Annotated in this window: 47 protein-coding genes, 1 pseudogene and 1 riboswitch (1 of these 49 cut by a window edge); of the genes and pseudogenes, 11 read left to right on the top strand and 37 right to left on the bottom strand. The window is 38.2% G+C overall.

The genetic code is table 11. From position 1 onward, the window contains the following. Positions 1-302: 302 nt before the first annotated feature. The gene (locus ACXADT_RS06565; protein WP_270180110.1) at positions 303-1,148 is read right to left on the bottom strand and encodes a DegV family protein; all 846 of its coding nucleotides are present in this window, start codon (positions 1,146-1,148) and stop codon (positions 303-305) included. Between the two features lie 291 nt (positions 1,149-1,439). Between ACXADT_RS06565 and ACXADT_RS06560 the strand changes: the two genes are divergently transcribed. Continuing rightward, positions 1,440-2,366: a C40 family peptidase gene (locus ACXADT_RS06560; RefSeq protein ID WP_474833836.1), complete on the top strand. Its 927-nt coding sequence runs from the start codon at positions 1,440-1,442 to the stop codon at positions 2,364-2,366. Positions 2,367-2,468: 102 nt separating this feature from the next. On the opposite strand, the gene ACXADT_RS06555 is transcribed toward ACXADT_RS06560, so the two are convergent. Both ACXADT_RS06555 and ACXADT_RS06550 read right to left on the bottom strand, forming a co-directional pair. Further along, a complete protein-coding gene (locus ACXADT_RS06555; RefSeq protein WP_270180112.1) occupies positions 2,469-3,173 on the bottom strand; it encodes a response regulator in 705 nt (234 codons plus the stop codon). 3 nt (positions 3,174-3,176) lie between these two features. Beyond that, the gene (locus ACXADT_RS06550) at positions 3,177-4,328 is read right to left on the bottom strand and encodes a sensor histidine kinase (RefSeq protein ID WP_474833834.1); all 1,152 of its coding nucleotides are present in this window, start codon (positions 4,326-4,328) and stop codon (positions 3,177-3,179) included. A 263-nt stretch (positions 4,329-4,591) separates the two neighbouring features. Here ACXADT_RS06550 and ACXADT_RS06545 point away from each other — a divergent pair, with 263 nt between their 5' ends. Both ACXADT_RS06545 and ACXADT_RS06540 read left to right on the top strand, forming a co-directional pair. Beyond that, the gene (locus tag ACXADT_RS06545) at positions 4,592-5,224 is read left to right on the top strand and encodes a YigZ family protein (RefSeq protein WP_474833832.1); all 633 of its coding nucleotides are present in this window, start codon (positions 4,592-4,594) and stop codon (positions 5,222-5,224) included. A gap of 206 nt (positions 5,225-5,430) precedes the next feature. Continuing rightward, positions 5,431-6,510, top strand: coding sequence for a glycosyltransferase family 4 protein (locus ACXADT_RS06540; protein WP_474833830.1), 1,080 nt, complete (start codon positions 5,431-5,433; stop codon positions 6,508-6,510). Between the two features lie 30 nt (positions 6,511-6,540). Here the strand turns inward: ACXADT_RS06540 and ACXADT_RS06535 are convergent, their stop codons facing one another. The 12 genes from ACXADT_RS06535 to ACXADT_RS06480 all read right to left on the bottom strand — a co-directional run bounded on the left by ACXADT_RS06535 (position 6,541) and on the right by ACXADT_RS06480 (position 21,393). Beyond that, positions 6,541-7,515, bottom strand: coding sequence for an LCP family protein (locus ACXADT_RS06535; RefSeq protein WP_474833828.1), 975 nt, complete (start codon positions 7,513-7,515; stop codon positions 6,541-6,543). Between the two features lie 24 nt (positions 7,516-7,539). Continuing rightward, on the bottom strand, positions 7,540-8,673 hold the full coding sequence (locus tag ACXADT_RS06530; protein WP_474833826.1) for a glycosyltransferase family 4 protein: 1,134 nt from the start codon (positions 8,671-8,673) through the stop codon (positions 7,540-7,542). A gap of 20 nt (positions 8,674-8,693) precedes the next feature. Beyond that, positions 8,694-9,896 (bottom strand): glycosyltransferase family 4 protein, encoded by a 1,203-nt coding sequence (locus ACXADT_RS06525; protein ID WP_474833824.1) that lies wholly within the window; start codon positions 9,894-9,896, stop codon positions 8,694-8,696. A 195-nt stretch (positions 9,897-10,091) separates the two neighbouring features. Further along, positions 10,092-11,150, bottom strand: coding sequence for a glycosyltransferase family 4 protein (locus tag ACXADT_RS06520; RefSeq protein ID WP_474833822.1), 1,059 nt, complete (start codon positions 11,148-11,150; stop codon positions 10,092-10,094). Then, on the bottom strand, positions 11,150-12,850 hold the full coding sequence (locus tag ACXADT_RS06515) for a hypothetical protein (protein ID WP_474833820.1): 1,701 nt from the start codon (positions 12,848-12,850) through the stop codon (positions 11,150-11,152). Before ACXADT_RS06515 ends, ACXADT_RS06520 begins: the two co-directional genes overlap by 1 nt. 205 nt (positions 12,851-13,055) lie before the next feature. Continuing rightward, positions 13,056-13,754, bottom strand: coding sequence for a glycosyltransferase (locus ACXADT_RS06510; RefSeq protein ID WP_474833818.1), 699 nt, complete (start codon positions 13,752-13,754; stop codon positions 13,056-13,058). Positions 13,755-13,775: 21 nt separating this feature from the next. Next, positions 13,776-15,911 (bottom strand): glycosyltransferase, encoded by a 2,136-nt coding sequence (locus tag ACXADT_RS06505; RefSeq protein WP_474833817.1) that lies wholly within the window; start codon positions 15,909-15,911, stop codon positions 13,776-13,778. A gap of 23 nt (positions 15,912-15,934) precedes the next feature. Beyond that, complete coding sequence (locus tag ACXADT_RS06500) at positions 15,935-17,305, bottom strand: nucleotide sugar dehydrogenase (protein ID WP_474833815.1); 1,371 nt, start codon at positions 17,303-17,305, stop codon at positions 15,935-15,937. Positions 17,306-17,319: 14 nt separating this feature from the next. Beyond that, complete coding sequence (locus ACXADT_RS06495; RefSeq protein ID WP_474833813.1) at positions 17,320-18,603, bottom strand: nucleotide sugar dehydrogenase; 1,284 nt, start codon at positions 18,601-18,603, stop codon at positions 17,320-17,322. Between the two features lie 85 nt (positions 18,604-18,688). After that, positions 18,689-19,891, bottom strand: coding sequence for a glycosyltransferase (locus tag ACXADT_RS06490; protein ID WP_474833811.1), 1,203 nt, complete (start codon positions 19,889-19,891; stop codon positions 18,689-18,691). Next, positions 19,888-20,613, bottom strand: a complete 726-nt coding sequence (locus ACXADT_RS06485) for an ABC transporter ATP-binding protein (RefSeq protein WP_474833809.1) — start codon at positions 20,611-20,613, stop codon at positions 19,888-19,890. Before ACXADT_RS06485 ends, ACXADT_RS06490 begins: the two co-directional genes overlap by 4 nt. Beyond that, entirely contained in the window at positions 20,614-21,393 is a 780-nt protein-coding gene (locus ACXADT_RS06480; RefSeq protein WP_474833807.1) for an ABC transporter permease, read from the bottom strand. It lies immediately after the preceding gene. Positions 21,394-22,041: 648 nt separating this feature from the next. On the opposite strand from ACXADT_RS06480, the pseudogene ACXADT_RS06475 reads away from it, so the two are divergent. Further along, positions 22,042-22,413: pseudogene (locus ACXADT_RS06475) on the top strand (M23 family metallopeptidase); the annotation flags it as partial. 1,268 nt (positions 22,414-23,681) lie between these two features. On the opposite strand, the gene wecB reads toward ACXADT_RS06475, so the two are convergent. The 5 genes from wecB to ACXADT_RS06450 form a co-directional block, all read right to left on the bottom strand. After that, complete coding sequence (wecB, locus tag ACXADT_RS06470) at positions 23,682-24,824, bottom strand: non-hydrolyzing UDP-N-acetylglucosamine 2-epimerase (RefSeq protein WP_474833805.1); 1,143 nt, start codon at positions 24,822-24,824, stop codon at positions 23,682-23,684. A 79-nt stretch (positions 24,825-24,903) separates the two neighbouring features. Beyond that, positions 24,904-25,680 carry a hypothetical protein gene (locus ACXADT_RS06465; RefSeq protein ID WP_474833803.1) on the bottom strand — a complete coding sequence of 259 codons (777 nt, stop codon included), beginning with the start codon at positions 25,678-25,680 and terminating at the stop codon, positions 24,904-24,906. A 120-nt stretch (positions 25,681-25,800) separates the two neighbouring features. Next, positions 25,801-29,946: a cell wall-binding repeat-containing protein gene (locus ACXADT_RS06460; RefSeq protein ID WP_474833801.1), complete on the bottom strand. Its 4,146-nt coding sequence runs from the start codon at positions 29,944-29,946 to the stop codon at positions 25,801-25,803. Between the two features lie 211 nt (positions 29,947-30,157). Further along, positions 30,158-32,245: a cell wall-binding repeat-containing protein gene (locus tag ACXADT_RS06455; RefSeq protein ID WP_474833799.1), complete on the bottom strand. Its 2,088-nt coding sequence runs from the start codon at positions 32,243-32,245 to the stop codon at positions 30,158-30,160. Between the two features lie 158 nt (positions 32,246-32,403). Further along, positions 32,404-32,547, bottom strand: a complete 144-nt coding sequence (locus ACXADT_RS06450) for a hypothetical protein (RefSeq protein ID WP_474833797.1) — start codon at positions 32,545-32,547, stop codon at positions 32,404-32,406. Between the two features lie 216 nt (positions 32,548-32,763). Between ACXADT_RS06450 and ACXADT_RS06445 the strand changes: the two genes are divergently transcribed. The 3 genes from ACXADT_RS06445 to ACXADT_RS06435 all read left to right on the top strand — a co-directional run bounded on the left by ACXADT_RS06445 (position 32,764) and on the right by ACXADT_RS06435 (position 35,063). Next, positions 32,764-34,026 (top strand): helix-turn-helix domain-containing protein, encoded by a 1,263-nt coding sequence (locus ACXADT_RS06445; protein WP_474833795.1) that lies wholly within the window; start codon positions 32,764-32,766, stop codon positions 34,024-34,026. Positions 34,027-34,041: 15 nt separating this feature from the next. Continuing rightward, complete coding sequence (locus ACXADT_RS06440; protein WP_474833793.1) at positions 34,042-34,179, top strand: hypothetical protein; 138 nt, start codon at positions 34,042-34,044, stop codon at positions 34,177-34,179. Between the two features lie 101 nt (positions 34,180-34,280). Beyond that, positions 34,281-35,063 (top strand): HAD-IIB family hydrolase, encoded by a 783-nt coding sequence (locus ACXADT_RS06435; RefSeq protein WP_474833791.1) that lies wholly within the window; start codon positions 34,281-34,283, stop codon positions 35,061-35,063. Between the two features lie 22 nt (positions 35,064-35,085). On the opposite strand, the gene ACXADT_RS06430 is transcribed toward ACXADT_RS06435, so the two are convergent. The 6 genes from ACXADT_RS06430 to ACXADT_RS06405 form a co-directional block, all read right to left on the bottom strand. Beyond that, positions 35,086-36,078, bottom strand: a complete 993-nt coding sequence (locus ACXADT_RS06430) for a Gfo/Idh/MocA family protein (RefSeq protein ID WP_474833789.1) — start codon at positions 36,076-36,078, stop codon at positions 35,086-35,088. A gap of 214 nt (positions 36,079-36,292) precedes the next feature. Next, positions 36,293-36,580, bottom strand: a complete 288-nt coding sequence (locus ACXADT_RS06425) for a hypothetical protein (RefSeq protein ID WP_270180138.1) — start codon at positions 36,578-36,580, stop codon at positions 36,293-36,295. Between the two features lie 161 nt (positions 36,581-36,741). Beyond that, positions 36,742-39,021: a cell wall-binding repeat-containing protein gene (locus ACXADT_RS06420; protein ID WP_474833787.1), complete on the bottom strand. Its 2,280-nt coding sequence runs from the start codon at positions 39,019-39,021 to the stop codon at positions 36,742-36,744. A gap of 168 nt (positions 39,022-39,189) precedes the next feature. Beyond that, a complete protein-coding gene (locus ACXADT_RS06415; protein WP_474833785.1) occupies positions 39,190-39,675 on the bottom strand; it encodes a VanZ family protein in 486 nt (161 codons plus the stop codon). A 59-nt stretch (positions 39,676-39,734) separates the two neighbouring features. Beyond that, the gene (locus ACXADT_RS06410) at positions 39,735-40,187 is read right to left on the bottom strand and encodes an SRPBCC family protein (protein WP_474833783.1); all 453 of its coding nucleotides are present in this window, start codon (positions 40,185-40,187) and stop codon (positions 39,735-39,737) included. 83 nt (positions 40,188-40,270) lie between these two features. Then, entirely contained in the window at positions 40,271-40,405 is a 135-nt protein-coding gene (locus tag ACXADT_RS06405; protein ID WP_270180142.1) for a hypothetical protein, read from the bottom strand. A 169-nt stretch (positions 40,406-40,574) separates the two neighbouring features. Between ACXADT_RS06405 and ACXADT_RS06400 the strand changes: the two genes are divergently transcribed. Both ACXADT_RS06400 and ACXADT_RS06395 read left to right on the top strand, forming a co-directional pair. Next, entirely contained in the window at positions 40,575-40,739 is a 165-nt protein-coding gene (locus ACXADT_RS06400; RefSeq protein ID WP_270180143.1) for a hypothetical protein, read from the top strand. A gap of 270 nt (positions 40,740-41,009) precedes the next feature. Continuing rightward, positions 41,010-41,100: riboswitch (cyclic di-GMP riboswitch) on the top strand. A gap of 43 nt (positions 41,101-41,143) precedes the next feature. Next, positions 41,144-41,281, top strand: coding sequence for a hypothetical protein (locus ACXADT_RS06395; protein ID WP_270180144.1), 138 nt, complete (start codon positions 41,144-41,146; stop codon positions 41,279-41,281). Positions 41,282-41,368: 87 nt separating this feature from the next. On the opposite strand, the gene ACXADT_RS06390 is transcribed toward ACXADT_RS06395, so the two are convergent. The 3 genes from ACXADT_RS06390 to ACXADT_RS06380 all read right to left on the bottom strand — a co-directional run bounded on the left by ACXADT_RS06390 (position 41,369) and on the right by ACXADT_RS06380 (position 43,469). Continuing rightward, the gene (locus ACXADT_RS06390) at positions 41,369-41,782 is read right to left on the bottom strand and encodes a hypothetical protein (protein WP_474810439.1); all 414 of its coding nucleotides are present in this window, start codon (positions 41,780-41,782) and stop codon (positions 41,369-41,371) included. Positions 41,783-41,851: 69 nt separating this feature from the next. Further along, positions 41,852-41,995: a hypothetical protein gene (locus tag ACXADT_RS06385; RefSeq protein ID WP_474833780.1), complete on the bottom strand. Its 144-nt coding sequence runs from the start codon at positions 41,993-41,995 to the stop codon at positions 41,852-41,854. Between the two features lie 136 nt (positions 41,996-42,131). Beyond that, positions 42,132-43,469: a UDP-glucose dehydrogenase family protein gene (locus tag ACXADT_RS06380; RefSeq protein WP_474833778.1), complete on the bottom strand. Its 1,338-nt coding sequence runs from the start codon at positions 43,467-43,469 to the stop codon at positions 42,132-42,134. A gap of 172 nt (positions 43,470-43,641) precedes the next feature. On the opposite strand from ACXADT_RS06380, the gene ACXADT_RS06375 reads away from it, so the two are divergent. After that, positions 43,642-44,136 (top strand): VanZ family protein, encoded by a 495-nt coding sequence (locus tag ACXADT_RS06375; protein ID WP_474833776.1) that lies wholly within the window; start codon positions 43,642-43,644, stop codon positions 44,134-44,136. 33 nt (positions 44,137-44,169) lie between these two features. Here ACXADT_RS06375 and ACXADT_RS06370 read toward each other — a convergent pair whose 3' ends face one another. From ACXADT_RS06370 to ACXADT_RS06350, 5 genes are all read right to left on the bottom strand, one after another. After that, a complete protein-coding gene (locus ACXADT_RS06370; RefSeq protein ID WP_474833774.1) occupies positions 44,170-44,643 on the bottom strand; it encodes a helical membrane plugin domain-containing protein in 474 nt (157 codons plus the stop codon). Then, positions 44,627-47,593, bottom strand: a complete 2,967-nt coding sequence (gene fdhF, locus ACXADT_RS06365; protein WP_474833771.1) for a formate dehydrogenase subunit alpha — start codon at positions 47,591-47,593, stop codon at positions 44,627-44,629. Before fdhF ends, ACXADT_RS06370 begins: the two co-directional genes overlap by 17 nt. Positions 47,594-47,757: 164 nt before the next feature. Further along, the gene (locus ACXADT_RS06360; RefSeq protein ID WP_270180151.1) at positions 47,758-48,624 is read right to left on the bottom strand and encodes a transglutaminase family protein; all 867 of its coding nucleotides are present in this window, start codon (positions 48,622-48,624) and stop codon (positions 47,758-47,760) included. Next, a complete protein-coding gene (locus tag ACXADT_RS06355; protein ID WP_474833769.1) occupies positions 48,621-49,586 on the bottom strand; it encodes an alpha-E domain-containing protein in 966 nt (321 codons plus the stop codon). The genes ACXADT_RS06360 and ACXADT_RS06355 overlap by 4 nt, the downstream gene beginning before the upstream one ends. A 19-nt stretch (positions 49,587-49,605) precedes the next feature. Beyond that, positions 49,606-51,051 carry a circularly permuted type 2 ATP-grasp protein gene (locus ACXADT_RS06350; protein WP_474833767.1) on the bottom strand — a complete coding sequence of 482 codons (1,446 nt, stop codon included), beginning with the start codon at positions 51,049-51,051 and terminating at the stop codon, positions 49,606-49,608. Between the two features lie 212 nt (positions 51,052-51,263). Between ACXADT_RS06350 and ACXADT_RS06345 the strand changes: the two genes are divergently transcribed. Then, complete coding sequence (locus tag ACXADT_RS06345) at positions 51,264-51,860, top strand: YdcF family protein (RefSeq protein ID WP_270180154.1); 597 nt, start codon at positions 51,264-51,266, stop codon at positions 51,858-51,860. 40 nt (positions 51,861-51,900) lie between these two features. On the opposite strand, the gene ACXADT_RS06340 is transcribed toward ACXADT_RS06345, so the two are convergent. The 3 genes from ACXADT_RS06340 to ACXADT_RS06330 form a co-directional block, all read right to left on the bottom strand. Continuing rightward, positions 51,901-55,266, bottom strand: a complete 3,366-nt coding sequence (locus ACXADT_RS06340) for a hypothetical protein (RefSeq protein ID WP_474833764.1) — start codon at positions 55,264-55,266, stop codon at positions 51,901-51,903. Positions 55,267-55,420: 154 nt separating this feature from the next. Beyond that, entirely contained in the window at positions 55,421-57,193 is a 1,773-nt protein-coding gene (locus ACXADT_RS06335) for an ABC transporter ATP-binding protein (protein ID WP_270180156.1), read from the bottom strand. After that, a protein-coding gene (locus ACXADT_RS06330; protein ID WP_474833762.1) for an ABC transporter ATP-binding protein crosses the window boundary here: on the bottom strand, positions 57,174-57,671 show its 3' portion. The gene runs 1,233 nt beyond the window's last position; only the last 498 of its 1,731 coding nucleotides appear in the window; the start codon falls outside the window, past its right edge; the stop codon is at positions 57,174-57,176. Before ACXADT_RS06330 ends, ACXADT_RS06335 begins: the two co-directional genes overlap by 20 nt.

Raw genomic sequence — 57,671 nt, 5'->3', positions numbered from 1 at the left:
TACTCGATATTAACTGTATTCCTGCCTCTATTTGAAGATAGCCATTCATGTAATGATCATGGAGTTGTTCTAAAGGAAAAGGGATTTCATCTATCAGAAGATGACGCCCATTAAGGAAGGTTAATAGCTCATGGGAGGGGATGTAACTGTGATCAATGGGTTGTGGTTCGAAAACGGCAAAGTGGCTGATAGGGTAGTAAGCGCCATTCTCTATAATCGATATCCCTTCAGGAACAAGGAATGATTTATTTTGAAAAATAGAAGAAGCAAATCTCATCGATTTACTTCTTCTTTAGGCTGCATCATGGACGATACCAGCCAATCCCTAGAGATCCTTCTCCAAGGTGTGTAGCGATAACAGGACCGAAGTAACTTAGAACAACCTCAATATTCGAGTGGTCCCCTTCAAGCTTGTCCTTCAGTTTCAAAGCTTCATCCTTATTATTCGAATAAATGATCGTCACTTTGATGTGATCTCCTTGCTTCGCATCTTCATCGAATAATGAAAGAATCTTATTTACTGCTTTCTTCCTCGTTCTAATCTTCTCATATGGAACAATTTTCTTATTCTCAAACGTAAGAACAGGTTTCACTTGCAGCAAGTTACCTACAAACAATTGAGCCGTATTTAGGCGACCTCCTCTATGCAGATGACTCAAATCATCCACAACGAAGTAGGCAGGCATGCCTTTTTCCTTCATTTCATTAAGTCTTTCTAGAATGACTGTTCCATTTTGACCTTCTTGAGCCATTCGTGCTGCTTCTAGCACATAGAAACCTTGCATCATACAGCTGATTTCCGAATCAAAAACGTGAACGTCCGTATCGACCATTGAGCCTGCTGAATGAGCAGATTGATATGTTCCGCTAATACCACTTGAAAGAGTGATCGTTATGATCTCCTTATGATTCGCTGAAAGTTTCTCGTATGCTTCTACAAAACTTCCTATCGAAGGTTGTGAGGTTTTCGGCAAATCATCATCATTTCGAATTTGGTCAAAAAATTCCTCTGCTTTTAGTTCTTTCTCTTCAAGATAGGATTCATTCCCAAATATTACGCTGAGAGGAACCATCGTAATATCATATTCATCCAGAAGCTCTCCTGGTATATATGCAGTGCTATCGGTAACAACAGCCACAGTTTTCATATTAACGCCTCTCTTCAATGATACTTTTGTTAGATTGCAGCTAAGCTAATCATAGAATAATTTTCGCCATGTGCCAACAGATCTATAGAATGTTTTCATAATATTTGTCAACCACAATTGTCATATTTTTTAATCATAATGTCGAAAAATGAAACATTTAGTAAAATAGCCCACTATTATGTTACATGATTGTAATCTCATGTTCATCGCTCTGTTATCTATATCCTGTAAACTAGCAATCGTAAAGAAAAAATAAAATGTTTAATATATTACTTCAGGGGGAATTATATAATGTTTAAGAAAGTTGTTATTACTACTACAATCGCTGGGTCTCTTCTATTAGCACCAAACGTAAGTGAAGCTGCACTTGGTGATCAAACACTTTACAACGGCATGAAGCACTCTGACGTAACTGAACTACAAAATCTACTAGATAGCAAAGGCTATTTTAACTACCATACAGCAACAGGATATTTTGGATCTATCACAGAATCTGGTGTACGTAGCTTTCAACGCAGCGCAGGCATTACGGTTGACGGAGTTGTTGGACCACAAACAGTAAAAGCATTGAACGGTGGAGCATCTGTTCAATCAACTAGCCAATCTACTTCTAGCTACTCAGGAACTGTTCGTCACGGTGATCGCGGGCAACAAGTATCGAACCTACAAAGTCAACTTAAAGACAAAGGCTACTATAATTATTCAGTTGATGGCATTTTCGGATCTATCACTAAAAGAGCAGTTATGAACTTCCAAAGCGCTAACGGCTTGACTGTCGATGGAATCGCTGGACCACAAACATTTGGAGCACTTTCAGGCGCTTCTACGGCTGCACCTTCTTCATCGAACGATAGCTCCGTAGCTAGCACGTCATCTGTCGTACCTATTGCAAAACAATACATAGGTGTACCTTACGTTTGGGGAGGGTCTACTCCTTCTGGATTTGACTGCAGTGGTTTCCTACAATATGCATATAACAAAGCTGGTGTTTCACTACCTCGTACTGTAGCGAGCATGTGGGATGCAACGAGCAGCGTTTCTTCTCCATCAGTTGGAGACCTAGTATTCTTTGAAACTTATAAACCAGGTCCATCTCACGCTGGGATCTACCTTGGCGGAGGCAAGTTCATCCATTCATCATCTTCTTATGGTGTAACGATCAGCAGCATGGACAACTCTTACTGGGCACCACGTTACCTTGGAGCAAAAGAAGTTTAAGTCACATATTTAATGAAGGAACTCCTATTATTGGGGTTCCTTTTTTGTTGGTGAAATAAAACTAGGAATCTTCAAAACTAGTTAAAATAAAAAAGATGCGCATCAGCGCACCTTTACCCAACCTTTTTTAATCGCTTCTACAACCGCTTGTGTACGATCGTTAACGTTCATTTTCTGAAGTATGTTCGATACATGGTTCTTAACCGTCTTTTCACTAATGAACAGCTCTTCTCCAATCGAACGGTTACTTTTCCCATCCGTTAGTAATTGAAGAACTTCACACTCTCTTCGTGTCAAAATATGAAGTGGCTTTCGATATTCAACTTCTTTAAAACCGATTTGAGCTGTTGTTCTTTTGCCTTCTGTAGCAAGTCTTCTATATTCATCTACTAAGTTGTGAGTTACTTTTGGATGAATGTATGCTCCACCTGAAGCTACAACTTTCACAGCTTCCACTAGAGAATTTGCATCCATTTCTTTAAGGAGGTACCCAGCAGCTCCTGTTTTCACAGCATGAGTCACATATGTTTCATCATCATGAATCGAGAGAATGATGACTTTCGTATCCGGAACTTGTTCAATTAACTGCCTTGTTGCTTCTACACCATTTACATGAGGCATATTGATGTCCATCAAAACGACATCTGGCTTATGGTCCTCAACAAGGCGAAGCGCATCTCCGCCATCATCACCTTCAGCGATCACTTCAAAATCATCTTCCATATCCAAAATACGCTTTACACCTTCACGAAATAATCGATGGTCATCTATTATAACAATTTTAGTTAAAGCTTTTGCTGTATACATCGCTTACACGCCCTCCTGTTCATGTATCGGGATTCTTATCAAAATATATGTACCCTTTTTTGGCGTTGAATCAACTTTAATCGTACCATTTAATAAGCCGACTCGTTCTTTCATTCCTAACAAGCCGAAAGATTGATCTTTACGCACATTAACATCGAAACCAATTCCATTATCTTGAATCGTTACCACAATCTTATCACCATCTAGATTCAGGTCAACATGTATTTTACTTGCTTCTGCATGTTTGATGGCATTTTGAACGGCTTCTTGCACAAGACGGAAGATCGCTGCTTCTAATCGTACGTGCAACCGCTGTATTCCTTCATAGTATTCGAACGTAATATCAGCATTTGATCGTTCATCTACTCTATTCAAGTATTTTAACAAAGTTGGTATAAGACCGAGATCATCAAGAGCCATTGGTCTGAGGTCATAGATTAACCTTCTTACTTCTTTCAATGCATCCTCAATTAAACTGCGCATGTCTTTTATCTCTTTAAACGCTTCGTCTTTCCCTTTTTTCTCATAAATTCGTTCAATTATCTGTGATCGTAACAATACGTTCGCAAGCACTTGTGCGGGCCCATCATGGATTTCTCTCGATAAACGCTTCCTTTCTTCTTCTTGAGCTTCAATGATGCGAAGACCATACTCTTGTTTCCTCTTTGCATCTTCAATCGCTTCGCCATACTGTCTCAATTCACCACCTAAGAAACTAAGGACGGTAGAAATTTGACTCATAAAAGACTCAGCTTTATCAGATGTTTTTCTAACAGAGGTAATTCTATTTTCTATACCAGCTATTTGATCTTTCAACCTTGTTTCTTTCTCAATACTAATGGAGAGGTTAATCTGTGCTTCCGAAGCTTGTTCATACGCTCTTCTGATCACTGGTTCTCCATAATTGTGAAAGTTTTTGCTGATTTTCACAAGCTCAGCTCTTGCGATTCGATCTTCTTGCAACCTGTTTTCTCTCAATTTCTGAACAGTGCTTAACTCTTCCTTTAAAAGTTGACGTTGTTCATTTAATTCTTGATATTCTTCGTGAGAGTGCTCTCCAATTTCGAACAGCTTTGATTTGCTTGTATTAATGCTTTCCATTGTTTTATCCAGTATGGCGTCTAGCGCGTTTGGATCTAACTTTTGAAAACTCAAGCTTACTCCTCCATTTCTTTAGGAGACGGACGGCGAGAAAAGATAGTCCAAAAGTACTTCTTTTACAAAATTCGTATCGGACCGTCTGTTTATGTCATCAGAATTAATATTTGATGGATTAAATTAGGACAATTATAATGAATATGTCTAAATCAAGGTTGTCCCCAAGTCTCATTACTATTCTTTATTAATTTACTATTCGATAATAAAGAACAAATCCCCTTCCGATAATGAAATTGTGAGGGAATCTGGAGGTTTTACATATGCTCAATTCCTACTTAACCGTTAAAGGTGAAGGCGAACATGAAATCGTTATTCAAAAATCTCGCTTTATCACTCACGTTAAACGGACTACTACTGAAGAAGAAGCTCAAGCGTTCATACAACATATCAAAAAAAAGCATAACAACGCTACCCATAATTGCTCCGCTTATTTAATTGGTGAACAAGATCACATTCAAAAAGCAAACGATGATGGAGAGCCATCAGGAACAGCTGGTGTGCCGATGTTAGAAGTATTAAAAAAGAAACAATTAAAAGATACTACCGTCGTAGTTACCCGCTATTTCGGGGGGATTAAACTAGGTGCAGGCGGCTTGATCCGTGCGTATGGACAGTCTGTCTCAGAAGGTATAAATGCTACAGGAATTGTAGAACGAAAGTTAATGACAAAGATACAGACAAATATCGATTACACTTTACTCGGTAAAGTCGAAAACGAGATTCGTTCGTCGAATTATATACTCGAGGAAATAAATTATTTAGACAACGTTCAATTCACCATCTATGTTAATTATGGAGATGAGCAGTTTTTTGTAGATTGGTTAACAAACCTTACCAACGGGAGTGCCAGCTTTGTTACTAGTGGCACATTATATAAAGAATACGACTTATAAATGGGTTACCTCCATGTAATAGCGGGTATTGGTAATTATAAGAAGTATCAAATTTCAACATTTTTTTAACTACTCTAAGGGAAAACTAAAGTACGATAGTAAAAAATCGATAATTAGCACTACAAAAATTCTCTTGCATTGCATACATCATTTGATATGATATGAAAGTGATACACCACTATTCCTCAATTAAAGGGGGATTCTTATTGTATTCGTTGACAGAATATATCATTGCTTTTATTATTTCGCTTACCGTGGCTATTATTGCCACTCCAGTTGTAAAATATGTATCGCGAAAATATAAGATTGCCGATAAACCAAATCAGAGGAAAGTTCATAAGGGTATGATGCCTTCTGCTGGAGGTTTGGCTATATTCGCCGGTGTAGCAGCTGGGTTTATATATCTTAAGCCATATTCACCTTATATGATGGAGATTATTGTTGCTGGAATTCTAATTTTAATCCTTGGTGTTTTTGACGATAAATTTGCGGTAACGCCAAAGGTTAAATTAATGGGGCAGATTATTGCTGCTATTATTGTAGCTTCCTCTGGACTTCAAGTTGAGTTTATCTCTCTTCCTTTTATAGGAAGAATCGAATTTGGATTCATGAGTTTTATTATTACAGTTTTATGGATTGTGGGTGTCACAAATTCCATTAACTTAATTGATGGTCTAGATGGACTTGCCGCTGGGGTATCCACAATAGCACTCGGCTCAATTTTAACTATGGCTGTCCTTGATAGCCAATTAGTCGTAATAGCTTTAGCTGTTATTCTAATTGGGGGGACCATTGGATTTCTGGTTTTCAATTCTCATCCTGCAAGTATATTTATGGGAGACACGGGTGCATTATTTCTAGGATATTCCATAGCAGTAATGTCTATGCTTGGTTTATTTAAAAGTGTCACTGTCTTCAGTCTTTTAATACCAATTATTATACTTGCTGTACCTATTTTTGATACATTCTTTGCTATTATACGCCGATTAATGAATAAGCAAAAAATATCAACACCAGACAAATTTCACATCCACCATTGCTTATTAGCAATTGGATTTTCACACAGAACTACAGTTATCATCATATATATGTTGAGCTTTCTATTTGGAGTCTCAGCTATAATCTTCTCAGCTTCTACCTTATGGGGCTCACTGTTTCTCTTAATCCTATTACTCCTTGTATTACAGTTCACTGTAGAGATCATTGGTGTTATTGGAAATAAGCAGAAACCAATTATCAATGCAATTAAAAAAATACTCATTTTCACGAGTATGTTAAGAAGATAAAAGCATCCGCAAACTGCGGATGCTTTTTAATTAATTAGATTTAGTTCCTGAAAGAATTTGATTAAGTTGTTGACTTATCGAAGCAACATCTTCGTCACTAGGATCAAAGTAATAAACCCCTTCAATTCGTTGGTCTGTTCCATCAAGAGTAAGACTCTCTAAGTTTGAAGAACTAATATTGGAATATTCTTTCTGTAGCGCAAAGAGCTCTGTAGGCTTTAGATTAGTCTCAATATTATTACCAATATGCTGAGCAATTTCATCTATTTTCATTAAACCTTTTGCAGAGGAAACTTCATCCATAGCTGCTTTAATAATCTGCTTTTGTCGATCACTTCTCCCAAAATCACCACGTGGATCGCTTTTTCTCATTCTTGCATATGCTAAAGCTTCTGTTCCATCTAGCTTCATAGGTCCTTCCGTAAACTCTGCTCGCCCGCCTGGTACGTCTGTATGAGCGATAAAGTCAAATGGAACATCAACCGTAACCCCACCTATTTCATCAATGACATCTTTGAATCCTTCAAAGTTTACTTTCACATAATAATCAATCGGTATTTCCAGGAAGTTTTCCACTGTATCAATCGCCATGTCAGTTCCGCCATATGCATGAGCATGATTAATTTTATCTTTAAACCCTTTTCCTACTATATCGACACGAGAGTCCCTCGGGATGCTTAACATTTTAATTTTTTTGGTTTCTGGATCAATTACTGCGACCATTAACGTATCTGTTCGTCCATTGTCTCCACCTGTTGAATAGTCTTCAATACCCATTATGAGAATTGAAATAGCATCTTTTGTAACAGCAACTTGCTCATCTCTAAGCTTTGACTTATCACCTCTAGAGAGCTCTTGGTATGACCCAGATGCCGCATCATAAGCATTATATGCGAGGTATGCACCGTATCCCACCAAGACAAGCGCTACAACTAATACAAAAGACAAAACTCTTTTAAAAACTTTCTTCTTCCTTCTTCTTTTTATCCTTGAATGCTTATTCATATTTTTTCCCCGCTTCTTGAAAACTTAAAATTCATTACCAGCTTTTATTAAAAAAGTCCGATAAAACTTAATTAGCTTCTCTTCCTCACAGGACCAATTGTAGGTTTGTTCGAATGCAGATCTAGCGTTTTCACCATACTGTTCAGTCTTTTTAGCATCGTTCAACATCTCATTAATTGCATCAGCTATACTTTTTGGTTGTAGTGGATTGACAACCAACCCGCTGTCGCTACCTTTTATAACTTTTGCATAGTGCGAAAAGTCAGATGCAATAATTGCATTGTTTGCTGCCATGTATTCAAATAATTTATTGGGCATTGCAACCAGGTGATTTGGATATGGAAGATAGGGAAGTACCCCGACTATTGAACGATCCACATATGATGAGATTTGTTCGTAGGGTACCCTACTTTTAAACATAACATTCTTACGCAGATTTAGCTCGTCGATCAGATTATGAATTTCTTTCTCAAACTCACCTGATTCAAAGCTACCTAGAAATAATAGCTTAGCATCAGGAAAACTTTTGACAGATATTCCAAATCCTTCTATAAGTTGTCTTACACCTCTTATACGTGTTATACCCCCCAGATAGATTATTTGATTTTGGTCTTTGGTCCTTTGTCTAGCTGGAAACATCTCTTTCAGTGGATAATTTTCTATTTTACAGCTGTCATATAACTCGTACCTTTTTCCGATTTCTTCAGTTGTATAAATAACACCGCTAATTTTTCTTAATGCTAATTTCTCAAAGCCGATGTAGGCATATTTCATAGGTACTTTTATTAACTTGGGAATGTATTCTCTTCCCATAATGGTATTTGGATAATGTTCATGTACATCATAAATACAAGGTTTTTTTAAAAAAGTTTCAATCATAACCCCAGTGATCATTAACTCTGGATCATGAAAATGAAAGATGTCTGCGTCTGTTTTCTTAGCCATTTCATATAATTCAAAAGCAATTAATAATCGCCTTTTTCTACTCGTCGGCCTTTTGAAAGTTATTAACTCTATATCATTCGACTCGATGCTTTCAGGCTCTGGTGCAATTAATACAACATGATATCCTGCTCTTTGTAAACTTTTGCACTGTTTGTGATAAATGCGTCCATCATAAGGAGAATGGATGGATGTAATCACACATACTTTTTTCATATTGACCAACCTTTGGATTTCTAAAATTTAGCTTTTAATAATTCAGCTAAGTTTTTGGATAACTTTTGTCTATTGTACGTCAATAGCATTTTGTTTCTAATATCTTTTTCAAGAGCCCTTAAAATGCTTGGATCATTTGCAGCTTGAACAACTACATCCGTCAAAGAAGCAGCATTTTCTGGTTCAAAATAGAGACCTGCGTTTAAGTTTTCTACTATTTCTTTTGATTCTCCACCTACCCCTAACAAGACAGGCTTATTCATAGCTAGACAATCAAATAACTTCGAAGGAATCGTTATTTCAAACAACGGGTGATTCTTTAACATAACTAAACACAAATCTGCTGCTGAATAAAAGCCTTCTAACTCATGTTTCGCTCTGCTGTCTAATATTAATACATTGTGAAGATCTTTCTCTTGCTTGAAATCTAGAAGACGTTGCTTCTCAGCCCCTTCACCAATAAGTATAAATGTAATAGAAGGAGTGTTTTTCAATCTCTCCGCTGCTTCTAAAACTGTCTCTAAACCTTGCGCGACTCCTAAATTTCCAGCATAGAGTAGAATGAACTTGTCTTCTAATCCATATTCTTCACGTACTGCTCTTCCGCTTTCAGGGTTTATTGCTTCTGTTTTTGAAGGGTCTACTCCATTAGTTATTACATCAATTTTTTCAGGAGCGATGCCTCTCTCTACTAAATATCGTTTGTATCCATGAGTTACAACGATGATATGGTCGGCTTTATTGAAAAGAAACCCTTCAAGCTTTTTAGCTAGCTTCAACATATGTTTGTTATTTATTTGCTTTAAAATTTCAGCAAAATCTACCCATAGGTCGCGTACTTCTAGAACAAATTTCGCTCTTTTTAATCTACTTAATACATAACCGCTTACTCCAGAAAACAATTGTGGAGTCGTTGCATAGATAACCTTAGGTTTCCGAACTAAGAGCCCACCAATTATAGAAGATACCATGAATGTTAAATAATTCATCATTCTTCTTAAGGAACTTTTTTTCGTATCTTGAACTACAAATGTTCTAAATACTTTTAATCCCGAGTGATTTTCTTTTTTAAAGAGCTTTCTGGAAGCAGTATGGTTTGGAAAAGCTGTAACTACCGAGACATCGCAACCTTCGTTTTGTAAATTCATCGCCATGTCAAAAGCACGTGCTTGGGCAGCACCAATTTCTGGTGGGAAATGTTGCGATATATATAAAACTTTCATAATAATCCTTCCATTATCGTAATACGACATAATCATACATATCTCATTATACTCCGTTATGTTTCGATTGAAAAGTTTGTTTGAAACTCTAGAAGTATAGACTTAATACCATTATCTTCGTAATATTACAGGTAGTTATGGGAGTTAAGAACCTAATAATGATTTCCATTTATGCACACAAAAAAATCTGGCGTATTAACCAGATTTTTTTTGTAAATCGCAAAGTAAGTTGTAATACTCTGAAACCACCTGTTGGATAGAGAAATTTTCGTTTACCTTTAGTAACCCATTCCTTATTTGTTCATCCCTCTTTGGCTTATCATCTAATATCGAATGAATAATAGAAGAACATGTTTCTAAGTCATTGGGTTCATATACAAGGTCCTTCAACTTGCCAGTATAAAGTTCAGGTATAGCACCTACTCTAGGAGCAATAGCGGGACACCCGCAAGCCATCGCTTCAATTAAACTCATGCCAAAAGATTCTCCTTTAGATGTACTGACTGTACAACCACCACTTTTAGCTACCATTGAATAGAGTTCAGGCATCTTTTCATATTCCATCCGATCAAACCAATTAACGTTAACCGACCTGCTAGCTATTTCTTGAAAGAGACTTTTCATCACCTTCTCCGAGGCAGTTTCTCCTCCAATGATCCAAAATACACAATCATCCCTCTCTTTTGAGACCAATTCTGCTAATTGTAGAAAACCTAACCAATTTTTATGTTGGTTTAATTTTCCTACCCAACAAATAATCTTCTTATTCGTAATAGGAGTGGTTGGCTTCGGATAAAAAATATCTAAGTTTAAACAGTTAGGAATTACATAAGTATTTTCCTTTGGAAGCTGATACTCATTAACAATATGTTCTTTACTATAAATAGAAGGAACGATGTATGCTCGAAATTGATCAATGGACTGCTCCTTCAAGTAGTTAAGTTTATAAGAAATCCCATGAACCTCTTGAATAAGCGGGGTTATGCACCCCACTTCTTTTAAATAGTTAGTAACTTCTTGTACATCAATAGCGATAACAATATCAAATTTCTGTTCTTCAATAAAATCTGATATTGATGAAGGGTCTGACATTACAAAAATCTTTTCATAGCCATTAAATGCTGTATATCCACCATGGTCTGATAGAAATACAAAGTATGGATCACTTACTTTGTTAAGATAAGATAATCTGTTAGCTAATTGAGTTGTTACCCCTCCAAGAAGCAAATAACGATAGACGTATAGAATCTTCATTATTTACATAACCCTCCCGCAGATGGAAGCAGTGAACTCAATAAATCACTTATTAAGATTGGCTTTTCAGGACTTTCAAAAAGAGTAGTGTCAAATCTGTAATCTTCCAAGTTATTTAAATTTAATAAGGGGATATTTAAGCTCCTCATTAGTTGTAAAGATGCATTCTCGTTACAATGGAAGGGGAGAATACCACCACTCCATTTACCTATTCTCTGTGCAGCCTCATCAAGATGAGTATACTCCCTTATAACTAACCGGTTACTTCGAATAGGGATTTTCTGAGGTGCATCATATCCAATTAATTCGATGGTGATCGATTCGTTTTGATCTAGCACTTTCTTTATACGTTCGTAATCAATAACATGGTTATTTAAATTCCCTATGTAACCAAGTAACATATTTTTATTATTTCGAACATCAATTTGATCTTTTAATAGGACCTCTCTTTCAACTGCAGAAGCAAGAACTTGATTAACTCCATTTCCACCTAATTCATTTCCTAATGCTTTCCTAATAAAATGATGGAAGTCCAGTTCATTCTTATTGATAACCTCTGGTATATAATAAATGCTCCACCTATTCCATTGTAGCCTTCCTAATAGTTTTGCAAAATAGAGCTTAGGAGAAGTTAGAAAAACGTCAGGTTGTTTAAATAATGCGATCGTTTCTTCAAATCTCTCCAAACTAAGTTGTAACAGTTGCTTCTTTCCATTATAAACGGGCCTTACTTTCGAGGTGTTATCTGATGAAACATAGACGACGCTGTATTTTTTTTCTAGCAAAGAATTTGTAAGCTGATGTGAGAAGTTGAGCCTACACTTATGATAAAAACCATCAGATGCAAGCACAACAGCAACCTTACTCTGATCTTGGATAAAAGATTTAAGTTCCACACCGTCTACCTTTTCACTATTTTCTATAAGTTCACCGGTAAACTCATCAGTAAGAGACGCAATCTCTTCTTCAGTCAGGGTAACATTTGCAACTTGATCGTCTAGCTTGGCTTTTATCATCGGTAAGTATCTCAACATTTTATAACCATCCTCAAGGCGCTTCTTTTCAGCTAACTGTTTTTTTAGTGTCGCCTGTTGGATTATATTATCTTGATATGTCTTTTTTTCGTTAATCTTATGTTGGATTGCTTCTATCAACTGTTTCTTTTGCTGATCACTATCTTGTGGATGCTTGGTCTTTCGTCCTACCCAACTAATTTGTTTGCTATCTAGTCGTTTATCAAGCTCAATGAAATTCTCAAGCAAACAAGCCCAAATGGTATCTTGGTTTTCATATGAGTTAAAAGATTGCGTTACAATAACCTTTCCATTTGGCTTTAATAGTTTCATAACAGATTCAAACTCTCCATTCTTCACTATCGAAGCAAGGGTGTTATCAATCAATATTGTATCGAAATAATTTTTAGCGTACGGTGTTTCGCTCAATACATCTCCAACCCAGAAAGTAGATTCACATGTCATTAGAAGATGTTTTCTAATACTTATTTCTCTGTTACTCGTGTATATTAAATTAACTAAATCTAAAAGGGGGTCTTGATTAATGATAGAAAGAATCCCTGGATGTTTACTTATTTGGAGAACGTGACGGCCGGAAGCTCTAGAACCTACCCATTTCAACTGATCCTGGCAACTATCGGTGATTTGCAACTGTTGATTATTAAGAAACTTTACTTGGCTTTTCAACATGTCATTCTCCTGAAAGCTGCGAATGCAGCAGATTAATATTTACTACCCATATATTAAAATTATATAGGAACAATAGTGTTCATTAAAGAATTAAGATTGATTTGTAATTTATTAGGAACTTTAGTCCTAATAATACTTTATTACTTTATAGACCATTATGTAAAAGGGCCATCGGAATAAGTTTCCGACAGCCCTTTTTATTTTATCCCCAGAATTGACGCATGATATTGTTCTTTTCGTTTTCGTCTTCAATTAGACCATCAATATATTTATTCTCAAATGATGTTGACATATTATTGGAATGGATAACCTGAACGAAGTTCCTTGCTTCCATCTTTTCATGAGGCAAATCATGAACAGAACGATGCCCTTTTACTGGATGGCGCTTCCCTTCAAGATATTCTTCTACATTATAAATCAGAGTATAAAAAGGTGGAGATTGAATCATCGCTGTCGCAACTCGATCTGAATATTCATCATAGAAATATCCATATTGATTAATTAGCGCTGCAGTTTCAGGTTTTATTTCAAGATCCTTCAAGTATTCCAAATATCCACTATGATACATATCATCGGAATCAATTCTTACGAAAAACACTTCATCGAAATCTTGAATTTCTCTTTCTAGTGTCTTGTTATAAGCGTTTTTTGGAACAAACTTGATGTTTTCCGGTAAAGGATCATGCTGTTTTAAAGCATTCAAAACATGCTCTTCAGAACGCTGATCATATTGGAGCAATGCAGTAAAGTCCTGATTCGTTTGAGCTTTAAGACTTTTACACGTGTATTTCATAAATATCCCCATACGATGGTCGATCCATTCTTTTGTTAGGCGATTGTCGTTTACATCTGTTAAAGCCCAATTGTTAAATGCGATTGGAACTAAAAGCTTACGTTTCAAGATCATCACTCTCCCGGGTATTTATTGGCTGTTTTGTGTTTTAGACTTTTCAACAATCTTTTCCGCCATCTGTTGAGCCCCATTTTCTTTCACTAGGTCAATTGCGGCATCTCTCATCTTTTGATTGTTTTCTTCATCAAGAGCTTTTTCAATTGCAGCTTCAAAATCCTCTGCACCTGGATTACTTAATACAATGGCAGCACCAGCGTTTCCAGCGATCATAGCACGAGCAACTTGGTCATCTGTCTTTGTATTTTCATTCGGAATGAGGATTGATGGAACCCCAAAGTACATAACTTCATGGAAAGTGTTATACCCTGTAGCAGTCACAATTAAATCAAACGCATTAAAATATATAGAATTCGGATAGTCACGAAGTGTCATAACACGGTCCATCTTTAGGTCCATCCGATTTCCTATAATTGATTCTCCAATAACTACAAATACATCTTCTCTCTTAAGAAGTTCATTGAGTAAGATGGATATTGTTGAATGGATATCATTGATTTTCCCTGCGCCGAGCTGGACATATATTACTTTCATGCCTTCAGGGATATTCCATTGACGACGCACACTCTCCCGGTCCTTTAACTCTGAGCGGTCCAGGTAAAGGACAGGCTCGCAATAAGTCTTCAAGCCTTCTTTTCGCATACTGTTGTCGCCACCTGCTTCACCAGGTACATATACTTCATCAAATTCCTTTTCTTTCGCTTCCACTAATTCAGCTTTTCCTTCTTTATGCTGACCACGCTTCACCCAAATCTTCCTCATACCTTCTGTTTTTCGCATAGAAGCAACGAGTCCAGCATATGGAAACGCGCCATCAAATACAATGGTTTCAGGTTGATGAATACTCATAACAGTTTCAAGGTGATCCCTCAATATTCCATTCCACTGCTTGGCGCTCATTTCTTGAGGGAAAAGCATCTTAGATGGAAGATGGTAACCAAGAAATCCTTCTTGAAGAATTAAATGCATAGCTGAACTAGTTGTGTGAAAGATAATTTTCTTTGAAGGGTCCAATTTCTTAACTCTTCTAGCAATAGCCAGAAGGCGTGTTAAATGCCCAAGTCCCGCACCATTAGTGGGTACAAACAAAATGGCATTTCCATCATCGATAGGTTCGATATTCAAAGAGCCAGAGCCATTTGACGTACGGCCTAACTTTCCACTTTTTGCATCTTTATAAATTCTTGCAAGACGCTTCGGTAAACGAATTGCTTTTCCAAAGGATTGTGATGCGCCCATAATTGCATCACCTATTAAATACCTAGCAGAAGCATGTGAATTAATATGGTTTACGATATGTTGCGCCCTATTGTATTTCCTTGTGATACGAGCAACCTGCTTATCTTTTTTCTTTGATGCAGCAGAAAGCTGATCAATCTTCTTATTAAGTTCACGAATTTGAAATTGTTGTTGAATCATCTGATCAAGTTTTTGTGCTGAAACTGCTTGTGCAATAAGATCCTCCTCAGAGGGTTGACTTTCAACTTGATCGGATTTTGATTCTGTAGCTTTAGCTTTTTGTATATGCTTTTCAAGCCTTAATACAGCTGCGAGCAAATCGCTTGTCACTTCTTGCTTGATCTTTTCTTCCGGAAGTACTGTCCTAGGCTCTCCCATGAAATAAAAATAGCTATCTTCAATACCTATAGACTTAGCTATAAAGAATTGATTCAGACTTAATACAACTTCAGAAATGTCTTCAGTAATTTCTGCTTCCATTGGAATTCTAGCCACAATTGATCCATTCAAATCATCTATAATCGTCGAATGAACTGACTTAAGAAATGCTTCCTCGAAGAAACGCTTTGTAAACGCTCCTTCAAGTAAGGTCATTTCAGACTTATAATCCTGTAATGCTTCACTATCATAGTAATTAGCTTTGGTAAGAGAAATGTTTTCTTGAATTTCATGTGGTACCGATTGATACTGTTCAAGTTTTTTCTGTAACTCTTCCTCAAAACGTACTACCTCGACAACCTTTTTATCAAGGTTCGCTAATTGTAATGAAGATTGTGTTTCCCCATATCCAGATAGCACTAGAAGGGACTTCGCTTTTTTTGCTTGATTTATAAAATTTCTATATAAGCTTCCCTCATTTATAAAAACCTCAATATGTTCTGTATAAAAGGGACTAACATCAAAATTCATCAAGTACTCTCCTTTTGGTTCGATTACTTCGGTCTAACACTTGAGTTTTCTTCAACATTTGTAGGTAGATCGAAGTTTTGCTGTCCGCCTAGAAGCGTAACTTTTCCATTCGCATCCCTATAATTCTTTGTTACATTTCGAGTATCGTAAATTAATTTGGAGCGATCGATCACGTAATCATAATCAACAGTTGTATGATCAGTTGCAATAACCACTAAATCTGCATCATCTAGATTTTGGTCGTTTAATTCAACTGAATAGACGACTTCATCTCCATTTTTAAAACTTGAAACATAAGGGTCGTGATAATACACATTTGCACCTTTATCTTCAAGAAGACGGTAAATTTCAAGAGCAGGAGATTCACGAAGGTCATCAATATTTTTCTTATATGCCATTCCGAGTATAAAGATTTTAGACCCTTTAATGGCTTTTTCATTATCGTTTAATAAGTCTGCGACTTGATTAAGAGCGTATCTTGGCATATTACCGTTCACGTCACTTGCAAGTTCAATGAACCTGTTATAAAAGTTGAACATTTTTGCTTTCCAAGACAGGTATGCAGGGTCTAATGGAATACAGTGTCCACCGATCCCAGGTCCAGGATAGAACGGCATGTAACCAAATGGCTTTGTTGCAGCAGCATCGATTACTTCCCAAGCATTGATGCCCATTCGATCGCACATCATAGTTAATTCATTCACTAGTCCAATATTTACGCTACGGAACGTATTCTCAAGAAGTTTAACCATCTCAGCAACACTTGTTGATGAAACTGGTACAATGTTTTCAAGGAAAGAGCTATAGAGAGATACACCAAGCTCAAGACAATCTTTTGTAGCCCCTCCAAGAACCTTAGGAGTATTTTTAGTATTAAACTGCTTATTACCTGGATCAACTCGTTCAGGAGAGAAACAAAGGAAGAAGTCTTTACCAGCACGGAAAGAAGTTTGTTCTTCAATCACGGCTTTAATCAGTTCATCCGTTGTACCTGGATAAGTTGTACTTTCAAGAATTACTAATGTGCCCTCACTCATATATTTCACTAATTCTTCAACAACCGCATTAATATATGAAACGTCAGGTTCTTTTGTCTTAGCTAATGGCGTTGGAACACATATGCTAACAGCATCTAGTTTAGAAATTACTGAAAAGTCATCCCCTGGGAAAAAGTTCTTTCCGACGATCGCTTCTACCTGTTCATCAGAAATATCCATTACATAACTCTTCCCGTTATTTAGGATGCCCATTTTTTCTGTACTAACATCAATTCCATAAACTTCAAAGCCCTTTTGAGCCATTTCAACAGCTAGAGGCAGTCCTACATAACCAAGCCCGATAACTCCTACGCGAGCACTACCTGTTTCAAATTTCGTTAATAATGATTCTTTCATTATAGTCACCCTTTTTATAAATGTAATAAATTCGTTTTTATTGAAGATTTACCAACTTTGTCATATTGAAACCCTGCAGCAGCAGCTTGATTTTTGTCTATAATGTTTTTAGTGTCATAAATGGAACACATTCTCATTAATGGAGCTAGTTTCGCAAGGTCTAACTCTTTATATTCATTATGATCAGTCAAGATAACAATACAATCTGAACCTTGAACAGCTTCTTCCACAGTGTCTTTTTGGTTGTCTATTCTTTTGTCCACAACATATGGATCATGAACGGTATAGTCAATGTTCATTTGTTTTAAATGCTGTAATACCGTTATAGAAGGACTTTCACGAGCATCCCCTATATTGCCTTTGTATGCTAGCCCTAGCACTGCCACTTTTGGATTTGTAATTCCTTCGAACCGATTTTGGATATGACCTGCAACGATTGAAGGAACGTTGTCATTTATAGAACGTGCCGTTTTTATTAATTCAGCTTCAACCGGACTAGCTTCCACTAAAAACCACGGATCAACAGCAATACAATGGCCGCCAACTCCTGGCCCAGGTGAATGAACATTTACTCTTGGATGACAATTCGCTAACTCCACTGCTTTCCATATGTCGCATCCTACATTCTCAGCAATCCTTGCTAGCTCATTTGCAAGTGCAATATTAACATCCCGGTAAGTATTCTCCATTAATTTTACCATTTCAGCGGTAGTGGCGTCAGTTCTATGGATAACTCCTTTGACAAATGTTTTGTAAATGTCTTCAGTTGCCAAACTTGATTCCTCGTTCACCCCACCAACGATGCGGTTATTATTAACCAACTCTTCCAGAACTTTACCTGGCAAAACTCGTTCTGGTGAGTATGCTACGTAAAGATCTTTCCCTACCTTCAGTCCTTCTGTTTCTAAAATAGGAGAGAGAACTTTTAAAGTAGTTCCAGGTGGGCTAGTTGACTCTAAAATAACAAGGTTGTTTTTTCTTAAAAATGGTTTTATCATCTTTGCTGCGGACTGGACATAATTTAAGTTTGCACTTTTATCAGGATTTACTGGGGTTGGTACTGCGATGATAAACCCATCAGCTTCCACTGGTGCTGTACCAAATGTAAGGTTACCCGAATCAATTGCTTCAACCAACATATCTTTTAGGCCAGGCTCTTCAATGTGTAATGATTTGCTTTTAAGTGTCTCAATAACTTCCTCATTCACATCAACACCATGTACCTTCACGCCATTTCTTGCAAACATAACGGCAGTTGGCAATCCAATATATCCTAATCCCATTACGACAAGTTTCATGATTATTACAGCTCCTCACTCGCGTTACTAAAGGCTCCACTTACCTTAGTAATCCTTATACTCAAGTAGAAAGTCGAGTATATATTCAATAAAGTAGATCTCTATATAGACGAGTCAATTTCCTTGATTCAAGTGGCCAATTAAGTACTTCACTAGCCGCTTTACATTTCTTCACATAATAATGATATCGCTCATCTATAGCTTGTACAGCATTTACAATTTCTTCAACATTTTCTTCAACTGCTAATCCAAAGTCATATTCGTTTAGTATATACGATTTTCCAGGATGGTTTGAAGATATGACAGGTAATCCCATCAACATGTACTCAAATATTTTATTTGGGGTAGAGTAATAATTGTTTGCACTCACGTTTTCATACATCACTAGTCCAATATCGGCCTCTTTTGTAAGTGATAAAATTTCATCAGGAGATACTTTCGGATGAAAGAAAACGCGTGTATCAAGTTTTTCTTTTTTTACTAATTCCTTAAGTTCCCCCTTAATATCTCCATCACCTAATAAAACAAGTCGATATCGATCATCTAGATGCTTCATGGCCTTTATACAAAGCTCAATGCCTCTATTTCTTGAGAATCCACCTTGATAAAGGAGAACTGTTTTATCAGTGCTAAAATCAAAAAGATGATGAAAGTAGTGATCATTCTTTTTATATTCTTCCCTAACAATGGGGATATTCTGCAAATAAATGGAGGGTAATGAACCATAACGACTCTCAAATTTTTCTATCAAGTATGGATTAACAGTAATCAACCGATCTACATGTTTTAGTAATTTCCCCTCCATAAAATAACCGAAACGACGATCTAACTGATTACGACCAGTCATTTCATTAAAAAGTTCATGCGAGTCGTAAACCAATCTGCAACGAAAATCAATTGATAGCTTTTTTCCTACTAGCAGAGTATTTAAATCATGACAGTGAACGGCATCATAAGAGGTTTCATTTAGATGACTTCTAATTTTCCGATAGAATTCATGCGAGGCATATTGATCCTTAGCTAACTTAACCAATGGATTCCTCACAATTTTTGTAAGAAGCGAAACTTTACTTGGCTGGTTACTGCTCACACTTTTCTTTGCTTGCTTTGTCGAAATGGTAAACTTGTGTATATGAATATTTTCATGAAGAAAAGGACCAGGAGTGTCATATTCGTTAATACAACAAATCGACACCCCGAACCCGTCTTCAGCTAATGCAATAGCTTCTCTTTGAACCCTTGCATCATAATCAATATCTTTAAAAAGAACCATTAGTATTTGTTTCATTTCCGCTTAGCCTTCATGAAATCGTCGTATTGTTTAACGATTTCCTCCGTCTCTCCAACTGCTTTTTGTTCACCTCTATGAATCCAAACAACTCGATCACATATTTGTTTAACAAGGCTTGAAGAGTGCGTCACCAAAATAACTGTTCGATCCTGTTTAATTTTCTCAATGATCGCATCTTTACATTTTTTTTGGAAAGCAGAATCACCTACTCCAAGCACTTCATCAATTAAAAGCGTTTCAGGATCAAGCATAATGGCAGTAGAAAATGCCAGCCTTGCTTTCATTCCAGATGAATAGGTTCGTACTGGTTTATATACAAAGTCATCTAATTCCGAGAATTCGATAATCGCATCAAGATTCTCATCGATTTTCTTTTTACTATTACCAAGTAGAAGTGCATTTAAGTAAATGTTCTCTATACCAGAAAGCTCAGGTTGGAATCCTGCTCCTAGTGAAAGAAGCATCGGACGTTTCCCTTCAACTTGAAACGTCCCTTTATCAGGCTCGATCAATCCACTCATAAGTTTAAGTAAAGTACTTTTTCCAGAGCCATTTCTCCCTACTATACCTAAAACCTCACCTTTTTTCACAGTGAAGTTCAATCCTTTCAACGCCCAGAACTCCTTACGATCCCTACTTAGTAGTCGCTTTATCGGATTATCTGAGTCTTCAGGATAAGAAACCCATATATCATTAAGTTCAATAATATCCTTTTTCAATTAAATCACCTTAGCATATTGTTTGTCGTATTTGTTAAGTATTCGAAGGCCAATGAAAAGTAATACAAGTGAAATACCTAATATGATGAATAAATTTGTCCATAATGGCTGTCCCTGGTATAGAAATACATTTCTATACGAAACAAGGAAGTTAGTGAAAGGATTCAAATACAATAGTTCTTGCAATTTTTCTGGGACCCTTTCCATTCTAAAAAGAACGGGTGATAAGTACAATAACATTCGAGAAATGTATTGCATCATGTTCTTGATATCTTTTAAGTAAACGCCAATATGTGCCATAAGAATCATAATGGCTAACAACAGCACGCCATTAAATAAAATAATAATGAAGAAGTTAAGAGCATTGATCGTCAAATCTACTCCATAGAAATATAAAAACAGCACCATCATCAAGGAACTCACAAGGAATTTAAACGTATTCACGCCAAGCCGTACAAGAATAAAAATCAGCTTAGGAACATAAACTTGCTGCAAAATTCTTGCTTTTGATGATATCGCACTTGTGGCATCAACCATACATGCCGTAGCCCACTTTAAGGGTATTAACCCAGTAAATAGATAGACAGCATAGTCTTCTCCACCTCTGCCAAGAATAACTTGAACGAGTAGATAATAAACGGCCATATATAAGATTGGATCAATTATCCACCAAAGCGTACCTAAATATGTTCTTGCAGTATTCGACTTCAACTCTGATACCGTCAGATGATACAATAAATCTTTATTATTTCGCCAATCATTGATCAATTTTTTAAACATACGTTATAAACTCCCATAACTTAGTAATACAAACGTCATAGTACATTTTATATAATTCAGCTCCTGTAGTCTACTAAAACAAAAGCGGTAACTTAACTATAAGTTAAGACTGCAAAGATTCCTATACACTTTTCGCAGTCACACCTCCTTCTTCAACCGTATTTCACAATTTGTTAATATTTGTTTCATTTGCAGTCATGAGCTTATTCTTTCATAAATAAACATGAAATTCCATCTTTTCATGTATATCGATCACAATGAAAACGATGGGCTCATTAAAACGAACAGAATAGCAGTCAATATTGAAACAAGTTCTTTTACTGGAACTCGTTTTTTTATTTTTATTCTGAGTATGAATTCGTCCTGTAGAATTGTTAATCAACTCTTGTGTCTTTTGAACTATCAAACATCTGCGTGATTTTTAGGTAATTTGACTTGTAGAAAACTTATAGTAATGACTAATTACCTTTTTTAACCATAATTAGTTACTTTTTTACAGTTTATATGGTAATTTGTTTATGGCTTCAAAAAAAAACTCATTCGAGGGGGAAAATTATGAAAAAGGTAACTAATTTGTTATTGATTTTTACAATGGTTTTTACCGTATCTTTTGCAAATGTTGAGTCTTCTGAAGCAGCTAGCGCTACTTTCATTTGGCCAACCGAGGGATATGTATCTTCTGAATTTGGTATGAGATGGGGAGACATGCATGATGGAATTGACATAGCCAAAGCAGGAGTCGTTCCTGTTTACGCTTCAGCATCTGGGGTTGTGTCTAGATCCTATTATTCTAGTTCTTATGGGAATGTGGTTTTCATAGAACACTATATTAATGGACAAATCTATGAAACGGTATATGCCCACATGAGAGGTAGATCGGTTTCGCAAGGTCAATCTGTTTCTCAAGGTCAGTTTCTAGGTAATCAAGGAAATACAGGAGCTTCAAAAGGACAACATTTACATTTTGAAGTACATAAAGGTAAATGGAATAGTGGTAAATCTAATGCAATCAACCCTAGAGAAGTTTTAGGTAAAGTTATGGAACCAGATGATCCTGAAATTGATGAAACTTCAGGAATTGGATATATGACAGCCACTCAAAACACGAAGATCTATGACGCACCGAGCACTAGTGCCAACGTTGTAAAAGATGTACCTAAAGGGCAATCGTACTATGTATATACTGTAAGTGAAAATAATTTTCTTAGAGTAAGTGAAGGCATGTATGTGAATAAAGCTCATGTAAGTTATACTGCACATGAAGGCGTATATCAAGTTGAGGATGAAAGAGTGGAAAGCAGAGATCAGAATGTTGGTACTGGTTACATGATTGCAAAGAAAACAAGCAAAATAGTTGATGCTCCAAACGCTGATGCGACAAAGGTAAGAGATGTTCCCGCTGGAAAAGGCTACAATGTTTATGCGATTAACGGAGACTACTACAAAGTAAGTACAAATATGTACATTCATAAAAATAATATCGCATACTTCAAACACCCCGTTCATCAAGTGGATGATCATCGGGTGCTCACAATCAATCACGATAAAGGGATCGGCTATATGATTGCCAAAAAAGATCTCACTATTTACAGTGAACCTAATGCCTCCTCTTCAACAGTAAAAGAAGCTGGAGCTGGCCAAGGCTACATGGTTTATGCTGTGAATGGAGACTTTTTAAGAGTAAGTGAAAACATGTATGTAAAAGAAGATGAAGTATTCTATTATAGCCATCCTGGCGTTCACCAATTTGACGATTCGAGATTAGAAAGTGTTAATACAAACAGTGGTATTGGGTATATGTTTGCTAAAAAGGATTTAAAAGTTTATTCTGAGCCTAAAGCTCAAGCTTCAGTAGTAAAAGAAGCCGGCTCAGGGCAAGGATACCATGTTTATGCAACCCACGGTGAGTATTATAGAGTAAGTAAAGGGATGTATGTGAAGAAAGAAGAAGCTGGATACTTTACTCATCCTGGAGTCTATCAATTAGATGAAACAGGGTTAGAAAATGTTAATTCATCTGGAATCGGCTATATGCTTGCCACTGAAGATACAGTGATCATCGATTCACCGGATACTAATGGCAGTTGGGTTCGTGATGTTCCTGCAGGCAAAGGATATTACGTTTACGGAATAGAAGGAAATTATGTGAAAGTAAGTAGTGGAATGTATATCGATATGGATACTATCAATTTTTACTCTCATGATGAGTGGCAGTAAGTAAGCAATCCCTCCATCTTGTTTCAAGGAAAAGAAGTCCTTCTGGAGTTGTATCCAGAAGGACTTTTTGATTAATTCTTAAATTGTTCGGGCTTTGCATCTAAGACATTAAAATAATATAAGATTGCTTCAACGATTCGTTTAGATGCAATACCATCCCCATACGGATTTGATGCCCTAGACATTTTCGCATATTCTTCATCATTTGTTAATAACTTGTTCGCAGTCGAATAGACGCTCTCTTCGTCTGTTCCTACAAGTTTCAACGTCCCAGCTGATACCCCCTCTGGCCTTTCGGTATTTTCACGTAAAACTAAGACTGGAACTCCAAGTGATGGTGCTTCTTCCTGAACGCCACCAGAATCAGTTAATATGAGAGAAGCTCTTGAAGCAAAGTTATGAAAGTCAATAACATCTAAAGGTGCCGTCAGGTGAACTCTCGGATTTTCGCTAAGAACTTGATCGGCAAGTTCCCGAATCATTGGGTTAAGATGAACAGGGAAGACCACATGTACATCTTCATGTTCTTTCGCTATACGGTTTACGGCTTGAAAAATTTGCTTCATTGGCTCACCATGATTTTCTCTTCGATGAGAAGTGAGTAAAATTATTCTTTTGCCATCTAACTCGTTTAACAAAGGGTGAGAATAATCTTTTCTTACCGTGCTCTTTAGCGCATCAATAGCTGTATTACCAGTTACATAAACACTTTCTTCACGTTTGCCTTCATTTAATAAGTTATCATAGGCCTTCATTGTAGGTGCAAAATTCAAGTCTGAAAGGACTCCAGTTAACATCCGGTTCATTTCTTCAGGAAAAGGCGACAGCTTATCAAATGATCTCAAGCCTGCTTCAACGTGACCTACAGCAATTTGATTATAGAACGCTGCAAGACTAGCAGCAAAAGTTGTTGTAGTATCACCGTGTACTAAGACTAGGTCAGGTTTTTCTTTTTTTAATATTTCATCTAAGCCATTAAGCGCTCTTGTAGTAATATCAGCAAGTGACTGTTTGTTTTTCATAATATTCAAATCATAGTCGGGGACTATATCGAAAATCGTTAAAACTTGATCAAGCATTTCACGATGCTGAGCGGTTACTGCTACAAGAGGCTGTACATGCTGAGGATGTTTTTTTAGTTCATTGACAAGTGGCGCCATCTTGATTGCTTCGGGCCGCGTACCAAAAATACTCATAACTTTAACAGGTGCCATTTTGACTCTCCTTTATCTAAATGCTCTGCAATCTTATTTTCAATCTTATAGAATTGAAATCAAAAAATCAAAAAGGCATCTATTTACCAATCATATAATTCACAATAGCCTCTCCTATTACATTAATGCCATCACTATTTGGCCTCGAACCATCAAGGTAGTTCTTAATACTCTCCTCTTTCACTGACGGCCATGTTTCCCAGTGGTTTATATAATTGATGTTGTTCTTTTCTGCGAAAGTATTTAAAGAATTGATTTGTATACTATAATAACCAGGCTCAAAAATTGGGTTGGACGGTATCAATATGTAGCTAACATCAGATAAACTTTTTTCAATTTCACTCTTTATTATGCTGAGATTTCGATGACTTTCATCTATAACTACAAGACCATTATCATTCAAAGTGAAAGATTCCATTATTACTATATCTGGCTTTCTTTTTATCACCTGTTCGTATAACTGATCTTTCACTAGAGATGCAGTTGTTTCTTCCTTAAAGACCATTTGATCTACAGTAAAAGCATTTTTCCAGTAGTTATTATCCAATCCGTTCTTAACGACTAGATCTAATTCGTCTGTATTATGTTGAAAGGACTCTGACCCTACAATTATAATGGATAATGGTTCAGTTGACGAAATCATCTTCTCCCCAATGGCTGCAGAAAAGTTTTTCAATTGCTTCTTTATTTCTTCATTATTAATGGGACGATTGATTTCTTCTTTTATTTCAGCTTTTTCACTTTTCATATTAACCGTCATACCTGCATACTCAATCTTCTCATCCCAGTGCATTTTCCCCGCAATTAATAGAACGATTGATCCTACAAATGTTACGAGTAGTACTATATTTTTCACGCCACTCCCCCTATAAGATGTCGAATATGGTATCAATTAGTATTATTGTAATAGATTGAAAGTATTTGCAAGTATAAAAATAAAAAAGCCGCTCGAAGACGAGCGACTCTTTTTATGAGATTAGTTGTTTAACCACTCATTTAATTGAGCTCTAACATTTTTGTTAACAGCTTGCTCTCCTCCAAGTACTTTCGCACCTGATACATCGGTAGTAGTAAAGTACTTAACAAGATATGATTCTATTTCTTTTGGAATTTCATCATTATTTACAAGGAACAAGCTTCCATCTTCTTTAACCACGAGAGGAGCAGCCGCAAGAGCATCTGGGAAGTTAAAGCCGTTTGCAACAAACAAAGTATTTGTGTTGGTACCTAGTTCTTTATGAATTTCTACAAGTGTACCGAAACGATTTGCTCCTGCAAGACGTTTAGTTGATGCAATTTCATTCGTCATTTCAACAACTTCCTTCGAAATAACCGCATCCCCACCTAGAACATAAACCATTTTATCTTTAAGAACTTCTTTCGCTTCATCAGTTAGTGTTTTCCCATCTGTTAACACAATCGGCATATCTTTTGCACCAGCGATTGAAGCTGCACTTAACGCATCAGCATAGTTCATACCCGTTGCAAGGAAAACTGCGTCGCTATTCACGCCACTATCCGAAAGCTTGTTGATAATTTGGATGTTAGTATCATATCGATTGTCACCACTAACTCGCTCGATATCTGCAGTACTAACTCCTATGTTTGCTAGCTGAGTTTTTACATCTTCAGAGATTGCATTCTCCCCACCTAGAAGCATAACATTCTTAGCTTTTAATCTAGAGATTTCGTTAAGAACATCTTCAGAAAGTTTTCCGTCATTTCCAGCCAACAAGATTGGCGCATCGTATTCACTAGCTAGCGGCCCAGCCGATAGAGCATCTGGGAAGTTAAAGCCTGTAGCGATAAATACTGTATCAGAAGTTGTACCTTCTGGATACATCTCTTTTGAAACTTCAATAGACGTTTTAATTCTATTTTCTCCAGCAATTACATCTACCATTTCTCCATCTGTTGTAACAGGAATGATAGAAAGTATTTCCCCAGTCGCCTTATCTGCTAAGAAAACACCAGCAGTATACTTACCGCTCTTCTCAGGCGTCGTAATCTTCACATCAGTAGTGGCTTTCTTTCCAACTCCTAAATCAAAGCTGGACTTTCCAGTAACTTCGATGCTACCCTCACCGTTTTTACCAGGCTCCAATACTTTTGCTTCTGTAATAGATAAGTCAAAGTCTGTGGTTGCATCAACTGTTGAATAACCATCAACTCGAATTGTATACTCGCCATCAGGAAGGTTTTTAAGTGAGATCGATTCTTCCGAATCACCGTCAGCATCGATTGCAATATAATCACCGATCACTTTACCATCCTTTGAACGATATACATATAGATCTAAATCATCTCCAGACTCGTTGGTATTTCCAATCGCCACTTCAAGGGAGATATTATTCTTTAATGTTAGGGTACGATCATAAACCCCTTTATCTGCTACAGTTTCACGAGATTTAGAAGTTTCTGGCTTACTAAAAGCACCACCTACAACTTCTACAGAACGCTCACTAGAAAGATAGTTTTCGAATGTTACAGATTTAGAAACTTCAGTACCAGGCATGCTGTTTCCAAGTGAGATTTTACCTGGGCTTGAAACCACGTCCTGAACAAAGGCTTCAAGTTTGAATTTGTTCACATCATATCCGTCTTTAGGAGCGGCTGTTCCGTATACTGCAACTTCCCAAACACCAGATTTAGGGCTCTTAGCAACGTAATCTTCTACTCCAAGACCACCATATCCAGCATATCCTTGGAATGCATTTACCTGGTCTCCATCTGGATTCATGACGAGCATTCTAACTCTACCCTGGAAGTCGTCGTTCTCTTTAAGGGCTTCTAACGCAAAACGTACTTCTTGAGCACCTTCTTCTACGTTAAAGAAGTAACTCTTTGTTTGCGAAGATTGCACTTCACCTTCATGACTCAAACGGAATCGCTTATCAGAAGTGAATTCTTCTCCAAGGATGACCGTTTGGAAAGAACGAGCTTCGGCGTAGGCAGTATTTGGATCATCGATCAGTAATTCCCCTGCATTAATTCCTACACTCATCTTACTCTTATCGTATTTTACAGTGAACTCTTTAAATTCTCCTGGTTCTAGGTCAACATTAGTAACTGATGGTGTAAACCAATCAGAATTAGAAGTCATCTCCAGACTCTTCTTCTCATCAGTTGGATTTTCTACCATTACTGTTACTTCCTCAGGAACTTCTTTATTACGTACATAAAGGCCAGGACCACCGGAGACTTTTTCACCGTGATACACTGTTACATTAACTTCTTTAACTTCATTGATGTAGTGCTTACGGATGTATTCATATGCTGCAGGTACATCAATTAATCCTGCACCTTCTGCGACTCTTGTATAGCCATCAACATGAACAGCAGTTTGGATAAGAGCTTCACGTGCTAGTTCATAATCAAAAGGTATACGATCCTTCATTGCCGCTTGCTTTAGAGTTGCAACCGCACCAGCGACGTAAGGTGAGGACATACTAGTACCTTGAAGAACTTCATAATTACCTAAGTGCTCAGGATAGGAAGCATAAGCCGAGCCAGGTGCTACAAAGTCAGGTTTTTGCTGACCATCTTCAGTTGGACCATTTGCTGAGAAATACCATAGTCCTTCTCCTTGCTTAGGTGATCCATCTGCATTCTTTCCATAAGGATAATATCCATATTCAGTAGCCCACATTTTACTATTGATATATGCACCAATCGAAAGTGCTTTCATACCATCTCCAGGGGCACCAACAGAGTCTACTCCTGGACCATCATTTCCAGCTGAAGTAACGTAAATTGTATCGAATAATTCACCCATGTCTTCAATGATTTGCGCATATGCTCCAGAACCATCATTTAGATCTGGAGAAGAGCCTAGACTCATATTGACGACATCAGTACCAAAACCACCAAGCTCTTCTGGTATTGCAGCGAGATACATTGCATTTGCAATACTCCATCCATACGTTCTACCCGCTGAATCAAATACTTTAAGACCGTACAGATCTGCTCCAGGCGCAACACCTTCAGCAGCTACAGCACCAGTTTCGTTCTCATTCGCTGGTCCATTTGCAGCGGTAATACCAGATACGTGTGTTCCGTGTCCATCACCATCAAAGAAAATAGTAGCTACAGGCCATGGATATATAGTAGTATTCGGGAATTGATGATTTGGATAAGTAGGACTAGGTGCTGATATTTGAAAGTTTGCACCTGGGACTTCATCATCTGGATTGAGATCAAAACTATCAATATCTCCCTCACCATATGGTTGCTCGTCTGAGAAATCTTTATCCTGATCCATATCAATATAGACTTCATCATCTGCCAGCAGTACATCAAACTTTGAATCACCTGTGCCATCCCCATTTAAGTCTCTATAAACGGGTTTATTATCCGCATTTACATCATAAGCTGCAGGATCTAACGTACCGAAATAATATGTATCATCTTCAGCATCGATACCCTCAGTATTATAAGTGACATCATTTACAGTAATTGAGTCGCCTTCATCTGCTTTATCTCTGAACCATACGTCGCCTTCTCCAACGGTATCCATTACGCCTTTAACCTTTGAAGAAACGACCTCCCCTTCTTTATCGTATTGAGTAAATGCTTCATGTCCAGGGTCAATCCCTGTATCGATGATACCCACCTTAACTCCGGTACCATCATATTTGTCATGAAACTCATCAACACCAGTTGCTGAATGGGTTTCTTCAGTTGCAGGTTTAACAATATCTTCTGGATTTTTCACCTTTGGCGTTAGATCTGTGTCTTCTTGATCATTTTTTTCTAACACAACTTGATTATTTGCTCCAATCATTCCAACAGAATCTAAACGATAAAGTTGAAGAACTTTACGAGTTGGCACTTCAGCAAGATACAAATAATTGTTTGTGTTTTTCTTTACAGTAACGCCAAGACTTTCAAGTTCTTTCGTTAAATCAGGTCCACCATGCTTACTTGCAACAATTATTAGTTCTTGCTTTGACTGTTCACTTGCAGCCAGTGAAGCAATTTCCTGAGTAACGGGAAGCTTGAATTTTTTTGTCTCTGATAATGCAGCTTCTGCTTTTTCAGGACTATAACCAACTCCAGCGAATGAAGAAGCCACTAGTGACATACCTGCAACAACCGTTATTACCTTTTTCTTAAACGTCATCTACTAAAATCCCCCTTGTTTTTTATAAAGAATCCTGTAATACAACCCTCCTTTAGAAATATATCATTATAATAATTCACTATTTTCAGTTTAATCAGAAAAATAAACTTAGTCAATAATTTGTTGTAAAATTTTCTAATAATTTTCCTTTTTATGTAGAAAAACAAATTCTTATGTCACCCAAAAAGAAAAACGTCAGGTATCCTGACGTTTAATATTCTGATATTAACCTGTCTATTTCCCAAGCCTTTTCCAAAGGAATGGCATTCGGTCCACCTAAGATTTGATAATTGTTAATTCCCTTGTTGTTGATATATAGTAATGATTTTTCTAATGCTTGATTTGTGTATTTTGGATGAACTAGCATAATTGCTTCACCACGCCGAGCAGCTATGGCTCCACCAGTTAATGCATCAGGAAACTTTAACCCAGTTGCAAAATACATTTCTTGACTTGCATCTGATAAACCAAAGTGTAGCAGGACTTTGAAGTTCGTATCATAGCGATCTTCTCCACCGAGGCGTGTTATTTTTGTTGAAGGTATGTTTTTATATACGTTACTATCAATAACACTTTCTCCACCAATTATGTACGTGGAGGCTGCATCTTGTTCTTTCAAAAATGCTTCCGTTTCCGAAGGAAGTTCGTCCTTTTTTGTAAATAAAATCGGCGATCCAAACCTCGATGCAAACGAAGATACTGAAAGCGCATCTGGAAACGCCTCACCAGAAACTACAAATGTAGTATCACTTGAGGAGCCGTCAATCACTTTTGCTATTTCAACTGCAGTTTTATATCGATTTTCTCCCGCAATTCTAGCAGGATTGAGTCCATGCTTTAAGAGAGTAGTAGAAACCTTTTCTGATATAGCATTTTCACCGCCAATGAGAAGTACATGGTTCGCTTCTAAGCGAAGCATTTCATCTATGACACTTTTGCTTAGTTCCTCGTTATTTACCAGTAAGATCGGAGAATCAATACTAGAAGCTAAAGTAGATGCAGCAAGGCTATCAGGAAATTCATCTGATCGGGCTAGAATGACAAATTTCCCATCGAGAGTCTCAGACCCAATGTTCAAGCTTTGTTCTTCTAGTCTGCTCCAATTATTCTTCGAAATTTCAACTGCCGTATCGATTGCAGTCTGTCCATAGGTCCGGTTGTATTCGTTAACACCTGTAATGGCTTGTTCGACATTAAGCTCTCCGCTTCCTAAATCATAAGTACCGGATAATTGGTTTGAGGTTTCTTTCAATAATTTAATTATCTGATCATTTGTTAAAAAAGGAGCGTACTTTTTGATTAAAACAGCTGAAGATGTGGCGATAGGAGCCGCCATACTCGTCCCACTATCATAGCTATAGCTACCGTTTAAAAAAGTGCTATATATATCTGTTCCAGGTACACTTAGATCAACTAAAGAGCCATAATTTGAATAGGTAGCTTTGTTAGCAGTTCCGGTTTCTAATGCTGCTACTGATAGAACTTCAGGATAAGCGGCTGGATATATGACTGCAGATTCATTGTCATTGCCTGCAGCACCTACCATCAAGATCCCTTTAGATTTTGCCTCAGATACAACCGTTTTTAGGGCGTGAGAGTGATTGTATGCACCAAGACTCAAATTAATGACGTCTGCCTTATTTTCGATTGCAAATTTAATTCCGTCTACAACGGACGATAACTTACCTTTTCCATTTGCAGTTACTTTAATCGGCATGATACTAGTCCCACGCGACGGAGAAATCACCCCAAGACTATTGTTAGTTCTTGCGCCTATAAGTCCTGCTACATGGGTACCATGTCCATCTAAATCCTGAGGAGGAGAGTTTTCATTGACCAAGTTAGTACCTTGAACTAAATTTCTCATCAAATCAGGATGAGTCAAATCCACTCCAGAATCGATGACAGCCACCGTTACTTGATTGTGAGATTCTGGAGCCATACTCCAGGCTTTTAACAAGTTTATTTGCCTAATCCAAGGTTCCTGCTTCTTGAATAAAGGATCATTTGGCTTCTCAACATCCATTACATAAACCGGCTGATCTATTTCAACGTGTAACACATTATCATTTGATTCCAAACTTTGTTTTGTTTCGATTACTTTTTCACTTGGAACCTCTAGTATCTCAACTTTACTAGATTCACTATTTGCACGTGAAGATAGTTTTACCTCATTGTATGTAACGAGTAGCTTTTCGGTTTCATTTTTGTTTTCTGCTAAAATACTTGGTTGCACTGTAAAAAGAATAAAAAAAGAAAGCGCGAATAATAAGAAATGTTTTAATCTCAGTTGTGACACCTCTTTATAATCTATTTAATTATCTATTTTTTTTAATTTTTCTAGAAGATTAGATAAATCATTAGAATAGTATCACACTGGACTGAAGAAGGAAATAGTGGATAAAGGAGTGGAGATGCAAAAAGGAGAAATATGTTATTCTATTATAAGTTAACTACTTACATTCTTTCCTGTTGAAGAAGTTCTTGTTTTAAAAGAAAGACCTTTTCCTCCAGAACATATTGCTCTTTTCTCAAGTTACCTATTATTTGAATAAGGTTTGCAATAATACTTTCAACTCTTTCAACTCGATCTTCAATCAATATGAAACACCTCCTTTTCATTTTCATTATTTTACCACATAATGGTTATTGTAGTTTTAAAATAATTCGACATATGGTATATTGGGAAACCAATTGAGATTTCCTCCTCTTAATCGAGAAAATTCGATTAATATTTCCCAACCTCTCATCTATTTTCATTTGTACAAAAATTTAGTAAACTGTAATAGAATAGTTCTAGGAGAAAGGGAGCATTTCATGATTGGGGCCAAAATAAGGTATTTCAGACAAATGAAGGGTATTACACAAGAACAACTCGCCTCGGGAATTTGTTCAATCCCATACTTAAGTAAAATTGAACATGGTCTAGCACAGCCAAGTGAGGAATTAGTTGCACATCTATGTAAAGAGTTAGGTGTTTCACTAGAACAGGTCGATGATGAGGACAAGATTAATAGATTACACAACGACTTGGATACCTGGTATAAGGAAATGCGTCTTCGTAATTTTGATGAAGTAACTATGATTAAAAAACGTATCGATGAAGAGATTCGAGGTGTAGAGGATCCAGATATGCTAACGAAATACCTTCTTCTCACTTTTAGATACTACATCCTCTTCAAAGAAGCCGATAAAGCGAACGACATATTAGAAAAACTTTATCATGTTCAAGAAAGATTGTCTGAAAACCTTGAGTATTTTTATTACTATTTCCTTGGACTATACTATTATCAAAATCGTAAATTCAAAGAAGCTTATGAGCAGTATTTAAAAGCAAACAAATTACTTAAGACTATGAAAGTAAATAATGCCGAATTAGCAGAATTTTATTACCAGCAAGCTCTCGTTCATAACTGTCTTAGTCAAATTACATTATCCAATAACCTGGCAATAAAATGTTTGGACTTGTTTAACAAAGAATACAACTTTAAGAGAACTGCTGATACAGAGATCTTGTTAGGAGTTAATAATAGAGTTATTTTGAATTATGGTGAAGCCGTACACCATTTCGAAAATGCTTTAAAGTATGCCGAGTCATTTAATGACAAACGGTTAAAAAGTATTATATATCACGACTTAGGCTATGTTTATTCCTTTCTTAATAATACGGAAAAAGCACTAGCTTATTATCAATCTGGTCTGCAAAATAATGAAGAACACGAAATAGAAGACCGATCGAAAACGATGTTTCTCATTGCTTCTGAGCATATAAAAATTAAAGATATTGACCAAGCGAAGTACTGGATAAATGAGGGGTTAAACCTCGTTACAAAAACTGAATTCTTAGAATATATCTATCATTTTAAACTGCTAGAATTGAAGCTGTCTAAGAAAGCAGATTTAAAACAAGAAGAGTTGCTAAAGGATGCAGTTAGCTATTTTGAAGAAAAAAGTTACTGGATTTATGTATCTGATTATGGGGAAATGCTGGCAGACTACTATTTCAATAGTGGACAATATAAAAATGCCAGCTTTTACTTTAGACTAGCCAATGAGGCTAGAAAAAAAATGATGAATTAGAAAGGGAGAAGCAAAATGAAGAAATTGGTTATGAATGTTTTATTAATAACTAGTGTAGCTGGAATAGTAATGCTTTCAAATCATGATAAACTTCCTGACTCACATGATAAGTTACCTGATAGTGGTCCTGCAAGCACCGAAGTTATCGCATAATCCCATAACCTGACGCAAACTGCGTCAGGTTATTTATTTGCTCTCCTTTTAAAATTAGCTATACTAAACAGTATCTCTATTAGATAAGGAGCGTGCTACTGATGGCATTTTATATGTTCGACGTCGATGGCGTGTTAACCGACGAAAATGCAAAGCCAGACGAAGAAGCAGTAAAGTTAGTGGAAGATCTTGCGAAAGAAGAAAACATCGTCTCTTTCGTGACAGGTCGTTCGAGAGGGTGGCTTTCAGATAACTTGTTTCCACTTCTCAGTAACGATGTCGATTGGTCCACCCTATATTGTGTAGCCGAGCATGGAGCGATCAAAGGTCGAGGCACCGATATATCTTCCTGGAGTTTAGATACTACGTATGTTATCGATGACGAGGTAAAACAGTTGCTATACGATGTGAGCAAGCATTCCGAATTCCAAGGGCTTATCGAATGGGATGATACAAAAGAATCGATGGGTACGGTTGAGGCTGTTCACGGAGAACCTGGTGATCGAGAGCATCTTAGGAATACAAGAAAAGCCCTACAAGATTACGCTTCGAAGATTGAATCAATCTCTATGGACTCTGGAAATAAAACAGTTGTCTCTACGTATGGTGTTGATGTTATTCACCCTGATCTATCAAAGAAAATTGGCGCTGAGTGGATTATTTCTGAAGTGAAGCACAAGGAACATAATAAGGTACTGGTTTTTGGAGATAGCACTGGGGATATGGTCATGGCTGTAACTGCGCGTGAACAGAAGTATGAAGACATCACATTCCATTGGGTTGGTGAAGGAAGCTCTCCTGAAGAAGACAGAATTTCAACTGTCTCTAGTTCAGCATCATTTTCTAAAGGAACAAAAGAGCTTTTAAAAAAGCACACTGGCTAATAAAGGCCAGTGTGCTTTTCGTTTATCGAATGTCAATTGGACGATTTTGTTCCAGTGATTCGTAAGATGCTTCGATGACTTTTAAGTTATTTACGGTCAGTTCACCGGAGTAGAAAGGGCGTTTACGATCCATCGCACACTCTGCAAAATGCTCGACCATCAACGTGTACTGATCACCATCGATCGGTTCGAATCTCGTTTCCCCTTCACTGTTAGTTATCTCGACCACTCCCTCAGCATTAGGTGCATCAGGACGGTATGCGAACGGCACTTTAATACTTCCCTTCGTGCCGAATACTTCATATACATTGTTCATTTGACGCTCAAAACTACAATCAAATGAGGCGGAAACGCCATTTGGAAATGTAAGGATACCATTCGCTGACAGGTCTACCCCTACGTTTTCAGAAACGTTCCCTTCAACAAACACTCTTGTCGGTTCACTTCCGAGAATATGACGAGAGGAGTGGATACAATAACAACCAACGTCCCAGATACTTCCACCGCCAAGTTCTCTATTCAACCTTATGTTTTCAGGGCGGTCTCCAAGATAGAAAGAGAACGTTGAACGCATATACTTCACGTCACCGATTTCTCCAGAAGCAATCACATCACGCACCTTATTATGCTGTGGGTGAAACTGATACATAAAGGCTTCCATAAACGTAACGCCGTTTTCTTCACACGCTCGAACCATTTCTTCAGCATCTTGTGCTGTAATCGCTGCAGGCTTTTCACACAACACATGCTTACCTTTTTTCGCTGCTTCGATCGTCCATTTCTTGTGGAGAGTATTTGGAAGAGGAATATAAACAGCATCGATCGTTTCATCATCAAGCATCTCTTCATAGCTGTCATGATACCTTTCGATTTCCATCTCTTCTGCGAACGCCTTCGCTTTCCCACTTCCACTCGCAACGCTCACTACTTGAACATTTTTTGCAGATTTCATTGCAGGAATCAGAGCTTTTCGGGCAATATTTGCAGTACCCATGATACCAAATCTAATCGTCATCTTACCCTCTCCTTTGTCTCTTGTTTACACGTATAGCTTAGCATACGTGAGCCTTCATTCATTTTAATATGCCTGTAAAATTTTCCTTTACACTACCCCCATCTTGAATCGTCTTAAGCCGAAACATTAAGTAATCCCTTTAATCCCCCCTTTTGATTATAAGGAAAAGTAAGAGCCGCCCTCCATTTGGAGAGCGGCTCTTTGACTGTCTTCTTTATTTTGAAAAGCGTCTGATCACTTCAATCAATTCCGGACGAATATGTTTTTCGAGATCACTGATTTGAGCTTCATAGCGATACTTCTTTTCGATACGATGCTGATGTTTGCTGTTCTCAAGCATCCAGTGCAGCCATTCATCGTCTCCCGTTTCAGAAAAAGACTTGCCTTCACTGCGCTCATCAAATAAGTCGGATAACAACTGACCCAGTTTCTTTTCAGGATGTTGACGCCAATACGTTCGCAAAGCATCACATACTATTTCGATTTCCTGTTTATCATGCATCGAATCACGTCCTTAAAGGTGAGGCTATAATATATACATTTTCAAACAAATATATTTGCTAAACTTGGTTACTCAAAAGCATAACACAGAAATGAATATATTACACTACTCCAGCTATAAAGGAAACACCCACTTTTTGTTTCAAAAAGCGGGTGAAGTCTCTACTGTAAACTAGATTGGATAGCATGATCCGTGCTTTGGGAAATCGCTTTGTCGCCCCCAAGAAGATAGACATTTGTAGAATGACTACCATTCTCTAAATAACCTTTTATAACGTCAGGTAGCTTCTCTTGTTTCGTTAGTAGTACAGGCGCTTGCATCGCAGCCGCGAGAGAGGAACCTGGAAGTGCATCAATAAAAACATCTCCGTTCGCAAAGAACACATTAGAAGCTGCAAAATTAAATTCCTTCGCTACTTCTACACTTGTTTCGTAACGATCTTTTCCAGCCACACGACTAACATTGACTCCCTCATTTTCCAAGCCATTTTCAACTGAATCTGAAATAACGCTTGTTCCACCTACCAAAGTTGTTTTGTGAACCTTGACAGTTTCTAGAAAATTATTAGTAGACTCATTTAAATTATCAGGTGGTGTTAATAAAATTGGAATCTGTGAGGCTGCTGCATAGGAAGCAATCGAAAGCGCATCAGGCGATGAATTACTACCAGAGGCAAGTATAGCTTGATTAAAGTTTCCTACTTCCTCCGCTATCTCTACCGCAGTTGCGTAGCGGTCACTTCCACTTAATCGTTCAACTTCCTGTACATAATTCTTGTTTTTAAGCGTTTTTTCAATGCTTTCAGAAATCGCACTATTCCCGCCAAGAACGTAAATCTTTTGAGGCTTTAAACGGTTCAATTCTTTTTCTACATGTTCATTAAGTTGATTTGGTGGCGTTAATAAAAGAGGTGCATTATATTTTTTAGCTAATACACTTCCAGTTAGAGCATCAATCGCTACATCTCCACGCCCGATAACTGCTACATCGGACTGATTTGTCCAGCCGAATTGAGATACAGCCACACTCGTTTCGTAACGGTCTAAACCTGAAAGCCTTTTACTTGATACCACAGTACCTTCTTGTACTAACTTTGTATCAGTATAGTAGAAATCAAGAATTTGATCATACGTACGCCCTTCTTTGGACTGCTGATATGCACCGTATTGACTCATACCGATACCGTGACCGAAGCCGCTGCCATGGACCGTAAAGGAATCACCTTCTTTATCGACCTTCTTAACATAAGGACCTTTCATAATCGAAGTACCAATCATAAATCTAATTTTATATGAATCATCATTAATTACTTTTGTATGTTCTTCAATCTTCCCATCTTTCATTACAAAGCCATCAGGTTTTTTAATGAAGTAACTAAATGATAGACTACCTTCTAATACATCATTATTATTGAATGGAGGTAGTGTGAATGACAGATCATTGATTTTTGTAATTTTAATCTGATCTTTGGAGCTAAACCCGTATTCACTTACGAGTCTAGATTTAATATTTTTGATTTCTGTAGCATCATTGTCTAACTCAGAAACATTATCCCACCATGATTCAGGTTTTTTTAAATCCAATTTTGAGGTATCGATTTGGTCTTTCCCTAATGTATAACTCCACGTATCATAAGGATTAGGGCTTCTCTTATCATAGGGATCTTCCTTCCCTTGAAGATATGGAATTAATTTACTACCCCAAGAATTTGTGTTTGACAGTACTCTTCCCCCATTGCTCGAAGAATAATAAGCACCGATGTAATTTAATCCACCCTCATCATTCGAATGTTTCAGTACTTTCCCAGCTGTCTCATCAACCGCTCGATTCGTCGTGTCATACCAGTGCATCCCTTTATACACCTGACTCATCGTAGTATCAGTAAACGGATATCGATCTGGGTTTGCTTCTTGATTGAGCATATCTACTTTAGCAAAAGTTCTGGCTGCAACTGCCTGTGCTTTAAGGGCTTCTTGACCGCCATGATCACCCCAATAAGGCATCATTTCACTCGGTACGACTCCCTTAAGATAATCCTCCATCGGCAACGTGTTGATTGGACGAATATAGTTTCCTTCAACAGTCATCTCAATCTCACCAAGATAGCTTTTATCCCCGAGTTCTATGTAACTATCTTTCGCACCTGTGATAGTAGGAACCAACGTCATGCTATCGCCAAAATTCCCAAGCTTCGAGTTCCCTTTGTACAATACAACATCACCGGATTCTGCTTTTACCTTAAACTGATTACCATCATTACTTTGAATGTTGATTTCACTACCATCTACATGGTAGCTACCATTCACATTGAAGGAAACTTCTGTTTTGTTTTTAATGAAGTTTACTAGTCTCACAGAAACGTGGTCCTCTGCTGCCTCGACATGTTGAACCGACAACGAAAGTGCTAAAATGCCTACTAAAAGTGATGTGAATACTTTCAAATCCCTTTTCCCCCTAAGTAATTTGTCGGAAAATAAATTTTTCCCTTTTACAACACTTTAGCATAATTTCGACATATTGAATGGTAAAAATGACAAATCTTACATAAATAACATAGAAATACCTATAAGGCGATCCCTTATAGGTTCTTTTTTACTATAAAAGTTTCTCTAACCAACTATTTTTCCCTTCACCTTAGGTACATTGCTGTGACTACCTATCAATAAGAGAAATATTATGACCCCAAAACATCCACCAGCGATGTCCACAAAGACATCCATAAGTAATGAGCTCCTTTCTGGGAGGAATGCTTGTACCATTTCGTCCATTGCCCCAAGAGCACCTATACTGGCTAATACCAAAGAGATTTTAACGACATATGGCCTTACTCGAAAAACAATCATTAAGAAAATCGCCAGAAAGCTATACATAACAAAATGACCTGCTTTTCTAATGAGGAAATTCACCATGCCGTCTTGACCATTCCTCTCGAGGCTCATTTCGTGAGGCCCATAGTGAATGATTTCAGGTAAAAATCTGCTAGTGGAGAAGTGTTCAGCTAGAGGATATTGAAGAACAGCAGCTGTAATAATTGCCATCCCCATTACAATGTAAGATAAAAACAAGATTGAACAAATCGTACTCAAGATTTTCATAGAAATATTCCTCACTCCCCTTAATCGTTACGATTATTGCCAGGAGAAGTGAGTACTATTCAACTTGATTCAGCGATTTCTTTAAGAGCTGAAGCTCTAGTATGAAGAAAGCGGTGCATATATCGTTTGAGGAAAAGTACGTTCGCAATGGACCCCACTAGTCCAAAAGGGGCTTTATAAATAAACTGGTCAATCATTAACGTTACGCCGTCAAATTCTTCAAACCTATGTGTATGTATAAACGAATGAAAAGCTCCAGACACCATCTCATCAATAAACCAATCTGGTCTATTCAATGCAGTGATTTGAGCAGTCAACGTTTGCTTCACTCCCAGATGAGTTGCTTCCCACGTTACATAATCACCAACTTCTAATAGTCCTTCCGTTACGCCAGCAACCGCTTTTTCATCTGTCCCTTTTGCGCTCTTTGTATGAACATCGACGTTTCTTGCAAGATCAAAGCACCTCTCGATCGGAGCTTCAATGAATGTTTCTAGATAAATGACCGGCATTCTCCTACCCCTTTACAATACCAAGTTCGTAAAGATTAATATTGAATATTGCTTGTTTTTTTAACCGAGTAGAGGAAAGTCCTCTACTCTTCTAATTTTGGTGCAGTGACTTCTTTATGTTTACTTCTCTTATACTCTCCCTCAGGGTTTGGAAGGCTTTCAGTCGGAGTTTGATTATTCGTGATCGCAGCATTTTTCTGAGCTTTTCTTTTCTTCATATCGTTACCTCCTTTTTCTTTGTCATAGTTTAAACTCACACAACAAATTCATGTACAAAAATATTTTTTTATAATATTCAGACATACACACCCTTAAACTCTCTCGATGTGTTCGAAGTAGTAATATGAGGAGAGTTTCGCCATAAAACATCCAAAAGGGGGAAAGGTCATGAAAGATTCTTTTCTACTGCTTGCCTCACTATCTGAAAGAAGATACGAAGAATTGGTACTTGAATTTGAAAACAAGCTTGACCGTCGCCTCTCAGAAAATGAAAGGGATTTCATTGAGTTCTTAGTAGAGCGTGAACTAACCGAAGAACAGCGAATGATCTGATCCGTCCATGTTTTTCACCCCTTTATAACATGTGAACGATTAATACGACCTGTATTTTGTTACCTTCTCCGCATCCTTAATAGGAATAACGAAGCGTGTTTTCACTCTTCCTAAACTTGGGAAACGTATTATGATTCTTGGGGTTAATAGATTATGAAAAAAAACAATTTTCCCAATATACAGGTCTATTGGATTACGTTATACTATTATTGAGGTCAAATTTCGACAAATTTTATTTTTTCAGGTCTTCACAGTAACCGTCATACAATCGTACGAGAAAGGCAAAACCATTGAAAAATGGTGACGCAAAGCTAAAGGGACTTCACGGTAATGACGTTCCGAAAGTCAGCCAGCTGCCGAACACGTTCTCCAGTCGATTTGTGGCAATAAAGGGGGAGTAAAATATGAAAGGAACCTGGTCGACTCCAGAAGAAATTCAATATAGGAAAGAGCGTAAGGAAAAGCTCATCTATATCCTCATACCGATTTCGGCGATTTTAATTGGAGCAATGATTGCTTTACTGACACAGTTAACGTATTAATGCCTTAGAGCCTTTGTTAGGGCTCTTTTTATATTACCCTACAGTTTGCCCAACTAAAAAGAAGCTGACATGATCAGCTTCACAAACTTACTTTGTAACAGACTGTTTTTGTTTTGTTTTAAAAAGAAGATTGATGCCCTTCATTATTCCTTTGATAATAAGATAAATGAAAAACAAAATGACAAAACCTTTTAATCCAATGACGGCATCTTCAAATTCCATATTTCCTCTTCCAGTAATCTTCTGCTGAATTTCAATTGCAAAAACAACGACTAACAGTACCGTAAACGTATAAATAAACGAAATAGACGTTATGCTCCATTTAGAAAGAAGTTTAAAAACAACTTGAACGAAGACAAAACCAACCATTCCTAATATACCCATGACCCAGAAATGCAAATCCTTATCACTCACCACAAACCCTAAACCATACACCACTTCGATGAGAATGTCGTGTAGTTCATTTACGATGGCCGCGATTAATTTAATTAGTCCCTCCATTAGTCACGTTCCTTTTCATGTGTACTTGACTTCATTTTAGAGAGAGGACAACTAAAATTGCAAGCATTTTTACGACTGTGGCTGTGAGTTCAACTCCTGATTATTGATCGGAACATCGGTCATATCTTCTCCACAATAAGGACAAATCCACTCACCGTTTTGGTTGCTGCTATAAGAAGGCTTATGACAGTTGACACACGTTTTTTCTACCACCTGATCACCTCACTCCGTCTTAACATCCTATCAATCCCACCATTTCCATATACTCACAAATATTTTACCAAAATACGGTAACATATCAAGCACAACCGTATGACATTATATTACAAAAACATATAAAAAAAGCAGGTTAGCAACCTGCCCTTCGTACCGTTTTGTTAATTGAGCCATAACTCGGCCTACCGATCGATTCATAGATGAGTCCGCTCTCTTTCGCTTTCTCAAGACTATAGCAGTTCCTTCCATCAAAAACGAGGGGTACCTTCATATAGCGTTCGTAGATCGTTAAATCTACTGATTTTATTTCCTCCCATTCCGTTATGATAAAAGCTGCATCAGCATGCGTTAAGGACTCTTCAATCGTTTCACAGAATATAACTTTTTCCGACAGAAATGAGCGGGCATTTTCAATGGCAACCGGGTCATATCCACGAACCTCTGCACCTTCCTCTAAGAGAGTGTGGGCAATTGGTATCGAAGCGGCTTCACGCATGTCGTTTGTATTAGGTTTAAAAGCAAGGCCGAGAAGAGCAATTTTCTTATTTCTTAAGTCACCCATAACATCTTTTGCTTTCTGTACAAGCTTCATTTGTTGAGCGTTGTTTACTTCTATAACAGACTTCAATAACGTAAAGTCATGATGATTGTTTCCTGCGATTTGGACAAGTGCCTTCGTATCCTTCGGAAAACATGATCCTCCATAACCGATACCAGCTTTCAGAAATTCATTTCCGATCCGGTGATCCTTGCCCATCCCTTCTGCGACATCTTCTATGTTAGCACCCACTTTTTCGCAAATGTTTGCTATTTCATTAATAAAGCTTATTTTCGTTGCCAGAAAAGCATTAGAAGCATACTTAATCATTTCTGCACTCCTGCTATCTGTTCGATAGATTGGAATACCAAATGGGAGGTTGATCGATTCGATCACGTCTCCTGCATACTTATCGTCTGCACCGATAACAATGCGATCCCCATTAAACGTGTCATGAACTGCAGACCCTTCCCTTAAAAACTCAGGGTTGGAAACGATTTGAACGTTAATTCCTAGAGAAACATTTTGCTGAATCGTTCCCTTTATCCGTTCATTCGTCCCTACAGGCACAGTACTTTTCGTAACGATAATCGCATTTTGTTGTAACGCATTCGCGATATCTAATGCTGCTGCATCTATATAGCGAAGGTCTGCAGTGCCATCTGGATGTTGAGGTGTACCAACCGCTATGTAAATAACGTCAGCATTTGCTAATCCAACATGGTGCGAGGTAGTAAATGATAAACGGTTCGCTTTACTATTCCGCTTCATAAGCTCTTCTAAATTTGGTTCGTATATAGGAGATTGACCATTTGACATCACCTTCACTTTTGCCTCATCTGTATCGATACACGTCACATGATATCCGATTTCAGCAAGACTTACTCCCGTAACGAGACCAACATATCCTGTTCCGATCACTGCAATTTTCACATCTAGCCCTCCTCTACTATGTACTTGTCTTTATTATAAGAATGTTTATGTCGTATAGACGTGATATTGTGATAACTAAACAAAACATTAATAATGAATTAACACCTCCCAATATTACCGTTTTTTCGATATGATAGTTATTAAACTGCTCAATTTAGAAAGTGTGAAACCAATGATTTTTTTACAAAGATGGATATGGCTTATACTTGCGTCGCTTATGATGATCATCCTTTTTCTATCCTCTAATACACCCTATCAAAATCAAGACGTTAAACCTCTATTTAAAGAGTGGGTCAAGATTGAACAAAAGGATCTTCCCCAAATCGAATTTCGTTACGATGGAGCCCTCGTTACACCATCTGAACCATATCGATATGTTGAGTTTTTCTTAAGAAAAGGGGCACATGTCGTTTCTTTTGGCTTACTTACATTTTTCTGGATACTGTTCTTCATGAAACGATACACCCTTAGAAAATCACTGTCTTTTGGATTCTTACTCGCATTCCTCTATGCTTTGTTCGACGAATACCATCAAAGTTTAATTCCAAATCGCACTGGACATTTGATCGATGTCTTCATACCGGATACGCTCGGAATGGTGTTAGCTTGTTTACTTATTCTCATATTATCCTTAATCAAAAATAAAAAAGCCGGAAATGCCTCCTAAAGAGGTTTCCGGCTTTTCCACCTACATATTCGACTATTTATCGTCTCCCATTCCTTTTAGGAAAAGAAGTAACATCGATAACGACCGATTAATTTCTGGGTCTTTTAAGGCTTTGAACAAATCAAGATAACCTGTTTTATGGTCGTTGTCTTCATTATCAGCAACATTTTCAATTCCATTGTTAAGCCGATCGATCAAAGGCTCTAGCTCTTTCACATTGATTCTTCCAAGTGCTCCGACCAATAGCATCAAATTCTTAATCGCCATCGTATTTTCCGGAGTACTAAGAAGGTCAACAAGCACTTTGAGAACACGGTCCCCTTCACCAAACATCCCATTAAGGAGCGAAATAACGCCTCTATCTTTCATATGCCCTACAACTTCCAGCGTTTCAAGTAAAGCTTCTTTGTTATCGATCAATGCATCTTCAATCTCTTTTAAATCTATAGCTCTGTTCTCATCTTCTGTTAGTTCAATCTTTTTAATCGATTTAATGGCCTTTGCCAAAACGGCTCGCCTCCTTCTTTACCATATCTCCTGGGAATAGATAATCCTTTCGTGCCCATTTACGTTCTACTTGTACACCGATTTGTGGTTGCGGGTTACCAAATCGATGGTTTACTTTTGGAAGCGGAGAAGACCCTTTATCTTTTAAAATTTCCATTTTTGCTTTCACTTCTTTATAGACAGGGGTATCCGTATCTTTGTCTGCATAGCTACTCGTCAGCAAGTTGATCGCACCCTCACCTGAATCGTTCAATGGAACGTAAACTTCTTTTCCTTGTACTCTGTCCGTGACGAGACATTTAAGTTTTATCGCGCCATACGGAGAAGAGAGCCTTACTAACGTGCCATCCGTTAAGCCTCTTTCTTCCGCTAGTTCTATGGATACTTCTATGAACGACTCTGGAGTTTTGGCTTTGATACCTTCACTTTTATATGTCATATTCCCTTCATGAAAATGTTCAAGAAGTCGGCCATTGTTAACATGAAGATCATATTCATCATCGAACTGAATCGGCTCAGTCCATTCGAGTGGAAACAATCGAGCTTTTCCATCTGGAAATGGGAAGTCTTCCTCGAAAAGTAGCGGTGTATCTTTCCCATCTGCCGTAACTGGCCATTGCTGACTATCATAGCCTTCTAAACGGTCATACGAAACACCTGCAAACATGTCTGCAAGCTGTGTTGCTTCACCCATAATATCTCGAGGATGATCATACTTCCAATCTGCACCGAGTTCATTTGCAATCATCATAATGATCTTCCAGTCCGGTTTGGAATCACCAAGCTCGTCAAGAGCTTGATAAAGTCGTTGAATCCGTCTCTCTGTATTGGTAAACGTACCTTCCTTCTCAAGACTCGGGCTCGCTGGAAGAACAACATCTGCATATTCAGCGGTCTTTGTTAAGAAAAGATCCTGAACGACAAAGAAATCAAGTTTTTCAAATGCTTCATGAACATAGTTCAGATTAGAGTCTACGATTCCCATGTCTTCACCCTTTAAGTACATACATTTAAGGTTTCCATCATGAATACTTTTGACCATTTCATGATTGTTAAGCCCTATCTCTTCAGGTAGCGGATTACCCCACGCTTTTTCGTATTTTTCTCGGACTTTTTCATCTGTGACTTCTTCATACCCAGGCATCATGTTCGGCATGCTTCCGAAGTCACTTGCTCCCTGAACATTATTATGTCCTCTAAGCGGATAAGCCCCCGTTCCAGGCTTACCATAATTTCCTGTTACAAGTAATAGATTCGATATTGCAGTACTCGTATCAGATCCTCCGCTATGTTGCGTTACACCCATAGCCCATAGCGCAACCGTACTGTTCGCTTCGTGAATCATCGTAGCAATCTTTATCAATTCTTCTCGAGAAATACCGGTCACATTCTCTGCGTACTCTAACGTGTATGGTTCTAAACTCTCAATATAATCAGCGAGACCATTCACCCGATCTTTTAAGAACGCTTCATCCGCCCATCCCTGATCGATAATATATTTTGTAACTGCTGAAAGCCACACAAGGTCTGTGCCAGAAGATGGACGAATGAAAAGATCGGAACGCTCAGCCATTTCATGCTTTCTCAAGTCAGAAACGATGAGTTTTTGGCCGTGAAGCTTATGCGATCTTTTCACACGGGTCGATAACACTGGGTGTGATTCGGAAGTATTCGAACCGATGACGATGACGAGCTCTGACATTTCAATATCTGTGATCGAACCTGAATCGCCCCCGTACCCAACCGTTCTGAACAACCCTTTTGTGGCAGGCGTCTGACAATAACGCGAGCAATTATCGATGTTGTTTGTACCAATTACACTCCTGCCTAATTTCTGCATTAAGTATGATTCTTCGTTTGTACATTTTGAAGAACTTATAAAAGAAAGGGCATCAGGACCGTGATGTTGTTTTATGTCACTGAACTTACTTGCAATCAATTTGATCGCTTCATCCCACTCCGCTTCTCGGAATGATTCTCCTTCTCTAATCAGTGGCTTTGTTAGTCGTTCCTCACTATTAACGTAATCCCAGCCGAACTTTCCTTTCACACAAGTCGAAATTCCGTTTGCAGGAGCTTCAGCTTGTGGTTCTACTTTTAAAATATCGCGACCCTTCGTCCACACGTCGAAGCTGCAACCTACGCCACAGTATGTACATACCGTCTTTGTTTTCTTAATCTTGTTTTCTCTCATCGCTGACTCCATGTCAGAAATCGCAAGAATAGAGTTATAGCCTGTTTCAACATTCTTTGTTAGCTCGATCATTGGACGAAGCGTGCCATCAGGAATGCCTGTTAAGAAACCCGCTTCCCCTTCCATTCCTTTTTCCATCATCGCATTACAAGGACAGACAGTAGAACAATGTCCACAAGAAACACAAGATGACTCATTGATTGAAACATCGTTATCCCAGATGACTCTTGGTCTTTCACGTTCCCAATCGATCGTTATCGTTTCCGTCACTTGAACATCCTGGCATGCCTCTACACAGCGTCCACACAAAATACACTGATCTGGATCATACCGATAAAATGCGTTTGAATCATCGATCCGTTCAGGCTTAGGGTCAAACGGTACTGCTTGGTGATCTTTCTTCATTTGTTTCACGGTATTATGAATCTCGCATGTTCCGTTGTTATAATCACACACTGTACAGTACAACTCATGATTGTAAAGAATGCGATCCATCGCAATATCCTGTGCTTTCTTTACATGAGGAGCTGTTGAATTGATGTTATCCCCATTTGAGAGTCTAGTAGAACAACCTCTTACGATTTCTCCGTTCACTTCTACCATACATGTATCACATGTCTCAATGGCACCTAAACTCGGATGATAGCACACGCTAGGTAAATCGAGCTCATTGTTATGTAAAGCATCAAGGACACTCATACGGTCATTTACAACTGTGCTCTTTCCATTAATCGTAACCTGAATGGTTTCAGACACTATTCTTCACCCCTATTTCATTCATTGGAAACCTATTCCTCTATACCCTATCCGTAGCCATGATAGGCTGATCTTTAGAAATTAAGCCATGCTATTACTCATCTTTCTTTATTCCTTATAAATTTCCTTCCCACCTCTGCTAAAGAAAAAAGCAGGTAGCGAAACTATCCGCTTACCCGCTCTTCTAAGTTCTTTACACTAACACTCACATCTAGCGTGTGTGCTCCACCAATATACACACCTTTTAATGGTGATATATCACTGTAATCGCGTCCAACTGCAATACGAATATGCTGTTCACCAACGATCGCATTGTTCGTAGGATCAACCCCAAACCATTTTTGTCCTGGTAGTTTTACTTCTAACCAAGCATGTGTAGCGGCATCACCTCGATAAGCGGAATTTTCCCCGATATAGATATATCCGCTAACATAGCGTGCTGGAATTCCACGATAACGACAAAGTGCGAGCATGAGATGAGTGTAATCCTGGCATACCCCAGTTCGATGCTCCAACACTTCATCAGCAGTTGTCATCACATTGGTCGCACCAGATACATACTCCATCGAATTGTAAATGTGTTCATTGAGATTTACTACAAAATCTAGTTCATCTCTAGACTGTGCCCAGATTTCATTTGTTTCTTTCTTCATGGCGTCCTCAGGTATGGTTGTATAATGCCGATCGATCAAGTACTCTGCATAAGCCTGTTTAAAAGAATGAGAGGTTAGCTCCTGCCTTTGCTCAGAAGTCAGTGGGTTTGAAACATCAAACTCTATCGAATTTGTCTCTACTTTCGAGATGGTTTCGATCGATAGAGTTTGATGCTCGCTCCAAATGTAGAAGGTCTCGACGTAATTCCCCCAATAATCCGTATGGCCATACGTTTCACTGACTGGATCGATAATGGCAGTATATTCATGAACAGTTTGCAACTCATCATGAAGTGGACGTAACCTGAACTGATTGATACTTTGTCTCACTGGGCGCTCATATTCATAGCTGTTGGTTTGTGTAACTTCAAATTTCATGGTATCGCTACTTCCCCTAGATAGTATGTTCGCGTAATGTAATGACCGATGGTGCTACATCTACGCTGAAAACTTTGAAGAAAGGCATGAGCATCTTGGTAAAGGACTTCTTCAATGGTAAAATCGATCAAATCGTTCGCTAAGTATTCGAGCTCCTTTGCAAGGGACTCAGAGTAATGCTCAACTTCACCCTCCTCTAATGCAACGAACGCATTGCGCACTTTCTGTATGCAGTAGATCATAGAACGAGGGAAGTCCATGTTGAGGATAAAGAATTCAGCAACATCTTTCGATCTAATAAGCGGTCGATACATTTTGATATAAGCTTCATGACCGCTCACCGATTGAAGCACAGACCACCAATGATGATACTCCACGATTTCTTTATTTTCGTATTGATCTAGATTTTTATGGTAAAAAACATCGAGTATTCGAGCGGTCTTCTCCGCCCTTTCCAAGTGTTTGCCCATCTCCATAAACAAATACGCATCGCCTCTTGGCATTGTTGCCTCTACAATCCCCTGGAAGAAGAGCGATTCTTTTTTAATTGTTTCACAGAACTCGTTTACTTCATCCATTTCCCATCGAGACTTACTATAGCTTTTTAATTTCAAATAGAACGAGTTGATGCTTTCCCATAATTCATTAGGAATAATTTCGCGAACAGCCCTGGCATTTTCTCTTGCCACCGTGATCGCATTCAAGATGGAGTTCGGGTTCTTCATGGAAAACATTAAGAATTCCACAACGCTTCTGTCATCGCATCCCGAATAATTTTCATTGAAAATTTGCTGATAGCCGCCAATTTCGATTAGCTCATACCAGTTTTGGTTATTTTCTTCAGTCGGATTCGCATTTTCTAAACGGCTCGTTAATTTAACAGCTATTAATCTAGCATTGTTTTCTGCTCTTTCTACGTTTCGAGACAACCAATACAATGAATCAGCTACTCTGCTTAACATCGTCATTACTCCTTCCCTTTTATACGTTGGCTGGAGACTCCTCTAGAACCCACGTGTCTTTCGCTCCCCCACCTTGTGAGGAATTGACGACGAGAGAACCTTCTTTTAAGGCTACGCGCGTTAATCCTCCAGGGAATACGTGCGTTTTTTCTCCACCAAAGATGAAGACTCTTAGATCGACATGACATGCAGCAAAGCGATCTCCTTTAAATGCTGGTAATCTTGATAACTTAATCGTAGGCTGTGCGATAAATTCTGATGGGTTCTTCAAGATTTGCTTCCTGTATGCTTCGATTTCTTCTTCAGAAGCATGAGGACCGATCAACATATTGTAACCCCCTGAAGCATTCGTGTGCTTCACAACAAGCTCCGACAGATGATCCAATACATATTCCAATTGATCTTCATACCTCAATAGATAGGTATCTACGTTTTTTACCAAAGGTTCTTCGTTAAGATAATAGCGAATCATATCTGGTACAAAATGATAGATCGCCTTATCATCTGCAACGCCGTTTCCTATTCCGTTGATGATCGATACGTTACCTGCTCGATAAGCATCGACAAGGCCAGGAACACCTAGAAGAGAATCTTCTCTAAATTCAAGTGGATCGAGAAATTCATCATCGATTCTTCTATAGATCACATCGACTTGCTTCAAGCCTCTCGCTGTCTTCATAAAGACTTCACGTTCCCTTACAACGAGATCCCTACCTTCTACGAGTTCAACGCCGGATCTTTGCGCAATGTAACTGTGGTCGTAATAAGCTGAGTTATAAACTCCTGGTGTCAAAAGGACGATGGTTGGATTACTTTTATTCTGAGGTGCAAGAGAAGCCATAGACGAATGCAGATAAGAAAACTGTTGTTCTAGTGATTGAACAGAATATTGATTAAAGAACTCAGGATATACCTTCCTCATCACGTAACGATTTTGGAAAACATACGACAACCCTGAAGGATTTCGAAGGTTATCTTCCAAGACTCGGTACTCGCCACTATCATCACGAATCAAATCAATCCCAGCCATAAAAATATGCTGCCTTCTTGGGAGATCGATTCCTGCCACCTGTTCAAAAAAATGCTGACAGTTAACAACGAGGTCTCGAGGAATCACGCCATCTTTTAATATTTGCTGTTCATGATACACGTCATCTAAAAATGCATTTAGTGCATCAAATCGTTGCATCAACCCACGTTCAAGTTCCGCCCATTCGTCTGGAGGAATGATTTTTGGAACGAAATCGAACGGCATCGTTCGTTCCGTTCCTTCCGTTTCACTGTAGACCGTAAAAGTGATCCCTTGTCTCAAGAAATCACTTTGAGCAAGTTCATACCTCTCTTGTAAATCGTTTGGATCAACACTGTTTAACCTTTCATGGAAAGGTTTACAGTAATCTCTAGGGAGGTGGTCCTTTTGAAGCATCTCATCAAAGAATTCATCAAGTTTGTATGAATTAAACACGATACCTTTTCCTCCTTCTATGTATGATTAGTAAATTACCCATAATTCTTACTTTTCTAACAAATTTCGTTATAAGATAGTCCATATCCTTCAATTACATAGTAGAAAAGAATTGTTTTTTCAAAATTTTACAGATTGAGCAACGATTATTCACTACTAAATCGTTTAAAACATAGACTAGTACAGGCCGTAAAAAAGTGAGGTGGATGAACATGCGTTTCTCAGAAATTGAGCCTGAACGTCTTTCAAGAGATCAAATCACAGCGCTGTTGTTTGATGGATTAGAAGACGATGGAATGAATGGCGATTGTATTCTAGTATTCGGAGCAAGAAGTCTACTACGTGTTAAGAAAGCTGCTGAGTTATATGAAGCAAAACGCGCACCGTATATTCTCGTTTCAGGATCAGGTGCAAGGTGGGGAAACGATGAGACGCCTGAGGCGATCTGGATGAGAGACCAATTGATAAATCGAGGCATTCCATCCGATCGAATTTTGTTAGAGCTTAAAGCAGAAAACACGACTGAGAATGTAATTGCTTCAATGCTGGTCCTTCAACAACGATTTGGATTACATGCGCTCAAAAGGCTATTGATCGTGAGCTCTCCTTACCATATGAAACGTTGTCTATTATCGCTTAAGACCTATATGCCAAAACATATCGCGTATTCGCTTTGCTCTGATGATAGGATAATCGGACAACGCACGAACTGGTGGACCGACCCCAATGAAAAGTCGTATATATTAAAAGAAGTTAAGTCCATCAAAAAGTACGCGGAACTAGGCATCTTGCTAGATGAAGAATGGTAAAAAGAGGGAGGGCAGCTACGTAGCTGCCCTCCCTCTTCAATCATTTCCATTCTTTCCACTTGTTTCGTAGTTGCTCTTTCTTCACTTGCAACAGTGTGCTTCCATCGGCATCCTTTTTTTGCTTCTGCCATTCGTAAAAGCTTGCAACACTAATCAAGGTGAAACCTGCGATTAACAAGTATGCCCACCAAGGCATATTACCCCAATACGGACGAGTTTGAATAAAGAGATTCAAAAGAAGAACACCTATTCCAATTAAGAAATAAGATTTGATCCTGAAGTAAAATCCACTTATAACCGATGCAAGAGATAACCCTCCCGCTATCAACGCATCGTAGATCGTGTTGCTTACAATAGCATCTGTTACGAGTATTGCTGCAACAATTGCAACGACAGTAAGCTCCACCCATTTCACAATATGCTCTTCCTTCTTCCACGTACTTTTCGAAAGAAACACAGTCAATCCGATCCAAGGGAGAACATAGACTTCTGCTACAACATACTGATTGATCTCGATATGTTGAAGCAGCGTATAGTAAGGGATTAGTAAGCTTACAGCACTTAAGCTCTGAACGATGCGCTTCGGATTCAAAGCCGGGACCCTTTTTATCTGTAGGAATACTAAGCTAACGATAAATAAAGCGCACATCTCTTCCGCCCAAAGTGGTGCCTGATTTGTATATTGAACAAGTGGTCCGACGAGTAACAACGCAGCAACCGTATACCAATCGATATGATTCGTAATCATCTCACTCGAACTGAAAGCGTATAGCTGTTTATGGATGAAAAGACCTGAACAAAGAAGCAAGAGTCCTATTGATACATGTAGTACCATCTTTTCTTCTATTGCTTCAAAAGGTAAAAGCTGAACAAACAAGATAACATACAATAACGGAAAAATATTAAAAAGCTGCCATCTCGCTTGATGCATCACATAAAGAAGCACACCTACATAGAGAATCGCTACGGTAAATGAAACAGCTGTTAACTCTTCTTGCAATGTAAATGGTACTAATCCTAGTAACGAAAATGGGACAGCATACCATTTGAACCGTTCTTTCCAACGATCGTTCAACAGAAACCAAAGAGCAAACATAACTGCACTCGATGCAAAACCTGTATAAAGATAAACATCTTCAATTTGAAAGTAATCTACTAATGACATATAGAAAAACGGGAGGATGGAGAAGCCTGCATATAGAAACGTGCGAACCTCCCACTCCTTCGTACGAGAAACAACACTGTATAGGTAGATTAGTAAGGTGATCACAAATAAGATCGGAACGCCAGCGTAGACTCCTACCGAATAATATAAAGCGAGTGGTAAATAGATATGTGCTAAATACACAAACGCATTTTGCACGTAAGGATTCTTCTTAACAATGAAATCTCCTACGATGATTAACACGATACTTCCTGGAATCCATTGATAAATTCCTTGAATCGGAAAGGCTTCAGCAACCGACAAGTATGTTCCTAACGTAGATAAACTAAGGAAATACCAAAGCGATTCTTCTTTCGTTCTTTTAATTAGAAGGAACAAGAAGAGAATCTCACCAAGAAGCAATCCGCTTCGCGTGTATAATTCATTCGTTGAATATACGAGAAGGAATAGAAGTCCTATCGTGTAAGCCGCCTGAGACGTCCAAAAAAAGCTAGCATGGAGTACAGGTTTGTTTTTCCATAAAAATGATATCCCCATGAGAAGAGCAGCACTGACAGCTAAATGAAAAGACAGGCCAAATTCCTCTCGATATAAACCATTCTCAGCCCAAACAGGGTATAAACATAGAAAAGCAACCGCCCATGCAGATGGATAGCAAACGCTCGCAATAGCTCGAAGCCATCGTGGTTCTCCTTTATACACTATTGTTAAAAAGATGATTCCGATGATCCCCATCATACTAGCGTCGATGACCCACTTTTCTGCTAAAACTCCGACCAATACGGCTAGAGATATGGGACCGAACGACAGGAACAGGGCCCCAGACCTTATGACTTTTGTGTATCTCCACTTGTTCCAATAAAACCCTAAGAAGTATAGACTAAGACCCGTTATAAAAAGATGGAGAATAACAACCGTCACGGTCACATCAGTGTATAGTAAATTCAATGTGTATAGGCCTGCAGCCACAAGAAACAATGGTGCTAAAAAGCCAAAAACCTTCAGCTTAGATAGATTAGCAAGATAGATAAAATTCACACTGATCAACACATATCCTGCTATGAGAAGCCAAGAAGGATCGTCGAAACGCAGCAATAATCCTTTATAACTAATAAATAGAAAAGCAGCGACAGAAACGATGCCACTCGTAATCTGAAATGCTTTCTTCATATAGTTATCTTCAAACTTCTCAATCATCTGAAGGCCAATGAAAAGAAATCCGATAAGTGAGTAAAATAGGACATCGATTGACTCAAGAAACGAATTCTCGATGAGCTGGTAGATTCCGTAGACGAAAAGGGCCGTAAATATAAAATGATATTCTTTTTGCTTCCCTATATACACCATCGATAAATATAGCGTCGCCGTTAATAAAACGTTAAAACTATAAAATACCGCTTGATCATAGAATAAAAGCAGCAACAAGGTCGAAAGGACGAGGTTTCCTTGAAGATAAAGCGGTAGCTCCCGTACAAATAGGTGACCCTCTGCTATCTTCCTCGTTCTTACATACATCAGGATTAATAATCCATTGAACAATACGATTCCAAAATAAAACGCATCGATCGTTGGATTGAATTGTTGAATGAAAAACGCCGTACCAATTGTAAGTCCTACATATGAAAACCATACGAACAACCTTGAGTTTTGTCTTATTGCCTGATAGCCGTATAGAGGTAAACAAATCAGCGTTCCAAGCAATCCAAGAAAGTATTTACCTTCACCGCTTATGGACAACCATGCGCCGAACAGTTGAAAGTAGCCCGCTGATAAGATAACGATCGGTAAAAACAAACTCCCAAGAACTAAAAAAGCAAATGCTGTTTTTTCAATCTTTAGCTTATGTCCACTCAGCCAGCTAATACCAAAGAAAAGGAGTGATACTGCAGCGATCAAACCAGTTTTGAGAGTAGAGGTTAGAGCTTCCCACGTACTCGTTGCAAGAACAAGTCCTCCTAAGAGAAGAAACACCACTCCGATGATGAGAATCCACGTAAGGTTCCGGTCACGTATCTCTTGAGCGGATCTCACCTTTATCTGCTTCACCTTTTGTTTTGTCGGCTTTGGACGTTCTTCCAATATCTCCTCGGTAACTTCCTCAACCTCACGATGCTCCTCAAGCTCTATGAAACGCGTGTATGCCTCTGACACGTGTTCGTAAGTCCTCTCAGAAATGAAGTCACTTTGTTTCAGCCTGCTTAACTCTCCTTTAAATGCAGCCTGTCTCTCCTTCTCATCCATGCGCCTCCCCCCTAACGGCAATATCTTCCTCTTTAATGATTCTATTTACTCATACCGCTTGTTATTTCGCAATAGTCTAAAAACTATCTGAAATACAAAAAACTGCCGCAGTTAATCGGCAGTTTCGTTGAGGTTCACGTTTCCTTCACAGCGCTCAAGCATTCTCTTGGATACCTGAAATCACCATTTCTTTATAAAATCCATCTTTCTTAAGCAGTTCTTCATGAGACCCTTTTTCAAGAATTTCCCCTTGATGTAACACAAGGATCTGATCTGCCCGCTGAATCGTATTCAATCGGTGGGCGATGACAAAGCTCGTTCTCCCTTCCATCAACTTCCACAGCGCTCGCTGGATCTGTATTTCTGTTCTCGTATCGATACTACTCGTGGCTTCGTCTAAAATTAAGATCGCAGGATCCGCTAGCACAGCCCGTGCAATCGATAATAACTGCCTTTGTCCATGGCTGATTCCTCCCCCATCTTGCTTTAGAACAGTGTGATATCCATTGGGGAGCTTCGAGATAAAGGAATGAGCATTCGCTATCCTCGCAGCATTTCTAACCTCTTCATCCGTTGCTTCTAACCGACCATAACGGATGTTTTCTAATATACTTTCTTCAAATAATAGCGTATCTTGCAAAACAAACCCCATATTACCTCGTAAACTATCTCTTGTTATTGACGTGATCTCTTTTCCGTCAATTTCAATCGTTCCTTCATCAATCTCATAAAATCTCATGAGTAAGTTTACGATCGTTGTTTTGCCAGCTCCAGTCGGTCCAACGATCGCTACTGATTCACCTGGTTGTGCCGAGAAGGTTATGCCCTTCAGCGTATCTTGGTCTTTTTCATATCCAAACGAAACCCCTCGAAAAGAAACGTGACCCACTACGTCTGTTAATACAGTTGCGTCATTGCGATCTCTTTGTTCTTCCTTTTCATCCAGAACTACAAAAACCCTTTCAGCCCCAGCAACTGCAGAGAGTATCGTATTAAACTGATTCGCTAGATCATTTAAAGGTCTTGTAAACTGTCTTGAATACTGAATGAAAGCAACGATTACTCCGATTGTGACTAACCCTTCAAGCGCAAGCCACCCTCCTGCTGCTGCGATCAATACGAAGCTTAAATTGTTCAACACGTTCATTAGCTTTGGAATAAAACCTGAATATGTTAATGCCCAAAAGCCTGATTTTCGCAACTCTTCACTTTCTTTTGCAAACTGCTTTTTCACTCTTTCTTCTTGTGAAAAGGTTTTTACGATCTGTTGACCTGAAATCGTTTCTTCGATGACGCCGTTTAACGTTCCCAAATTACGCTGCTGTTCTTTAAAATAATATCCAGTACGCTTCGTTATCCATTTCATACCAAGGAACATGAGAGGAATGATTGTAAACGTGATTAAGGTTAGCAGCGGACTCAACCAAATCATGATAGCTACTGTACCGATCAATGTTAAAACACTAGAGAAGATTTGAATGACGGAGCTGTTTAACGTTTTGCTTACATTCTCGATATCATTCGTTAGCCGGCTCATAAGCTCGCCGTGTGTCTTCTTATCAAAATAAGGAATAGGAAGGCGCTGGAAGTGATGAAAAAGATCTTTTCTCATATATAAAACCGTTTTTTGTGCGATGCCGATCATCCAGAAATTCTGTAAATAGGTGACGATCGACTGAAGAAAATAAATTCCGATCAACACGAATAGAAGAGGTAGCAGACCATTTAAGTCCCCCTTAACTAAATAATCGTCGATCGCCACACTAGTTAAGTAAGGACCGAGTAGACCAAAGACCGAGCTCATCAGAACAAGCAAAAGGACCAAAGATAGGAGACCTTTCTTCACAGATAGATAGCTCCAGATTCTTTTCATAGTTCCTTTTATGTCATCAGGCCTCTTCTTACTTTTAAGATGTCCTCTCGGCATGATCTACCTCCTCACCGTACTGCGAAGAATAAATATCCTGGTACGTTTCATTTTCACTTAGCAGCCTCATGTGTGTTCCCTTCCCTACCACTTCTCCATCGTCGAGCACGATGATTTGATCGGCATCTTTCACAGAACTTATCTTCTGTGCGATCAGTAAGATGAGCCCTTGAAATTTACTGTTTCTAAGAGAGTCTTGTAATTTCGCTTCAGTTTTTAAATCCAGTGCACTGGTGCTATCATCTAGAATTAATATTTCAGGATTTCGAATGAGAGCTCTCGCAATAGACAGCCGTTGTTTTTGACCGCCTGAGAGATTGACACCTTTTTGACCGAGCTCCGTTTCATACTTCTTTGGAAGCGTCATAATAAACTCGTGAATTTGAGCTGTTTTTGCAGCCTCGACGATTTCTTCCATCGTTGCATCCTCTTTGCCCCACCGAATGTTTTCACCGATCGTATCACTGAAAAGCATCAC

The sequence above is a fragment of the Anaerobacillus sp. ABR4_321 genome (assembly GCF_056158505.1).
The sequence above is the reverse complement of the archived record's forward strand: the minus strand, read 5'-3'. Positions and strand labels throughout refer to the sequence as shown.

Excerpts from the sequence above, each read along its gene's own strand:
- ACXADT_RS06460 (WP_474833801.1), bottom strand. The coding sequence starts at position 29,946 with ATGACGTTTAAGAAAAAGGTAATAACGGTTGTTGCAGGTATGTCACTA.
- ACXADT_RS06425 (WP_270180138.1), bottom strand. The coding sequence starts at position 36,580 with ATGCATGATAAACAGGAAATCGAAATAGTATGTGATGCTTTGCGAACG.
- ACXADT_RS06345 (WP_270180154.1), top strand. The coding sequence starts at position 51,264 with ATGCGTTTCTCAGAAATTGAGCCTGAACGTCTTTCAAGAGATCAAATC.
- ACXADT_RS06430 (WP_474833789.1), bottom strand. The coding sequence starts at position 36,078 with ATGACGATTAGATTTGGTATCATGGGTACTGCAAATATTGCCCGAAAA.
- ACXADT_RS06410 (WP_474833783.1), bottom strand. The coding sequence starts at position 40,187 with ATGCCGGTCATTTATCTAGAAACATTCATTGAAGCTCCGATCGAGAGG.
- ACXADT_RS06555 (WP_270180112.1), bottom strand. The coding sequence starts at position 3,173 with ATGTATACAGCAAAAGCTTTAACTAAAATTGTTATAATAGATGACCAT.
- ACXADT_RS06495 (WP_474833813.1), bottom strand. The coding sequence starts at position 18,603 with ATGAAACTTGTCGTAATGGGATTAGGATATATTGGATTGCCAACTGCC.
- ACXADT_RS06445 (WP_474833795.1), top strand. The coding sequence starts at position 32,764 with ATGATTGGGGCCAAAATAAGGTATTTCAGACAAATGAAGGGTATTACA.
- ACXADT_RS06535 (WP_474833828.1), bottom strand. The coding sequence starts at position 7,515 with ATGAATAAGCATTCAAGGATAAAAAGAAGAAGGAAGAAGAAAGTTTTT.
- ACXADT_RS06390 (WP_474810439.1), bottom strand. The coding sequence starts at position 41,782 with ATGGAGGGACTAATTAAATTAATCGCGGCCATCGTAAATGAACTACAC.
- ACXADT_RS06525 (WP_474833824.1), bottom strand. The coding sequence starts at position 9,896 with ATGAAAGTTTTATATATATCGCAACATTTCCCACCAGAAATTGGTGCT.
- ACXADT_RS06435 (WP_474833791.1), top strand. The coding sequence starts at position 34,281 with ATGGCATTTTATATGTTCGACGTCGATGGCGTGTTAACCGACGAAAAT.
- ACXADT_RS06340 (WP_474833764.1), bottom strand. The coding sequence starts at position 55,266 with ATGGATGAGAAGGAGAGACAGGCTGCATTTAAAGGAGAGTTAAGCAGG.
- ACXADT_RS06490 (WP_474833811.1), bottom strand. The coding sequence starts at position 19,891 with ATGAAACAAATACTAATGGTTCTTTTTAAAGATATTGATTATGATGCA.
- ACXADT_RS06355 (WP_474833769.1), bottom strand. The coding sequence starts at position 49,586 with ATGTTAAGCAGAGTAGCTGATTCATTGTATTGGTTGTCTCGAAACGTA.
- ACXADT_RS06530 (WP_474833826.1), bottom strand. The coding sequence starts at position 8,673 with ATGAAAAAAGTATGTGTGATTACATCCATCCATTCTCCTTATGATGGA.
- ACXADT_RS06520 (WP_474833822.1), bottom strand. The coding sequence starts at position 11,150 with ATGAAGATTCTATACGTCTATCGTTATTTGCTTCTTGGAGGGGTAACA.
- ACXADT_RS06545 (WP_474833832.1), top strand. The coding sequence starts at position 4,592 with ATGCTCAATTCCTACTTAACCGTTAAAGGTGAAGGCGAACATGAAATC.
- ACXADT_RS06560 (WP_474833836.1), top strand. The coding sequence starts at position 1,440 with ATGTTTAAGAAAGTTGTTATTACTACTACAATCGCTGGGTCTCTTCTA.
- ACXADT_RS06335 (WP_270180156.1), bottom strand. The coding sequence starts at position 57,193 with ATGCCGAGAGGACATCTTAAAAGTAAGAAGAGGCCTGATGACATAAAA.
- ACXADT_RS06440 (WP_474833793.1), top strand. The coding sequence starts at position 34,042 with ATGAAGAAATTGGTTATGAATGTTTTATTAATAACTAGTGTAGCTGGA.
- ACXADT_RS06405 (WP_270180142.1), bottom strand. The coding sequence starts at position 40,405 with ATGAAGAAAAGAAAAGCTCAGAAAAATGCTGCGATCACGAATAATCAA.
- wecB (WP_474833805.1), bottom strand. The coding sequence starts at position 24,824 with ATGGCACCTGTTAAAGTTATGAGTATTTTTGGTACGCGGCCCGAAGCA.
- ACXADT_RS06375 (WP_474833776.1), top strand. The coding sequence starts at position 43,642 with ATGATTTTTTTACAAAGATGGATATGGCTTATACTTGCGTCGCTTATG.
- ACXADT_RS06500 (WP_474833815.1), bottom strand. The coding sequence starts at position 17,305 with ATGAAAGAATCATTATTAACGAAATTTGAAACAGGTAGTGCTCGCGTA.
- ACXADT_RS06360 (WP_270180151.1), bottom strand. The coding sequence starts at position 48,624 with ATGAAATTTGAAGTTACACAAACCAACAGCTATGAATATGAGCGCCCA.
- ACXADT_RS06415 (WP_474833785.1), bottom strand. The coding sequence starts at position 39,675 with ATGAAAATCTTGAGTACGATTTGTTCAATCTTGTTTTTATCTTACATT.
- ACXADT_RS06480 (WP_474833807.1), bottom strand. The coding sequence starts at position 21,393 with ATGTTTAAAAAATTGATCAATGATTGGCGAAATAATAAAGATTTATTG.
- ACXADT_RS06395 (WP_270180144.1), top strand. The coding sequence starts at position 41,144 with ATGAAAGGAACCTGGTCGACTCCAGAAGAAATTCAATATAGGAAAGAG.
- ACXADT_RS06400 (WP_270180143.1), top strand. The coding sequence starts at position 40,575 with ATGAAAGATTCTTTTCTACTGCTTGCCTCACTATCTGAAAGAAGATAC.
- ACXADT_RS06565 (WP_270180110.1), bottom strand. The coding sequence starts at position 1,148 with ATGAAAACTGTGGCTGTTGTTACCGATAGCACTGCATATATACCAGGA.
- ACXADT_RS06505 (WP_474833817.1), bottom strand. The coding sequence starts at position 15,911 with ATGAATTTTGATGTTAGTCCCTTTTATACAGAACATATTGAGGTTTTT.